This is a genomic window from bacterium, assembly GCA_035308905.1.
Lineage (GTDB): Bacteria > Sysuimicrobiota > Sysuimicrobiia > Sysuimicrobiales > Segetimicrobiaceae > DASSJF01.
This window is the reverse complement of sequence record DATGFS010000045.1, coordinates 1-47,826: the sequence shown is the minus strand read 5'-3', so window position 1 is coordinate 47,826 and position 47,826 is coordinate 1. Positions and strand designations below refer to the sequence as shown.

Annotated in this window: 45 protein-coding genes and 2 tRNA genes; 13 read left to right on the top strand and 34 right to left on the bottom strand. The window is 66.1% G+C overall.

Annotation, left to right across the window (positions count from 1 at the left end):
* Positions 1-588, top strand: a 588-nt coding sequence (locus tag VKT83_13935) for a S41 family peptidase (GenBank protein ID HLY23559.1), incomplete at its 5' end; no start/stop codon positions are given.
* Between the two features lie 138 nt (positions 589-726).
* On the opposite strand, the gene VKT83_13930 is transcribed toward VKT83_13935, so the two are convergent.
* On the bottom strand, positions 727-4,890 hold the full coding sequence (locus VKT83_13930; GenBank protein HLY23558.1) for a PAS domain S-box protein: 4,164 nt from the start codon (positions 4,888-4,890) through the stop codon (positions 727-729).
* 210 nt (positions 4,891-5,100) lie between these two features.
* Between VKT83_13930 and VKT83_13925 the strand changes: the two genes are divergently transcribed.
* A complete protein-coding gene (locus VKT83_13925; protein ID HLY23557.1) occupies positions 5,101-5,928 on the top strand; it encodes a hypothetical protein in 828 nt (275 codons plus the stop codon).
* A gap of 40 nt (positions 5,929-5,968) precedes the next feature.
* On the opposite strand, the gene VKT83_13920 is transcribed toward VKT83_13925, so the two are convergent.
* The 12 genes from VKT83_13920 to VKT83_13865 all read right to left on the bottom strand — a co-directional run bounded on the left by VKT83_13920 (position 5,969) and on the right by VKT83_13865 (position 19,500).
* The gene (locus VKT83_13920) at positions 5,969-6,973 is read right to left on the bottom strand and encodes a D-2-hydroxyacid dehydrogenase (GenBank protein HLY23556.1); all 1,005 of its coding nucleotides are present in this window, start codon (positions 6,971-6,973) and stop codon (positions 5,969-5,971) included.
* Between the two features lie 68 nt (positions 6,974-7,041).
* Positions 7,042-8,742: a peptide ABC transporter substrate-binding protein gene (locus VKT83_13915; GenBank protein ID HLY23555.1), complete on the bottom strand. Its 1,701-nt coding sequence runs from the start codon at positions 8,740-8,742 to the stop codon at positions 7,042-7,044.
* Between the two features lie 64 nt (positions 8,743-8,806).
* Positions 8,807-9,715: an ABC transporter permease gene (locus VKT83_13910; protein ID HLY23554.1), complete on the bottom strand. Its 909-nt coding sequence runs from the start codon at positions 9,713-9,715 to the stop codon at positions 8,807-8,809.
* On the bottom strand, positions 9,715-10,635 hold the full coding sequence (locus VKT83_13905) for an ABC transporter permease (protein HLY23553.1): 921 nt from the start codon (positions 10,633-10,635) through the stop codon (positions 9,715-9,717). The genes VKT83_13910 and VKT83_13905 overlap by 1 nt, the downstream gene beginning before the upstream one ends.
* Positions 10,636-10,638: 3 nt before the next feature.
* Positions 10,639-12,129, bottom strand: coding sequence for an amidohydrolase family protein (locus VKT83_13900; protein HLY23552.1), 1,491 nt, complete (start codon positions 12,127-12,129; stop codon positions 10,639-10,641).
* A 61-nt stretch (positions 12,130-12,190) separates the two neighbouring features.
* Positions 12,191-13,189 carry an LLM class flavin-dependent oxidoreductase gene (locus VKT83_13895; protein ID HLY23551.1) on the bottom strand — a complete coding sequence of 333 codons (999 nt, stop codon included), beginning with the start codon at positions 13,187-13,189 and terminating at the stop codon, positions 12,191-12,193.
* The gene (locus VKT83_13890; protein ID HLY23550.1) at positions 13,190-14,665 is read right to left on the bottom strand and encodes a chlorohydrolase family protein; all 1,476 of its coding nucleotides are present in this window, start codon (positions 14,663-14,665) and stop codon (positions 13,190-13,192) included. It lies immediately after the preceding gene.
* 4 nt (positions 14,666-14,669) lie between these two features.
* Positions 14,670-15,488 (bottom strand): ABC transporter permease, encoded by an 819-nt coding sequence (locus VKT83_13885; protein HLY23549.1) that lies wholly within the window; start codon positions 15,486-15,488, stop codon positions 14,670-14,672.
* On the bottom strand, positions 15,485-16,255 hold the full coding sequence (locus VKT83_13880) for an ABC transporter ATP-binding protein (GenBank protein ID HLY23548.1): 771 nt from the start codon (positions 16,253-16,255) through the stop codon (positions 15,485-15,487). The genes VKT83_13885 and VKT83_13880 overlap by 4 nt, the downstream gene beginning before the upstream one ends.
* Positions 16,256-16,261: 6 nt before the next feature.
* Entirely contained in the window at positions 16,262-17,305 is a 1,044-nt protein-coding gene (locus tag VKT83_13875; GenBank protein ID HLY23547.1) for an ABC transporter substrate-binding protein, read from the bottom strand.
* A 37-nt stretch (positions 17,306-17,342) separates the two neighbouring features.
* On the bottom strand, positions 17,343-18,536 hold the full coding sequence (locus tag VKT83_13870; GenBank protein ID HLY23546.1) for a M20/M25/M40 family metallo-hydrolase: 1,194 nt from the start codon (positions 18,534-18,536) through the stop codon (positions 17,343-17,345).
* Position 18,537: 1 nt separating this feature from the next.
* Positions 18,538-19,500, bottom strand: a complete 963-nt coding sequence (locus tag VKT83_13865) for an agmatinase (GenBank protein HLY23545.1) — start codon at positions 19,498-19,500, stop codon at positions 18,538-18,540.
* 459 nt (positions 19,501-19,959) lie between these two features.
* Here VKT83_13865 and paaI point away from each other — a divergent pair, with 459 nt between their 5' ends.
* Positions 19,960-20,469 (top strand): hydroxyphenylacetyl-CoA thioesterase PaaI, encoded by a 510-nt coding sequence (paaI, locus tag VKT83_13860; protein HLY23544.1) that lies wholly within the window; start codon positions 19,960-19,962, stop codon positions 20,467-20,469.
* Positions 20,470-20,476: 7 nt separating this feature from the next.
* Here paaI and VKT83_13855 read toward each other — a convergent pair whose 3' ends face one another.
* Positions 20,477-20,866, bottom strand: a complete 390-nt coding sequence (locus VKT83_13855; GenBank protein HLY23543.1) for a DUF2255 family protein — start codon at positions 20,864-20,866, stop codon at positions 20,477-20,479.
* Positions 20,866-24,021, bottom strand: a complete 3,156-nt coding sequence (locus VKT83_13850) for a glycosyl hydrolase (GenBank protein ID HLY23542.1) — start codon at positions 24,019-24,021, stop codon at positions 20,866-20,868. Before VKT83_13850 ends, VKT83_13855 begins: the two co-directional genes overlap by 1 nt.
* A gap of 262 nt (positions 24,022-24,283) precedes the next feature.
* On the opposite strand from VKT83_13850, the gene VKT83_13845 reads away from it, so the two are divergent.
* Together VKT83_13845 and VKT83_13840 are read left to right on the top strand one after the other, a co-directional pair.
* Complete coding sequence (locus VKT83_13845; GenBank protein HLY23541.1) at positions 24,284-24,682, top strand: DUF488 family protein; 399 nt, start codon at positions 24,284-24,286, stop codon at positions 24,680-24,682.
* On the top strand, positions 24,666-26,039 hold the full coding sequence (locus VKT83_13840; GenBank protein ID HLY23540.1) for a hypothetical protein: 1,374 nt from the start codon (positions 24,666-24,668) through the stop codon (positions 26,037-26,039). Before VKT83_13845 ends, VKT83_13840 begins: the two co-directional genes overlap by 17 nt.
* 191 nt (positions 26,040-26,230) lie before the next feature.
* On the opposite strand, the gene VKT83_13835 is transcribed toward VKT83_13840, so the two are convergent.
* Both VKT83_13835 and VKT83_13830 read right to left on the bottom strand, forming a co-directional pair.
* On the bottom strand, positions 26,231-27,193 hold the full coding sequence (locus tag VKT83_13835) for a multicopper oxidase domain-containing protein (protein ID HLY23539.1): 963 nt from the start codon (positions 27,191-27,193) through the stop codon (positions 26,231-26,233).
* Positions 27,075-27,671, bottom strand: coding sequence for an Rrf2 family transcriptional regulator (locus VKT83_13830; GenBank protein ID HLY23538.1), 597 nt, complete (start codon positions 27,669-27,671; stop codon positions 27,075-27,077). Before VKT83_13830 ends, VKT83_13835 begins: the two co-directional genes overlap by 119 nt.
* 206 nt (positions 27,672-27,877) lie before the next feature.
* Here VKT83_13830 and VKT83_13825 point away from each other — a divergent pair, with 206 nt between their 5' ends.
* From VKT83_13825 to VKT83_13815, 3 genes are read left to right on the top strand one after another with little or no spacing between them, the layout of a single operon-like run.
* A complete protein-coding gene (locus tag VKT83_13825; protein HLY23537.1) occupies positions 27,878-28,246 on the top strand; it encodes a cupin domain-containing protein in 369 nt (122 codons plus the stop codon).
* A gap of 8 nt (positions 28,247-28,254) precedes the next feature.
* Positions 28,255-29,325: a hypothetical protein gene (locus VKT83_13820; GenBank protein HLY23536.1), complete on the top strand. Its 1,071-nt coding sequence runs from the start codon at positions 28,255-28,257 to the stop codon at positions 29,323-29,325.
* Positions 29,325-29,828: a CopD family protein gene (locus VKT83_13815; protein HLY23535.1), complete on the top strand. Its 504-nt coding sequence runs from the start codon at positions 29,325-29,327 to the stop codon at positions 29,826-29,828. Before VKT83_13820 ends, VKT83_13815 begins: the two co-directional genes overlap by 1 nt.
* A gap of 18 nt (positions 29,829-29,846) precedes the next feature.
* Here VKT83_13815 and VKT83_13810 read toward each other — a convergent pair whose 3' ends face one another.
* The 6 genes from VKT83_13810 to VKT83_13785 form a co-directional block, all read right to left on the bottom strand.
* Entirely contained in the window at positions 29,847-30,143 is a 297-nt protein-coding gene (locus tag VKT83_13810; GenBank protein ID HLY23534.1) for a metal-sulfur cluster assembly factor, read from the bottom strand.
* A 49-nt stretch (positions 30,144-30,192) separates the two neighbouring features.
* The gene (locus tag VKT83_13805; GenBank protein ID HLY23533.1) at positions 30,193-30,915 is read right to left on the bottom strand and encodes a DUF2249 domain-containing protein; all 723 of its coding nucleotides are present in this window, start codon (positions 30,913-30,915) and stop codon (positions 30,193-30,195) included.
* Positions 30,916-31,026: 111 nt separating this feature from the next.
* Entirely contained in the window at positions 31,027-31,782 is a 756-nt protein-coding gene (locus tag VKT83_13800) for a Crp/Fnr family transcriptional regulator (GenBank protein HLY23532.1), read from the bottom strand.
* Between the two features lie 245 nt (positions 31,783-32,027).
* Positions 32,028-32,102, bottom strand: a tRNA-Val gene (locus VKT83_13795).
* Between the two features lie 59 nt (positions 32,103-32,161).
* Positions 32,162-32,578, bottom strand: coding sequence for a TIGR03618 family F420-dependent PPOX class oxidoreductase (locus VKT83_13790; GenBank protein ID HLY23531.1), 417 nt, complete (start codon positions 32,576-32,578; stop codon positions 32,162-32,164).
* 7 nt (positions 32,579-32,585) lie between these two features.
* Positions 32,586-33,230 (bottom strand): DUF4386 family protein, encoded by a 645-nt coding sequence (locus tag VKT83_13785; GenBank protein HLY23530.1) that lies wholly within the window; start codon positions 33,228-33,230, stop codon positions 32,586-32,588.
* A gap of 113 nt (positions 33,231-33,343) precedes the next feature.
* On the opposite strand from VKT83_13785, the gene VKT83_13780 reads away from it, so the two are divergent.
* Positions 33,344-33,628: a hypothetical protein gene (locus VKT83_13780; protein HLY23529.1), complete on the top strand. Its 285-nt coding sequence runs from the start codon at positions 33,344-33,346 to the stop codon at positions 33,626-33,628.
* An 87-nt stretch (positions 33,629-33,715) separates the two neighbouring features.
* A complete protein-coding gene (locus VKT83_13775) occupies positions 33,716-33,949 on the top strand; it encodes a hypothetical protein (protein HLY23528.1) in 234 nt (77 codons plus the stop codon).
* Between the two features lie 69 nt (positions 33,950-34,018).
* Here VKT83_13775 and VKT83_13770 read toward each other — a convergent pair whose 3' ends face one another.
* The 6 genes from VKT83_13770 to VKT83_13745 form a co-directional block, all read right to left on the bottom strand.
* The gene (locus tag VKT83_13770; protein ID HLY23527.1) at positions 34,019-34,372 is read right to left on the bottom strand and encodes a hypothetical protein; all 354 of its coding nucleotides are present in this window, start codon (positions 34,370-34,372) and stop codon (positions 34,019-34,021) included.
* 150 nt (positions 34,373-34,522) lie between these two features.
* On the bottom strand, positions 34,523-35,632 hold the full coding sequence (locus tag VKT83_13765; protein HLY23526.1) for a tetratricopeptide repeat protein: 1,110 nt from the start codon (positions 35,630-35,632) through the stop codon (positions 34,523-34,525).
* Positions 35,633-37,237: 1,605 nt separating this feature from the next.
* Positions 37,238-40,135, bottom strand: coding sequence for a hypothetical protein (locus VKT83_13760; protein HLY23525.1), 2,898 nt, complete (start codon positions 40,133-40,135; stop codon positions 37,238-37,240).
* A 110-nt stretch (positions 40,136-40,245) separates the two neighbouring features.
* The gene (locus tag VKT83_13755; GenBank protein HLY23524.1) at positions 40,246-40,683 is read right to left on the bottom strand and encodes a hypothetical protein; all 438 of its coding nucleotides are present in this window, start codon (positions 40,681-40,683) and stop codon (positions 40,246-40,248) included.
* A gap of 14 nt (positions 40,684-40,697) precedes the next feature.
* Positions 40,698-40,946 (bottom strand): hypothetical protein, encoded by a 249-nt coding sequence (locus VKT83_13750; protein HLY23523.1) that lies wholly within the window; start codon positions 40,944-40,946, stop codon positions 40,698-40,700.
* Between the two features lie 395 nt (positions 40,947-41,341).
* Positions 41,342-41,554, bottom strand: coding sequence for a helix-turn-helix domain-containing protein (locus VKT83_13745; protein HLY23522.1), 213 nt, complete (start codon positions 41,552-41,554; stop codon positions 41,342-41,344).
* A gap of 126 nt (positions 41,555-41,680) precedes the next feature.
* Between VKT83_13745 and VKT83_13740 the strand changes: the two genes are divergently transcribed.
* The 3 genes from VKT83_13740 (at position 41,681) to VKT83_13730 (ending at position 44,972) form a co-directional block, all read left to right on the top strand.
* Positions 41,681-42,394, top strand: a complete 714-nt coding sequence (locus VKT83_13740; protein ID HLY23521.1) for a hypothetical protein — start codon at positions 41,681-41,683, stop codon at positions 42,392-42,394.
* A gap of 79 nt (positions 42,395-42,473) precedes the next feature.
* Positions 42,474-43,865 (top strand): CRISPR-associated endonuclease Cas1, encoded by a 1,392-nt coding sequence (gene cas1 / locus VKT83_13735; GenBank protein HLY23520.1) that lies wholly within the window; start codon positions 42,474-42,476, stop codon positions 43,863-43,865.
* A gap of 66 nt (positions 43,866-43,931) precedes the next feature.
* Positions 43,932-44,972 (top strand): hypothetical protein, encoded by a 1,041-nt coding sequence (locus VKT83_13730; protein HLY23519.1) that lies wholly within the window; start codon positions 43,932-43,934, stop codon positions 44,970-44,972.
* On the opposite strand, the gene VKT83_13725 is transcribed toward VKT83_13730, so the two are convergent.
* From VKT83_13725 to VKT83_13705, 5 genes are all read right to left on the bottom strand, one after another.
* Positions 44,951-45,025, bottom strand: a tRNA-Thr gene (locus VKT83_13725). The genes VKT83_13730 and VKT83_13725 overlap by 22 nt on opposite strands.
* A complete protein-coding gene (gene vsr, locus VKT83_13720) occupies positions 45,005-45,475 on the bottom strand; it encodes a DNA mismatch endonuclease Vsr (GenBank protein ID HLY23518.1) in 471 nt (156 codons plus the stop codon). The genes VKT83_13725 and vsr overlap by 21 nt, the downstream gene beginning before the upstream one ends.
* Before the next feature lie 10 nt (positions 45,476-45,485).
* A complete protein-coding gene (locus tag VKT83_13715; protein HLY23517.1) occupies positions 45,486-46,322 on the bottom strand; it encodes a hypothetical protein in 837 nt (278 codons plus the stop codon).
* Between the two features lie 9 nt (positions 46,323-46,331).
* A complete protein-coding gene (gene dcm, locus VKT83_13710) occupies positions 46,332-47,303 on the bottom strand; it encodes a DNA (cytosine-5-)-methyltransferase (protein ID HLY23516.1) in 972 nt (323 codons plus the stop codon).
* Positions 47,304-47,722: 419 nt separating this feature from the next.
* Positions 47,723-47,826 (bottom strand): integrase core domain-containing protein (locus VKT83_13705; protein HLY23515.1); only part of this gene is annotated, 104 nt, incomplete at its 5' end.

The following is a 47,826-nucleotide window of genomic DNA, read 5'->3' as shown; positions in this document are numbered from 1 at the left end:
GAGCCGGGAGTCGTCTACGTGCGGCTGTTCGAGTTCAGCAAGGGCGCGGCGCGCGACATGCGGGCTCAGCTGCTCGGGCTCGCCGAGCAGGGCCAGATCCGTTCGGTCATCCTCGACCTGCGGGGCAACCCCGGCGGGCTGATCAGCGAGGCCGACGGCGTGGCGGGCCTCTTCCTCACGAACGGCTCCCCAATCGCCCGCGTGGTGGACCGGGAGTCGTCCAGCCTGCTGCGGACGATGGGCCCCTCACCGTTCGCCCAGGTGCCGCTGGTCGTACTGACGAACGCCGGCAGCGCGTCCGGATCGGAGATCGTGACCGGCGCCTTCAAGGACCTCCATCGGGCGCAGATCATCGGCGAGAAGACGGCCGGCGCCCTCGGCGGAGCAATCGACGTCGCCCTTCCGGAGGGCGGCATGTCCGTGACGGTGGAGCGCATCACGACTCCCGGCGGGCACGTCGTCGAAGCGGTGGGGATCTCGCCGGATGTCGCGGTACCGCTCGGCGAGGCGGACATGGAGCAAGGCGTCGACCCGCAGCTGCAGGCGGCGATCCGAGCGGCGGGAGCCGTCGGCTTCCAAACACCGTAACAGCCGCGGACCCGTATCGACGTAAAGCGCGGCTGGCGGGTTTCGCCGGCCGCGCTTCTATTTTTGGTGGTGCTCCCCGACCCGCGTGTCCCCGGGACGGACCCTACCCGGCGGCGAACGCCACGAGCGCGGCCGGCATCACCCTCGCTCCAGGGCGGCCCGCGCGGGCAGCCCGGCGATTTCGTCCGCGGCGGCTCCGTCCGCCCTGGTGGACTGATCGGGCCCAGGCGCCGTTGATTCCGGCGCCATAGACTCCGGCGCCGCCGGATCGAGGAGGGCGCCCCGGTCGAGCAGCTCGAGGAACTTGCGGACGACCGCGGGATCGAACTGCGTGCCGGCCTGGTCCCGGACGTACGCCCGGACCAGCTCGACGCTCCAGGCCGGCCGGTACGGCCGATCGGACCGCAAAGCGTCCCACACGTCCACGACCGCAAAGATCCTGGCGGCAAGGGGAATCTGGCTGCCGGACAGACCCTGCGGGTATCCGGTCCCGTCCCACCATTCGTGGTGGCAGTACGGGATGTCGAGCGCCCGGCGCAGGTAGGCGATGGGCTCGAGCAGCTGGCGCGCGTACGCGGGGTGGTGCCGCATCGTCTTCCACTCCGCCTCGGTGAGCGGGCCGGGCTTGAGTAAGATGGCGTCGGGGACGCCCATCTTCCCGATGTCGTGCAGGAGCGCGCCGCGGCGGATGTGGACCAGGTCCGCCTTCGGGACGTCCATCGCCCGCGCGAGCGTGATGGTCAACTGGGCCACGCGCCCGGAGTGTCCCTCCGTCTCCCGGTCCCGGAGGTCGAGCGCGCGCGACCATCCGGCGAGCGTGTCGTCGTAGGACATCCGGAGACTGGCGTTCGCCCTGTGCAGGTCGTCGAACAGCGACACGTTGTCGATGGCGATCGCCGCCTGCCCCGCCAGGGCCTCGAAGAACGCGTGCCACTCCTGCGTCGGCGCCATCGGCGACCGGCGGTAGACTTCCAACACTCCCTTGACAACGCCCTTGGCCACGAGGGGCACGGCGTAATAGGAGACGAAGCTTTCGCCCGTCACGTGGCGGCCGCAGACCGACTCCGCGGCGCCGTTCAAATTGCCGAGGCTGACGGGCCGGCCGCTCAACGCCACCTGACCGGCATATCCATCGCCGAGCCGCTGCCGGACGCGCCGCACGGCGTCGCCTCGGAATCCGCGGGAGGCGGGGCAGCTGAGCGTCTGCGTCTCCGGATCGAGCAGCAGGACGTCGACCGCGTCGACCTGGAGCTCGGCCGCGGCCTTGTCGAGCAGCACCTGAAGGATGACCCGCAGGTCGAGGCTGCTGCGCACCGCGCGGTCGATGTCATTGAGCGCCCCGAGCTCGCGCAGCCGCCGCTCGGCGTCGTCGAACAGGCGCGCGTTCTGGAGGGCCGCGGCGGCCTGATGCGCGTACGCGGTCAAGAACTCCACGCGCTCGGTGGTAAACGCCTCCACCTGATCGCTGTAGAGGACAAGGAATCCGAAGGGCTTCGCGCGGCTGATCAGCGGGACAAACGCCGCGCTGCGCATCCCCGCCACGAGGGCCGCGCTCTCCCACGCCGGGTGGTCCCGGTCCCCGGCGAGCTGACGAATGACCGGTGACTCCGCTTCGCGGAGGGCGCGGCATGTCTCGGGGTCGATCTGCCGGAAGTCGAGCACGCGGCCGTCCGCGGTCTGGACACCCTCCGAATCGGACGGGTAGTGCGCGGCCATGACCGGGGTATCCTCGTCCGTGAGATAGGCGAGCGATGCCATCCGGAGGCCGAACGACTCGACGCAGGTCCGGACCACGTCGACGGCCAGCCGGTCCGGGTCGAGGCTGCCGGCCAGCCGCTCGGCGCCGCCGTACAGCGCGGTCAGCGTCTCGACGCGGCGCGCCAGGCTCTCGGCCAGTTCCGCGCGCCGGATCGCGATTCCACTGATCTCCGCGATCCCCTGGAGCTGCTGCAGCTCCACCTCGGTGAAGGGCACCGCGCCCGACTCCCGCAGGCGGGCCGCCAATATCGTTCCGATCGTCGCGTCTTCCGTGCGGACCGGGACGACGGCAACCGCTCCGAACGCGCCCAGCGGGGATCGATTCCACCACGCCGGCACCGCCGCCGTCAGGAGATCGAGGACGCGGCTCCTGCCCGTCTCGATCACCGGCTCGGAGAGACTTCCGGCCAGGGGAAAGACCGGGTCTGTGCCTCCAAGGAGAGTGCCGGAGGAGTGTGCCCGCGTGAACTGCCGGCGTTCGGCGTCCAGCAGGTTGAGAGAGACGAATCCCGCGCCCACCACCGCTTTCACATGTTCGACGACGATCGTGTACATGTCGCGCGAGGTGCGGGCGCTTCGCAGACCGACGCTGAGCTCGTGGAAGGCCTCTCGCTCGGCCGCGCGCCGCGCCTGCTCCTCGGCGGCCTGCCGCTGCCGGGTGACGTCCTCCATAAAGCCTTCGAAGTAGAGCACGCCGCCGCGGCCGTCGCGCATCGCCCGCGCGCGGTCGCGCACCCAGATGACCGATCCGTCGGGACGGCGCAGCCGGTATTCAATGCTATCGACGACGTTGTCCCGCTCCATCGTCGACCGGAATCGGCGGCGATCCTCTGGGTCGGCGTAGAGGTCGCCGGCGCTCAGGCCGGCGGCAGTCTCCATATCCGGATAGCCCATGATCTCGAGCCCGGCCGGGTTGACCTGTAGGAAGCGACCGTCTGCCGTGGTACGGTACAGTCCGACGGGCACCCGGTCGACGAGGCTCCGGTAGCTTTCTTCGCTCGCGCGCAGCGCCGCCTCAGCCCGGAGCCTGGCGGAAATGTCGAGCACGGTGACGATCACCGCCGGCTGCCCTTGGTACGCGATCCTGCGGCCGAACACCTCCGCGTACACGATGGACCCATCCTTGCGAAGAAAGCGCAACGTGTAGTGGATAGGGTCGTGATCGTCCGCGAACCGCAGGCGCAGTCTTTCGGCCGCGAGCGCTCGGTCCTCAGGATGCACCAAGTCCCGGTGCGGACCCGGCCGGCCGACGAGTTCCTCGGGCGTGTACCCGAGGATCTTCGCTATGGCGTCGTTCGCGTAGAGGACCTTCTCCGCGTTCAAGACGGCGACGCCGGCGAGCGACTGCTCGACGAGGGCGCGATAGCGGGCCTGCGCGTCGTGAAGGGCGGTGGTGCGCCGCTCCAGCGCGGACGCCATCTCATCGAACGTGTCGAGCACCTGGCGCAGCTCGCCCGCCGGCGCGGCCGACCCGGCGCGGGCCCTGAGATCGCCCGCGGCGAGCCGCTTGGCCGCCCGGGTGAGCGCGTCGAGCGGCCGCTGCACCTGAAGCGCCGCGCCGCCGAGCGCCACCAGGGCGGTCAGGAGACCAAGCACGAGCACCAACGTCAAGTTCCTCAGAAACGCACGCTGAGCCGGCGCGACCACGGCCGACACGGGGATGCCCACGCTGAGATACGTGTCCTCATACTGCGGCTGAGCGGTCAGACGGACGATCCCGTAGACGCGCCAGACGCCGTCGAGGCCTATCCGCTGCGTCATCGCCAGACCGTCCTTGCCGACGGACGCGATGACGTCCGCGTAGGGCATGGTGCGCCCGATGAGGCCGGCGACATTCGGATAGCGGACCAGCGCTCGCCCGCGAGCGTCGGAGATGTTGATCGTCGAGCCGGCCGGCAGGTCCATCGTACCGGCCAATCGCCTGAGCCATCTCAGGTCGACGGCCGCGTAAATCACGTGGTGCACGGCACCCGTCGCATCAACCACGGGCAGGGCAAAGTTCTGGGTCGGCGTGCCGACGACGCGGCCGATCTGGTAGCCGCCGATCGAAAAGGCCTGTGTGGCAAGGGCCAACTGGAAGTACTCGCGGTCCGCGATATTCACGGGCCGTGAGAGCGGCCGCGCGCTGCACACGACCGTCCCGTCAGTGCCGGCGACACCGAAGTTGGCATAGACCGAATTCAGCCCCAACGCCTTTGACAGGAGCTGCCGGCAGGCGGGCCAATCCATGTGCTGAATTGCGGGCGCGACGGCGAGCGCGGCGAGAATCGAATCGGTCGCGTGGATCAGTTGTTGGTTGGCTGCCGATGCGAGGCGCGCGGTGCGCTGGGTGTCCTGCCCGATCTCCCCGATCGCCGCGCGGCGCGCCTCGAACGCGTCGTACATCGTCAGTCCGGAGGTCAGCGCGACCGAGCACACGATGATCAGCGCAAGACGGACGGAGACCCGGTGCCACAGGCGCGTTCGCGGAACCGCGCGCGGGCGCCGTTCGATGCGATTCGGGCCGCGAGTCTCCGCGGTAACAAGTGGAACCGTGCTCGACACCGACTTCCCCCCGGCCGGATCGAGAGCGACCGCTACCGTCAAGTCTTGAACTGGACCAATAAGGTCCAGTACATGCCACCTTGACATGTTCGTCGAACATTGTCGATACATGCTTGGTCTTACGTCGCCCGGATAGGCACCCGATCTCCCAGGAGCCGCACAGGCGTTCGAAGAAATCTGGGCAGAAATTTGACCCGAGGACGGAACGGAATGGCCGACGTTGAGAGGTTTACGGACGAAGACCTGCACTTTGTCGCCGAAACGGCGGGCGCCGCGGAGCCGGGACGATCATCCGATGCGCCGGCGCGTCTCCGGGAGCGGCGCGACCTCCTCGACGTGATGCTCGAGGACGATCGCCTGGTCAACCGCCTTCTCGGAGACGAGCAGGCGCTGCTGCGCGTGTCGCCGCGGCTGGTGTTCAGCGTCCTGCTCCGCCGGGTCGCGCGCGATCTTCATCAGAAGCCGTACACGCTCGAACGCCGCGCGGACGAGACGGTCGCGGTGTTCGACGCGACCCAGGTCCGCCGGTTCATCGCGGAGCCCGGGATCTGGGGATATCTCGTGTCGCTGCTGACGTCATTCGTCCGGAACGAGTCGGTCACGGTCCTCGTCCGGCGGCGCGACCACTACGTGCGACGGCGGTTCAACACGTCGAGCCTGGAGGACATGATCGCCCTCTCCGGGCTCGCCGGCGGCCACGCCGCCCCGGCGGATGACGCCGCACCCTGGATCTTCCGGCGCATCGGCGACATCGCCTTGTTCGAGAGCGGGATTTTCTCGCGGTCGCTCGGCCGGGCGGTGCGTGCCGGCCGCGAGCGCGCGGTGCCGCCGACGCTCGCCTCCTACGAAGCGCAGGGCCGCCGGTTCTACCGTCTCGCCGCCTCCCGTACCCGTGGACTGGCGGCGGACGGCGGGCAAAGCCGCGTGCTGGACGCGCTGGCCGAAGAGTTTCCCGCAGCGCGCAAATCGCTCGAGCTGCTCGCGGACCGCTATCTGCGCTGGAGCGCCGCGCACTGGTTTCCGGGCTTCGAAGGGTGAGACCCCGCGACCAGGACCCGCGCGGCCAGGGCCCGCGCGATCAGGACCCCGGAGGCTCAGCCGTTGGGACGTAGCCGCGCTCTTTGTCCACCACGTTAAGGAGCGGCTCTCCGGCGCGCCACCGCCGGAAGTTTTCCACGAACAGCCCGGAGACGGCCGCGGGCCAGCCCACAAAATCGCCCGACATGTGCGGCGAGACGATCACCCCCGGCAGGTCCCAGAAGGGATGATCGGCGGGAAGAGGTTCGTCGGCAAAGACGTCGAGCGCCGCGCCGGCGATCCGGCGCGACCGGAGCGCGTCTAGGAGCGCGGCCTCGTCCAGGACGGCGCCGCGTCCCACGTTGATCAGGCGCGCGGTGGGCTTCATGCGCGCGAGGGCGTCGGCACCGAAGAGGCCGCGGGTCTCCGGGGTCAGCGGCAAAGACAAGACGACATAATCGGCGTCGGGCAGCACCGCGTGAAGGCCGGCGATGCCCACGACGCGCTCGAAGGCGGCATCCGGTGGGGCGGCGCCGGGCCGGCCCGGCGATTGCGCTACGGCCAAGGCCGGGCGCGGCCGCCGCGCGACCCCGAGCACGCGCATGCCCGCGCCACGCAGGATCCGGCCGATCTCGCTTCCGATGCGCCCGGCTCCCACGACCAGCACCGTGCGGCCCTCCAGGCCTCCGGTTTCCCGGTGCCGCCACTCGCGGCGGCGCTGCAGCTCGAGCGTGCGGGGAAGGTCTTTCGCGAACGCCAGGATCAGCCCGAGCACGTACTCCGCCATGGCCCGGTCGAAAACGCCGCCCGAGTTGGTGAGGACGACGGAGCTGCGCACGAGTTCGGGAAAGAGGAGCGGATCGACGCCGGCGCCGCCGTGGTGGATCCAGCGGAGGTCGCGTGCGTGCGCCCACGCGTCCCGAAGCATCCCGGAACGGAAGTCGGCCACAAAGAGCGCCTGCGCGCCCTCAAGCGCTGAGCGGAATTCGTCCGGGGAGGCAGCGTACCGGATCTCCGCGGCCTCCGCCACCGGCTCGAGGCCGCCCGGACGATTCGTGCCGTACAGGACGACGACCGCGGGGAGGGCGCGTGGATCGGGGCCGGCAGCCCCGCTGCCGGCCCGCGGCTTACTCGTCAGGGCTTCTCGTTCCCGATGTAGATGTAGGGCGGCATATCGGCCTTCGACGGACGCGACCAGGACACGAAGCCGTACTTGTTGGTCTTGTTGATCAGCCCCTTCACCCACGGCTTCCACAACTGGGTGACGGTGGGATGCCACAGGAACACCGCGCCGGGATCCCGCACCAGGATGTCTTCGGCCCGCCGGTACATCGCGCAGCGCTGCGCGTCGCCCATCGTGGAGTTGGCGGCGACGACCGCCTTGTCGTAGTCGGCGTTCGACCACGGATGCCGGCCGCCGCTCTTGTAGATGTTCATGAAGTTGCTGGCGTCGGCGTAGTCGTACTCCCACGGGACCACCACGAGCGGGAGATCGTACTTGTTGAGCCGGTCCATGAAGAGCTTGCGCTCGAGATTCTGGACGCCGACGTCGACGCCGAGATTCTGCTTGAGCATCGCCTGGATTGCCTCGCCCGCGGCCTGGATCGTGGGGGACGCGGCGCGGAGGTCCAGATCGTACTTCGGGAAGCCGTGGCCGTCGGGGTAGCCGGCCTCCGCCAGCAGCTTCTTCGCCTCGGCCGGATTGTAGGGCTGCGCACCCTTGAGGCGCGCCGGCTGCGCGCAGTGGAAGCCCGGCGGCAGCATGCCGTACGCCGGCACCGCCATGCCGCGCAGGACCGACTTGATGATCGCGTCACGGTCGACGGCCATCGCAAACGCCTTCCGCACCCGGGGGTCCTTGAACGCGGTCTGGTCGCCGCCGAAGGCGATCCACCACGTCTGGAAGTACGGCCAGATGTGCGCCTCCCGCCGCAGGCGCGGGTCGCTTTGAATCCGCGCGAGATCGGACGGGCCGAGCGGCCCCTCGTAGATCCACGGGATCGCGTCGACTTCGTTCGACAGGTACGCGGGGAAGAACGACTGGTCTTGCCCGACCTTGTAGACGATCCGCTCGAGGTACGGCTTGCGGATGCCGGCGTACGCGGGATTCGCCACGAAGACGAGCTGCTTGTCGCGCTCCCACGAGGCCAGCTTGAACGGCCCGGACGAGACCGCCGTGTCGGCGGACTGCGACCACGGATCGCCGGTCTTGGCGACGACGTGCGCGGGCACGACGTAGAGATCGCTGAGCAGCATGAGGAGATACGGCGTCGGCTCGGCCGTGCTGATCGCGAGCGTGGTCGGATTGACGGCGACCGCGCCGATGTCCTCGAGCTTGGCCTTCCCTTCGTTGGCCTCCTTGAAATTCTTGATCGCCGAGAAGTACCAGGCGACGTCGAAGCCGGTCTCCGGGTTCGCCATGCGGCGGATCGTGTAGACGAAATCGGACGCCGAGAGCGGCGTGCCGTCCGACCAGCGCAGTCCCGGCCGCAGCGAGAACGTCCAGGTGCGGCCGTCCTGGGAGACGGCCCACCGGGCGGCGGCGAGCGGCTTGATGTCCGAGTTGTAGTCCTGCATCACCAGGGGATCGCTCATGAGGCCGGGCATCCACTGGCCCTTCTGCACGGTCTTGCTCCAGTCGAGGTACGTGCCCTCGCGGCCGATCAGCGTGAGCACCTGCTTGGACGGCGGGGCGGCGTCGGACGGCAGCGCCACGCCCACCGAGTTCACGGTGGCGGCGCCGACCGCCGGCCCGTACCCGGGGCCGAACACGACGAGGGCAACAAGGAGACCGGCGACCCACACCCGGCTCCGGGGCATACGCATGCGATGCATCACTGCTCGCCTCCCCCTCTGTGTCGTTCTGCCGGCGGGTGCACCGGCGGCGCATCCCGCGGTCCTAGTGCTTCAACGCGCGGGGGTCCAACACATCGCGGACACCGTCCCCCAGCAGGGTGAAGCCGGCCATCGTGACGGCGATCATGACCGACGGAAAGAGCGCGAGGTGCCAGTAATAGCGGATGTTGGTCACACCTTCGCCCACCATCTGCCCCCAGCTCGGCGTCGGCGCCCGCACGCCGAGCCCGAGGAAGCTGAGCGCGGCCTCGGTAAAAATCGCCTGCGGAATGCCGAGCGTGACCGCGACGACGATCGGCGCGAGGATGTTCGGCAGGACGTGGCGCGTGACGACCGACACCTCGCCGGCCCCCAGCGCCCGTGCCGCCTCCACGTACTCGCGCTCGCGCTCCCGAAGGCACTGCGCCCGCGTGAGCCGGCAGATCGGGATCCACGCATGGACACTGATCGCGAGCAGGATGTTGCCGAGGCCCGGACCGAGCACGACCATGATCAGGAGCGCAAACAGCAGCTGCGGAAACGCGGTCAGCGTGTCGACGGCCCGCATGATGAGAAAGTCCGTCCGGCCGCCGAGCACGCCGGCGGCGAGGCCGAGCGGCAGGCCGACCGCGAGCGCGATCGCCTGCGCCGTGAACCCCACGATCAACGACACGCGAGCGCCGTAGACGATCCGGGTGTAAAAGTCGCGGCCGATCGCATCCGTTCCGAGCCAGTGGGCCGCGGACGGGAACTGGTACGCCTCGCCGAAGCTGGCGCGATCGTAGGGCACCGGCGTGATCCAGGGCGCGGCGAGCGCGAGAAAGATCAGGAAGGCGACGACCGCCGCCCCGGCCACCGCCATCGGGTTGCGCCGCAGGCGGCGCATCCAGCCACGACGGCCCGCCCCCCGCGCGGGCGGGCGGCCGAGGTCCACCGGCAAGGGCCCGCCGACGCCGGGAACAGTGGCGCTCATCAAGTGTACCGGATCCGCGGATCGGCGAGGAGATAGAACAGGTCGCTGACTAGGTACATCACGCTGACCAGCAGCGCGGCGAGCAGCGCGAGTCCCATGATCATGGGATAGTCGCGGTCGTAAACGCTGGTGACGAAGTAGCGGCCGAGGCCCGGCACGCGGTAGATGCCCTCGACGAAGATCGAACCGGTCAGCAGGTCGGGAAAGAGCGGCCCGATGACGGTGAGCAGCGGCACCAGCGCGTTTCTGAGCACGTGCCGGAAGACGACGCGACGGGTGGCCAGGCCCTTCGCGCGGGCGGTGCGGACGTGGTCGGCTCCGAGCACTTCGAGGACGCTGACGCGGGTGTAGCGTGCGACGAGCCCGAGCGGGGCGAGGCAGTAGGTCAGGGTCGGGAGGATCCACTGGCGCGGGGCGTCCCATCCGCCGGCCGGCAGCCACCCCAGCATCGTGCTGAAGATCAGAATCAGCAGGCTGCCCAGCACGAAATGCGGGACGACGAGGCCGAAGACCGCGACACCGGTCGTCAGATAGTCGACCGGGGTGTTCTGCCGCAGGGCGGCCGTCACCCCGAGCGAGAGGCCGCCGGCGAGCGCGATGGCCAGGGCCATCCCGCCCAGGTGCATGGTCACCGGCCAGACCCGGCCCAGCAGATGGACGACGGACTCGCCGGGGCTCTGATACGAGACGCCAAAGTTGAGATGCGCGACGTTCCAGACGAAGCGCACGTACTGCTCCGAGAGCGGGCGGTCGAGGCCGTAGCTGCGAAGAATGTTGGCCTTGCTCGCCGGCGGGAGCGGCATCTTGTCCTCGTCGAACGGGCCGCCGGGAATCGCGTGCATCACGATAAACACGAACAGCGAAATGATGAGCAGCGTGCCGAGAATGGCCGCGGTGCGGGCGGCGAGGTACCGGCCCATGCCCTACTCGGCCCGGCGCGCCCGGCCGGCCGCCAGCTCGCTCAACACCGTGAGCGGGGGCCGCAGCGCCGCGGCCACGGCCTGGGCATCGCGGGTGGTGCGTTCGATGCGCTCGTACGCGGCCGCGGCTTCGCGCGCCAGCGCCGCCTCGTCGAGGTGCAGCGGCCGTCCGTTCCGGGCGAGGAGCCGCCCTCCGACGTAGACGCGCTCCAGTCCGCCGCCGAAGCCCGCGCCCGCGTAGGCCAGCTGATCGAGCCAGTCCGGTCCAGCGTAGCAGCCCGCGGCGGCCGGGTTGACGACGAGAAAGTCCGCGCCGAGCCGGGGCTCCAGACGCCCGGCGACGTCGCCGAAGCCGAGGGCCGAGGCGGCGCTCTCCACCGCGCTGCACCAGGCATCGGCGGGCCGCACCCAGCGCGCCGAAGGCTCCTCGGGCCGCCGCAGCGTCACCCCGACGCGCACCGCCGCGAGCCAGTCCTGCGATCCGCCGCAGTTGAACGCGTCCGTGCCGAAGGCCACCCGCACCGACGCGTCGAGCGCCGCCCGCAGGTCGAAGTACCCGGCGCCGGTCGCGAGGTTGCTCAGGGGATTGTGCACGACGGCCGCCCCCGACGCCGCGATGCGCGCGCGGTCGGCGGCGCCGAGATGAACGCAGTGCGCGAGCGTGGTGCGGGGGCCAAGGAGCCCGGCCGACTCGAGGACGGCGAGCGGATCTCCGCCGCGCCGCTGCACCCGCGACTCGAGCAGGTGGGTGTGGACGGCGAGCCCGTGCTCCCGGGCCAGCGCCGAGAGGCCGTTGAGGAGCTCGGGCGTGCAGCGCTCGGCGGTCGACGGCCCCGCCAGCGTCCGGACGGAGTTCCGGCCGGCGGTCCGGTGAACGAGCGACCGCATCATGCCGAGCAGGCCGGCGGCGGTGCGCGGCGCCCACCGGTCGGCCGCCGCGATGACCGCGTGCAGCGCCGGATCGAGCGCGGGCAGCGAGTCCGCGATCGTCCGGTCGCCGATCTGCGGCGCGAGGGCCACGCGCAGGCCGGACCGCTCGTAGGCGTCGACCGCGGCCTCGACGTGATCCGGGGCGAGCCGGGCGTGGTCGAGCAGCAGCGTGACGCCGTTTCTCAGTGCATCGGCGGCGTGCAGGCGGGCCGCGAGCGCGCTGTCGGCCGGGGTCATTCCGCCCGCGTACGCCATCGCCCGCGGCAGCCACGGCTCGAGCGTGTCGTCGTTGAGGCAGTGGCGGCAGACCTGGCCGTACGAGTGCGAGTGCGCGTTCACGAGGCCCGGCAGCACGAGACGGCCGGAGACGTCGAGCACTTCCCTCGCGGCGCCCGGCCTCCCGCCTCCAGACGCCGCGGTGCCGGCCGGGATGCGCCCGTGCGGCTCGAGGGCGATGATGCGCCCGCCGTCGACGAGCATATCCAGCGCCTTGAACGACGCACGCAGTTCGCCGGCTCCGCGCGCGAGCACGGAGCCGGCGGCGACGAGGAGGTCCGCGGTCACCGGGGCCGCGGTCGCCGGGGCCGCGGCCGGGGGGCTCCGCGACCCCGGGTGCGCGCCGGGGTCACGAGACGGCGACCGCGCCCTTGAGTTTGGGCATCACGTCGGCGACGCAGCGCTCGAGCTGTCCGCGCTGGTCCGGCGAGGTAAACCGCATCACCACGGTGTTGCAGCCGGCGTCGACGAACGCCATGACCTTGTCCACGACGGCCGCCGGAGAGCCGAAGGCCAGCCAGGAGTCGAGCTTCTCCGGGCTGATCCTGCCGGCGCCGTAGTAGTGATCGAGGAACTCGACCGCCTCCCGCTTCGCTTTCGCCACGTCGTCGTTGATGTTGACCATCAGGTGGAGGCTGTTGTGGGTCACCTCGTCCGCCCGGCCGTACTCGGCCGCGTACTCTTGCATCTGGCGCCAGCGCGCCCGGAATACCGCCGGCGGCGTGCCGTCGGTCTGCCATCCGTCCGCGAGGCGCGCGACGCGGCGCATCGCGCGCTCGGTCACAGCGGGATCGGGGCTGTTGGGGTTGACCGCGAGGACGATCGGGATCCGGCGCTCCGGCCGCGGGAGCAGATCGACGTGGTCGAAATGGTAGTACTTCCCGTGGTGCGTAACCGGGCCGGACCAAAACGCGCGCAGGAGCGCGATCCCCTCCTCGAGCCGGCCGATGCGCTCCTTGGAGGCGACGCCCATCGCGGCGAGCTCGGCCGCGAACTGCGGCCCCATCCTGTCGCTGCCGCCGGCGCAGACGGCCAGGATCGTGCGGCCGCCGGAGGCGAGGTCGAGGCTCGCCCACTGCAGTGCCAGCACCAGCGGATGGCGCAGCGGAAAGCTCGCAAGGCAGATCGTCCCGAGCTTGATCCGGGTCGTGCGCCCCGCGATCGCCGCGAGGGTGACGATCGACTCGAGGCGGGGCTTCGAGGTGAAGTTGTCGCCGACCCACACCGAGTCGAAGACGCCGGAGGCTTCGGCCTGATCGGCGGTCTCAAAGAGCACCCGCGGGTCGAGGCCGAAGAGCACGGCCCGGTTGGGGAGACTGAGTCCAAACTCAACGTGCTGTCGCGGCATTCATCGGCTCCCTGGTTCGACGTGATCGACTGGTTCGATTTGATCGAGAAGAGGAAACGCCGGCGGACACATCTGCTCCGCCGTCCGGCCGCTGCCCTCCCACTCCGGCACGTCCGCCCAGAGACGCTCGCCCATGCGCTGCACGTCCCCGGAAAGCCGCGCCTCGTCGACGCCGGCGACGGCGCCCGACTCCACGACGCGCCGGCCGTCCACCCAGACGTGTGCCGCGGGGCCGCCCGCGGCATAGTGGATGAGGCTGCGCACCGGATCGAGCACCGGCCCGACGCGCACCTGGTCCAGGCGGTAGGCCGCGATGTCGGCGCGCGCGCCCGGCGCAAGCCGCCCCAGGTCGTCACGCCCGAGGGCCGCGGCGGCGCCCAAGGTCGCGGCGTTGATCACGTCCGCAGGCTGCCCCGCCGTGAAGTCGCCCTCTACGAGCTTGCACACGTACGAGGCCCACCGCATCTCGTCGACGATGTCGCGCGGGCAGGTGTCGGTGCCGATCGCGACGTTGACGCCGGCGCGCCGGTAGCGGTCGAACGAGTGCAGCGCCCAGCCGCGCCGGGCCAGCGCGAGCGGGCAGTGCGCCACGTGCGCGCCGGATGCCGCGAGCAGATCCAGGTCGATCCGGCCGGGCGCCGGCGCCAGCGGGTGGTGGTCGAGGAAGATGGCGTGGCCGAGGATCGTCCGCGGCCCGAGCACCCCGCGGGCGTGGAGCCACCGGATCGGCGTGAGCTGCGTGCGCCGCACCATCTCGGTGAACTCGAACAGGCCCTGCGCGGCGTGGATCTGCACCCGGACGCCGAGGTCGTCGGCCGCGCGCATCGTCGCGGCGAGCAGCGCCTCGCCGCAGGTGTCGGCGGCGTGCGGGCAGAGCATCCCGGTGACGAGGCCGCCGCCGTCGCGTGCCGCCTCGGCGGCGAACTCGCAAGCCTCCCGCAGGCCGGCCTCGCCCCGCGCCTCGTCCCACCGGTACTCGATCCGGCCGGGTGTCTCTTCGACATAGACCGCCCCGGCGTAGCGCGGACCCGCGTACAGGCGCACGCCGATCTCGCGCGCGGCGGCGATCAACTCGCGTCCGCCCTGTCCGACGTTGACGACCGTGGTCGAGCCGTGCCGGACGCATTCGGCGAGGTACTGGCGGGCGCCGAGCGCCGGATCTTCGCGCTGCCCGATGTGGCGCCGTCCCGGCCGCGTCGTCTGCACGTTCATGTAGCCGGTGTTGAAGGCGTCCGCCCGCCCGCAGTCCAGGATCAGCCGACCGCCCGGCTCGGCCCCGCCGTGCGTGTGAATATTGACGAACCCCGGCAGGACGAGGCAGCGGCCCGTATCCACGACCGCGTCGAGCCGCCCGGGGTACCCGGCGCCGACGTACGTGATGGTGTTGCCCTCGAAGACGACGATGCCGTTCCGCAGCAGCCGGTGGCCCCGTCCGTCGAAGGCCAGGACGGCCTCGCCTTTGACCCCGGTCAGCATCGGCTCACAGGCCTCCGACGGGCCGGTCCGAGGCGCGCCACGAGAACACGCGCTCCAGCAGGACGACGGCCAGGTACAGCAGGACGCCCAACACCGAGATCAGGAACAGCGCGGAAAACAGGAAATCGGTCCGCAGGGTCTGCGTGGAGTACAGAATCACGTAGCCGAGCCCCGAGTTCGCGCCGACCCACTCGCCGATGATCGCGCCGATGACGGCGAGCGCGATCGAGATCTTGAGCCCGGCGAAGAAGTACGGCAGCGCGTTCGGAAACTGCAGCTTCGTGAACACCTGGACGCGGGACGCCGCCACCAACCGCAGCAGGTCGATCGCGTTCTCGTCCGTCGCCTTGAGGCCCTGGACCGTATTCACCACGGTCGGGAAGAAGCAGATCACCGCGGTGATGATCACCTTCGGCGCGATGCCGGACCCGAACCAGATGATGAACAGCGGCGCGATCGCGACTTTCGGAATGGTCTGCGAGGCGATCAGCAGCGGATAGAAGACCTTCTCGATGAGGCGCGAGTTCACAATGAGGAGCGCCATCACCACCGCGATCGCGTTGCCGATCACGAAGCCGAGGGCGATCTCGTAGGTCGTGGTCCACGTGTGCCGCATCATCAGCGGGAAATACCGCACCGTCGTCCGCAGAATGACGAGCGGACTCGGCAGGATGAAATCGCTGACGTGGCGCGCGTCGACGACGACCTGCCACGCGACCAGCAGCAGCAGGAAGAAGATCGCCGCGGGGACGTTGCCCGCGACCGCGGCCGCGCCCTCCCGCAGCGCGCTCCTCTCGCGAACCTCGCGCGCCGACGCCGTCATTCGCCTTCGAGCTCTTTCAGGAGGATCCGGGAGTAGTCGATGAAACCCGGCGACAGCCGCATCTCCTGAGTCCGGGGACGCGGCAGATCGATCGGATGCACGGCCCGGACCCGGCCCGGCCGCGGCGTGAAGGTGATCACGAGGTCGGAAAGCAGCACCGCTTCCGGAATGCTGTGCGTCACGAGGAGCACGGTCTTGCGCGTCCGCTCCCAGATGCGGAGCAGTTCGACACCCATCCGGTCGCGCGTGATCGCGTCGAGGGCCCCGAACGGCTCGTCCATCAGGAGGATGCGCGGCTCGAACGACAGCGCCCGCGCGATCGCGACTCGCTGCTGCATCCCTCCCGACAGTTCGTTCGGACGGTAGGCCTCGAAGCCGGCGAGCCCCACGAGCTCGAGAAACTGCCGGGCGCGCCCGCGGCGCTCCGCGCGGCCGAGGCCCTGAATTTCGAGCATCAACGCCACGTTGTCGAGCGACGTCCGCCACGGGAACAAGAGCGGCGTCTGAAACACGAAGCCGAAACTCTGCCGCTCCCGCGCCCGATGCGCGTCTTCCCCGAAGACCGACACGCGTCCGGTCGACGGCGGCAGCAGGTCGGCGACGATCTTGAGCAGCGTCGACTTGCCGCACCCGGAAGGGCCGATGATCGAGACGAACTGCCCTTCGCCGACCGTGAAGCCCACGTCGCGCAAGGCCTCGACGCGGCGCGCGCTGCCTTCCGAGCCGTAGGTCAGGCCGACACGCTCAACCTCGATCGCGCTCGCCATCACCCCTTACTTCTGGAGCGCGACGTCCGTGAACAGCGCCTTCGGGTCGAAGTCGTTCTGGATCATGCCGCCGGCCCGGAACGTGTTGTAGGTCTGCGCCCACCCCTCGAGCGACTGGTAGCCGAAGCCGTGCGCCCTCGCGTCGGCGCTCCAGACCAGCCTCTTGATGGCGGGCCACTTCGCTGTCTCGAGCTTCTTGTCGGTCTCGGGAATCGCCTCAGCCAGCGCGGCGACCGCCTCGTCGACGTGGTCGAGCGTGTAGGTCCACGACTTGAACGTCGCCAGCGCCATGCGCTTCGCCAGGTCGCGGTCGCGGTTCAGGAGCCCTTCGCTGGTGAAAATCGTCTGCCCGTAGCTCTTCACGTGATAGTCGGCGTAGTTGATGATGTTCATCGGGAGGCCGCGGCTCTCGATCACGACGACCTCGTTGGTCAGCAAGAGGCCGGCCGCGTCGATGCTGCCTGCGACCAGCGGCCCCACGGACGCGGTCACGTTGACGACGGTGATGCGGCCCGCGTCGAGGTTGTTGATCTTGAGGAACGCGTTCCAGAACGCGTGCACGGTGCTGGCCGGGTTGTCGCCCACTTTCTTGCCGTACAGGTCCGTGGGCTTCGTGATGTTCCTGCTCTTGAGCGAGGCGAGCACCGTCGGGCTGTTCTGCAGCAGCACGCCGAGCGAGACGACGGGGATCTTCTGCGCGCGCCCGACGGTGACGGCGTCGGCGACCGCGACGCCGAACATGCTGTCCCCCGCACCGACGAGCTGCACGGCGGCCGACGAGCCGGTGCCCGGCAGGATGGTGAGGTCGATGCCCTGCTGCGAGTAGAAGCCTTTCTTCTTGCCGAGGTAGTACGGCGCGTGCTCGGCGTTCGGGTTGAAATTCAAGCGCAGCGTCGCTTTCGTGAGGCCCGCCGCCCGCGCCTCGCGCGGGCCGCCGAGCCGCCGGACCCCGGCCGCGCCGGACGCAGCGGCAAACGCGCCGGCCCGGATCAGCGTCCGGCGGGTCAGACGTCGAGTCGGAGCTGTGGTGAGTGAAGACGTTTCGTCCATGCCTCTCCCCCTTTGAGGTCCTGCTCTGCGGTGCTGCTCAGCCCAGATGGGAACGGATCAAACCGGCCAGCACCTCGGCCTCGGCGACGGCCTGCGAAATCGGAACGAAGTCAGCGCCGGTCGGCCAGACCCCGCCGGTGGCGCCGTACATCACCGTGGGAACGCCCAGCCGGCACGGACCGCCCGCGTCGAAGGTGCCTTGTCCGTACACGGTCTCGGCGTCGGCGCCGGTCACGCTGCGATGCGCGGCGCCGAGCGCGGCCACCCAGTCGAGGTGCGGATCGACCAGCGCGGGCCACATCAGAACGCCGGTCTCGACGGCGACCTCGTACGGCGCCATGTCGCCGATGGCGCGGCGCACCTCGTCGGTCGCGATCTCCGGGTCGTCGCCCGGCAGCAGACGCCGGTCGACCGCGAGAAACGCCTCCGCCGGCAGCGTGTGCGGGGCGACCGGCTCGAAGCGCATCTTGTAGACGATCGCGTGCCGGCCGCCGAGGAGGGGGTGCCGGTCCGCCCACTTGAGCCGGCGGAGCCGGTTGATTACCTCGTTGGCGGCGTCGATCGCGCTGAGCCCCTCCGAGGGGGTGCTGGAGTGGGCGGCGCGCCCCTTCACATGCACGTTGACGTCCACGCGGCCGCGGTTCCCGAGCGAGATCTTGAGGCCGGTCCCGATCTGAATGATGCCGAACGACGGCGTGGGGTCGAGGGCCTTGATGATCGCGTCCGAACACTCGTGGCTGCTGCGGCCCTCGTTGTTGACCGCCCAGTACAAGGTGCCCTCGAGCCGCGCGCCGGATTCGACCAGCATCTTGAGGACGGCGAGCATGACGGCCTGGTGGGCCTTGTTCTGGCTGACGCCCTGCCCGAACACCGCGGGCTCGGGGCAGCCGTAGGCCGCGGCGTTCGCGACCTTGCCGGAAAACGGCTCGTCCATGAGGTTGTGGTGCTGCGCCGGCGTGTAGTTCTGGATCAGCAGCGCGCGGCCCGAGCGGCCGGCGCCGAGCCGCGCGACGAGATTGTTGCGCGGCACGTCGAGGAGATCGTAGACGCCGATCGCGACCAGCTCCGGCCGCACCACATCCTGCACGTAATGAACCAGCTTCGGATCGTCCGGCTCCATGAGCGTGTTGAAGCCGAGCAGGACGTCGGTCGGAACGCGCGCGAGGCGGGACAACGTGTCGACGAGGTAGCGCTCATCCACCGGGGCGGTGCGGGCGGGGCCGGCGTTCATTTCACAGCGGCCGGCCGCCGAGCCGGCCGGCATGCGCGAGGGCGCCGAGGAGATTCAACATGAGCCGGACGGCGACCCGGCACGTGAGGTCCCCGCCGTCGAGATCCGGCATGATCTCCACCACGTCGAAGCCCGCCACACGGCCGCGTCCCGCGACACCGCGGAGGATGCCGGTCGCCTCGTCGTAGGTGAGGCCGCCGAAGGCCGGGCTGGCGACCGCCGGCGCGACGGACGGATCGAGGCCGTCCACGTCGAACGTGATGAAGTATCGCTCGGCGTCCGGAATCCGGCCAAGCGCGGCCTCGACGCCGCCGCGGTGCACCTCGGACGCGCCGATCAGCACGGAGCCGTAGGCCCGCGCGTCGTCGAACTCTCCGCGTCGGGCGCTGCCGAACCCGCGAAGCCCGATCTGCGCCATGCCGCGGACCCAGGGCATCTCGGACGCCCGGCGCATCGGGCTGCTCAGTCCGTCGCGGATGCCCTCCCGCTCGTCGCGCCAGTCGATGTGCGCGTCGATCTGTACGATGCACATCGGCGCCTGCTCCGCGTAGGCCCGCAGCACCGGGATCGGGATCGAGTCGTCGCCCCCGAGAACGAACGGCACGGCGCCCCTGTCGAGGATCTCCTTGACCGCTTCCGTCGTCGCGCGCGATGTCTCGTCCCAGCGGCCGGGCACCATCGCCACGTCGCCGCAGTCGACGATCCGGACGGCCCGTCCGGCGAACAGCTCGCCGCTGAAGTCGAAGTCGTAGTTCGTCGCGTACCAGGGGACGTACCGCATGGACTGCTCGCGCAGCGCCGCCGGCGCGCGGCTCTGCGACGCCGCCGTCTGCAGGTCGTAGGGCGCGCCGAACGGCACGCCGATCACGGCGACGTCGGATGCGAGCGCGCGGAGATCCGTGCACCGTTCCACGTCGAGAAACGTCGGACGGCCGGCCGGAACCGGGGTGAGACGGACGGACACGCCTCCATTCTTCTCCCGCGGCGCGGCCGACCCCTGGACCTCTAAGACCCCTGGACCTCTAAAAGGAGGCGCGGCCGGCGCGGCCGGCGCCGGTCACCGACGGGCACGTCCGGCCGGTCTAATAGCTCGGGACTGACGGCCGAGCAATTGGAGAACGAATTACGGTCGGCAACTCGCCGCGGCGGTCGTACCATGCCGCAGGGCCCACGGCTGGCGAGTCTGCTGTCCCGTCTCCTGCCCGGCCGCCGGTCGTAGAGCCGGCAGTTCCGCGGGCGCTTGGACCGCGTCAACCGGCCGGCGTCATCGGACGCCCGGGGGTAAGGTATTCCCCTCGATCGTAACGGCGGCAGCACGGAATCGGTCCCCCGGTACCCTTCGACCAATCCTCCCAAGATAATGATCCCGGCGGCGAGAATGGTTTGAAATATGACGAGACTCTGCAGCATTGGAGAGTGAGCCATGACGCGCCGTCCAACCCCGCAGCGGATTGCCGAGGCCGCCCGCGATGCGATGTGGGCCCAGGATCAGGCAAGCCGGGCGCTCGGGATGCGGGTGCTCGCTGTCGGACCCGGCCGCGGCCGGGTGCGCATGTCCGTGCGGCCGGAGATGTGCAACGGACACCACATCTGCCACGGCGGCATGCTGTTCACACTCGCCGATTCCGCGTTCGCGTACGCCTGCAACTCGTACAATGCGGTCACGGTAGCCAATCACTGCGCGATCACGTTCGCCGCCAGCGCCCATGAGGGCGACGTGCTCGTGGCGGACGCGGTCGAGCGGCACCGCGGCGGCCGGACGGGAGTCTACGACGTCACGGTGACCACTCGGGCTGGGAAACTCATTGCCTTGTTCCGAGGCCACTCGACGCAACTATCCGGCGTGGTCGCACCCGGCCTGACGCCGGACGGCCCCGGGCTCCGTCGCGCCGCTCCTGCACCGCATCGCCGCGCGTCCGGGCGGCGCCGGTGACCCATCTTCAGGGGGATCTCGTTGCGCGCGGCATCAGTTTGATTGTCGCCTCTCGTGCCTGCGGGCTCACGATGTGGTTGACGATACTTGCGGCGTAACGCCGGTACTTGGTGCGATACGCGGCATCAAGCTGGTCGTCGATGTCGGAGCCGGCGTCCACGAAGGTGACGTCCTTATCGATACCGCCGGCCTCGATATGGCCTTCGCGGCGCGCTTGAGTGCCGCGGAACCAGGCGCCGGCTCGCCCCTTAACAGAGCGAACGTAGAGGTCGTCGCCGTGGCGAACAACCCAAATCGTCACCGGATTTCGCCGCGTGCCGTCGCGTCGGAGCGTCGCGATCTCCAGCTCCTCCGCCGTTCCGATCTTGTCGAGTTCGTCGTTCGTCCACGCCGCCATCAGCCGCCGCCCGACGTCTCGACCGCGCGCTCCATGGCCAAGCGATTGACCGCGGCGATCTCCGTCGCGATGAGCCGCTCGAGTTTGCCGATTTCGGCATCGACGCGCGCCATGAGCTCTTTCGAGACGGCCGCCGCCTGCTTCGTCGGCGCGGTATCGGCAACGGAGACAGTGTTGATCAGGTCCACGAGCGTATCGTTGAGGCCGGCGGGGTTGCGCAGCACGTCGCGATCCGACTCGCGATGGACGTCCACCAGTACGGCTTCGACGGCCGACAGTTGCCGGGCCACGGCCGCCGCCCGCTCGGCCAGCTCGCGCGTCTCGTTGCCTGCTCCCTCGGCCAGCACCCCGAGCCGGCGCTTCAGCCGGCGGATGCGGTTGACCGTGGCGTTGACCTTGCCGAGCGAGCCCGTCAATTCCCGCAACAGTTCGAACTGCGCGCGGTACGCCTCGGACGTCGTCGACAGGCGGGGATCCTTCACGACCGAGAACTCCGCGGCCGAGGTCTCCGCGCCAACCAGCAACTCCACCCGATAACGTCCCGGCACCACCGTGGGACCGGGCGTGGGCTCGGCCGGCTCCGCCAGCTGCTTGTTGCGGGGCGGCGCGAGACTCGCGTCGAGCCGCTCCGGTCCGGGATACTTGAGATCCCAGACGAACCGATTGAGCCCCGGACGAACCGGCGGCCGCTTCGCGGCGGCCAGCGCCGTATCGTCGCTGCGGAACGTGGCGATCGCGGCCCCCGAGGCGTCACGGACCGTGAGGGCCACCGGCCCGGACGCGCCGTCGTCGAGCCAGTAGTAGATGATCGCACCGTTCGGCGGGTTCTCGCCGACGTCGAGATGTTCGCGGCCCGTTGTCCCGTCCGGCCTGCGGAAGGTGCGGATCCCGCCGCCTAGGCCCATGGCTATCCCGAACGCGACGCCGCTCGGCCGAAGATTTCGGAGGGCCCCGAAGTGCAGCTTCGTGCGGACCGTCGGGCGCGGCTCGAACAACCGAGGTCCCTTGTTGCCCTCGGCGACGCTTCTGAGCGGCGTAATGTCGTCCAGGATCCAGAAGGACCGGCCGTGGGTGGCGGCCACGATATCCCCGTCCTTGATCTTGAGGTCGTAGACCGGGACGACCGGGAGGCCGCCGCCCATGCGGTTCCAGTTGCCCCCGTCGTTCACGGACACGTAGACGCCGGTCTCGGTGCCGGCGAACAGCAGGCCCTTGCGAACCGGATCGGCCCGCACAACGCGGGTGATCTCGCCCTCCGGAAAATCGCCGTTGATCGATTCGAAATGCCGCCCGCCGTCGGTGCTCCGGAACAGGTACGGCCGGTAGTCCGCGAGCTTGTAGCGCGTCGCCGCGAGGTAGATCGTGTCGGGGTCGTGCCGCGAGATCTCGACGCAGCCGACGTAGGCGAGCTCCGGCATGCCGGGCGGCGTGACGTTCTGCCAGGTCTTGCCGCCGTCGCGCGTCACGTGTACGAGCCCGTCGTCGGTCGAGGCCCAGATCTCCTCCCGCCGGTGCGGCGAGGGGGCGACCGACGCACAGGTCGCGTGCACCTCCGCGCCGGCGCTCTCGTGCGTGATGTCGCCGCCGGAGTGCCCCTGGCGGCTCTTGTCGTTGAGGCTCAGGTCGGGGGAAATTTCCTCCCAGCTCATGCCCTCGTCGCGGCTGCGGAACACGTGGCTGCCGCCGGCGTAGAGCGTGCCGCTGTCGTGCGGCGAGAAGACGATCGGGAACGTCCAGGCGAAACGGTAGCGCATGTCCTTGGGCGCGACGCCGGTCGACTCTTCGGGCCAGACGTTGACCAACTGAATCTGCCGGGTGCGGTGATCGTACCGCTGCAGCGCCCCGGCGCCGCCGACGCTGGAGCCGATCGCGCCGACGTAGACGATGTTGGGATCGTCCGGATGGACGGCGATGAAGCCGCTCTCGCCGGTGCCGGGATAGGAACAGTCACCGAGAGCGATCGCGCCCCAAGCGGTGGCGCTCGGCACCGAGATCGAGCTGTTGTCCTGCTGCGTGCCGTACACGCGATAGGGATACTGGTTGTCGATGTCGATGCGGTAGAACTGCGCCGTCAACTGATTGTAGATCGTCGACCACGTCTCGCCGCCGTTCGTACTCACGCAGGCGCCGCCGTCGTTGCCCTCGATCATCCGTTTCGGATCGGCAGGATCGATCCACAGATCGTGGTTGTCGCCGTGCGGCGTTTGGATCTCGGTAAAGTCTGTCCCGCCGTCCGTGGACTTCCAGAGCTGAAAATTGGCGACGTAGACCGTCTCGCCGTGGCCGGGGTCGGCGAAGACGTGCGTGTAGTACCAGGGCCGGTGCATGAGGTCGCGGTTGGACGAGACGAGCGTCCAAGTCTCGCCGTAATCGTCCGAGCGGTACAGTCCCGTCGTCTCGGGTTCGGTCTCCACCAGCGCCCAGACGCGGCCGGCGCGGGCGGGCGACACCGCGACGCCGATCTTGCCGAGGGGACCGGCCGGCAGCCCGGGATACCGCGAGATTTCTGTCCAGGTGTCGCCGCCGTCCGTCGAGCGGAACAGGCCGCTTCCCGGCCCGCCGCTCGACAGGTTCCAGAAGCTCCGGCGCGTCTGCCAGAATCCCGCAAAGAGGATGCGGGGATTGCGCGGGTCCATCGAGAGGTCGACGGCGCCCGAATTGGCGTCCCGATAGAGCACCTTGCTCCACGTCCTGCCGCCGTCCCGCGACCGGAACACGCCGCGTTCCTCGTTCGGGCCGAACACGTCGCCGAGCGCGGCGACGTAGACGAGATCGGGGTCTTGCGGATGGATGTGGATGCGCCCGATGAACCGGGTCTCGCGGAGGCCGAGGTGGCGCCAGGTGCGGCCGGCGTCGGTGGACTTGTACACACCATCGCCGTACGACACGTCGAGCCGGATCTCGGTTTCACCCGTGCCGGCGTAGAGAACGTTCGGGTCTGAGGGCGCGACGGCAAGCGCTCCGATCGCGGCCGAGCTGAGATAGCCGTCGCTGACGCAGCGCCAGTACATGCCGCCGTCGGTTGTCTTCCAGACGCCGCCGGCGCAGGCGCCGAAATAGAACACCTCGCGGTCCTCAGGGTCACCCGCGACGGCGACGACGCGGCCGCCGCGCGGCGGCCCGATGCAGCGCCATTTGAGGGCGTCGAGTTTCACGGCCGAACCCGAAAATTCTGCATGGAAGGTTCCTCCTGTCGCCTGCCGAGCTCGGAAACGATGTAGGGGGTCTGTGGCGACGGCCACCCAGGCGTGCGGCCCGTTTGACCTCGATGCAGGTTTCCCATTTTGCCCCCCGCATTCCTGTTGGACATTTGCCCGGGTAAAGTCGGCCATTTCGGGCCTCGTGACCCCCAGGAACGCAGGAATCGGATCGACCGATCCTAAGCGATTGTCGATAATCTGTACCGGGAGGTGGGCCATGAGGCTCACCGTTACGTTGAAGCGGGCCTACGATCCGCCCGGCCGCGGCGACGCCCCGCGGGTGCTGGTCGACCGCGTGTGGCCCCGCGGCGTTTCAAAGGAACGCCTGAAGGCTGTCGCCTGGCTCAAGGAGCTCGGGCCGAGCACCGGGCTGCGCAAGTGGTTCGGCCACGATCCCGTCCGGTGGCAAACATTCCGCGCACGGTACCGGCGAGAATTAGCCGCGAAAGGCGCGCTCCTCGAGGAACTCGCCGGATACGCCCGTCAAGGAAAGCTGACGCTCGTGTTCGGCGCGCGCGATCCGCTCCACAATCAGGCCGTGGTCATCAAGGAGATGCTCGAGAGGGAGCGCGGCCGCACCCGGCGTGCTCGACCCGTCCGTGGCAAAACGCGCTAACGGCACGTCCCGGCCGGCCCCCCACGGCCCGACCCCGCCCGCGGAGAGCGGGCCTGCCGGCGGACCGCTCGCCTTCACCTTCGGCACCTGGTTCACGTGGACGTCGGTCGGTATTGCCTTTCCTGCGCTTGGCCTGGCACTCGTAGCCACAGCCGGATCGCTCGCGCAGGGCGCCTACGAATCGCGTCCGGCCTTCGTCGCCACGCATCTCTCCACGCTCGCGTGGGGGACGATGACGATCCTGGGCGCCGCGGCGCAGATGGCGCCGGTTCTGCTCGGCGTGAGGATTCGCGGCGAGCGCACGATCCCGTGGCTGTTCCTGACGTTCGCCGCGAGCACGGTGACCGTTCTTGCCGGGTTCGCAGCCGGCCGCTATGGTCTCGCCGCCCTCGGAGGCGCCGGCGTCAACCTGGCGGCGTGGTGGTTCGTCGCGGTGCTGGGCGCGACGGTCGTCTCGGCGGGGCCGAAGCGCGCCGTGTTGAGTCCGCATATCCCCGCGGCATTAGGATGCTTCGTGCTGGTCGCGCTGTGGGGCACGCTGCTCTCGGCCAATCTCCGGTGGGTCTTCTGGCCCGGTATTCTCGTCGCCCATCGAGGGCTCGTCGTCCACCTCACCCTTGGGCTCGGCGGCTGGTTCGGCTTAATGGTGGTCGGGGTGTTCTACCGGCTGGTGCCGCTCGTCCACGGCGCGCGCGTCGCGAATACGCGACGGGGTGCCGCGATCCTGATGTTGGCGGTCGCCGCCATCGCCTCGGTAGTGGCCGGCGTCGCCGCTCCCGCAGCGTGGCTTCTGCGCGCTGCGGCGTTCATCGCCGCGGGCGCGCTCCTCCTCTTCGTCGCCGAGATCGTCCATGTGATTGCCCGCCGGCGCAGTCCGGCTCCGGATTTGAACGTCGCGCACTGGTACGCGGTCGCGGCCTACTCCATTGTGCTGGCCGCGATCGCCGCAGGGTGGGGCGCCGGGCTGCTCCAGACCGATCCGCCCGACCGGCTTGGCGAGGTTGCCGCGACGCTCTTCCTCTTGGGATGGGTGACTCAGGCGATTATCGGACAGCTCTACAAGATTACGCCGTTTCTCATGTGGTATTACCGCGCGACAATCCCCGACGTGCTCGCGATCCCGCGCCAGCCGGCGCCCTACAATCCCCGGCCGGGCCGCGTGGCGCTGTGGCTCAGCAACCTCGGGGTCGTGGGGCTGGCCTACGGCATATGGACCGACGCGCCCGGGGCCGCGCAGGGAGGCGCTGCGCTGTTTGCCGCCGGGGCGTTCATTCTCGCCTACATGCTGGCGTATCGGTGGGTGCCGCCGGCGCTCACCGGAGTGCTGACGCTCGAATGGCGGTGGCGCATTTCCTGATCAGAGCCGCACCCGTGAACTGCGTGTGCAGCACCTCGCCGGCGCGTGTGGTGGCCTGCGTCCGGCCTCCGGAGAGCGTCAGAGTGTACACCCGCACCGATTCCGGCGCTCCGAGTGCGGGCGCCGGAATCGGCGGGCGCGCAGCTGTCAGCCGCGGAAGCGATGGCTCACGGCGGCTTCCTTGTGTCTCCCTACTTGGCGGGCAGGACCTTGATGACGCCCACGGCGCCCTTGCTGGTGTACGCGAACGCGTGCGTGACGAACGGATAGAGTCCGGGCTGGTCGATCGTCAACTCGAACATCGCGCCGCCGCCCGGCGGGATGCCGTAGGTCTGCACGCCGCGCAACACGTTGGCCGGGTTGCCGTCGACGTAGACCTTGTCGAAGATCCAGCCGATCACGTGGAACGCCGAGAACAACGTTGGCCCCGCGTTCAGCACGTACAGGCGGATGCGCTCCCCGGCGCGTACGGTCAGCGGGTGCTCCTGGTACTGGTCGGCGATGCCGTTAAACACCACGTAGTCCGGTTTGACGTCGAGGACCTTCTGCGCATCCGGCTGGTAGGTGTTGTTCGCGCCCGCCCGGACGTAGAACTCGCTCTCGATCAGCCCGAACTCTTTGGCCGGCGGCAGCGGGGTCTTCGGGTCGACGATGACGGCGCCGTACATGCCGCTGCTGATGTGCATGAACGCCGGCGGCGTGCCGCAGTGGAACATGAACACGCCGGGGTCCTTGGCGATGAAGCTGAAGTTGAGCGTCTTGCCGGCGGCTACCGGCTGGTACCACACGTTCCAGGGCGTTGTCGCGGCGTGGAAGTCGACAGAGTGCGACATCGGCGTCTTGTTCACGAATGCCACCCGGACCTCGTCGCCCTGCCGCACGTGAATCAACGGCGCCGGGACCGAACCGTTGAAGGTCCAGAGCGGCACCTTGACGCCCGGGGCGATCGCCTGGACGGTGTCGCGGGCCACGATCGTGATCTGCTTGACGTGCTGGTTCCCGACGGCCGGAAGCGCGGCGTCGTAGAACCCATTCTCACCGTTCTGCGCCGAGGCCGTCGGCGCTCCCGGAGCGACGAGTAGCGCCGCGAGCGCGGCCAGGGCCGCCAGCGGTGCGCACCGGTGAACGAGACACTTCGCGATCGACATCAACATGAGTCTCCCTCCCCGTTTGAGCTTCGTTCGAAGGACGGCCGATCCGCCATCCTTGTGAGAGCGCGATGGGCGCCGTTCGGCCATCTGCGCAGTCGGCGAGCGTCAGTGCCGCCAGCGATTCGGCGATCCGCGGCCGGATCGCATTCCAGGACTCGTGCAACAGGCAGGGCCGCTGCTCCGAGCACCCCTCGCTCCAGAAGATGCAGCGCGCGAACAGATCCGGTCCCTCGATGTCCTCGAGGATCTCGCGGACGCTGATCTCCCGGGGATTTCTGGCGAGTTCGTAGCCCCGCCGCCGCCCGCGATGCGAGCGTAGGACCCCATGATGCGCCAGCCGGCTGAACGTCTTCGCGAGAAACGTTCCGGGCAGGGCCTGCGCGGCGGCCACCGTCTTCACGGCCAGCACGGTGCCGGGCCGCTGCCGGGCGAGGTAGATCAGGCCGGCCAGGCCGTACTTGCTCTCTCGACTGAGCTTCATTGCCCCTCCAAGACGGACTCAACGGACCTTTTTGATCTGATATTTGAATACCAGAGCGCGCTCGGCCGCGGCTTTGCGCTGGAACAAAGACGGCCGGCCCCGCTTCGCGATAGGCTTCACGGCGTACGACGTTGAGAGGCGGCGTAGCCGCCGACGGGGACACCGCGGGGGAACACGGCACGGCAGCGTGTAAGGGAGGAGCGTCGATGAGCGCCCTGATGAGCTCGTACCGGACGGCCGTGGCGTTCACGCCCGAGCGCTTCAATCCCGTCCCGATCGCTCAGAGCGACCGCGTCAAAGTGCTGCTGGTCTGCCTTGAACCCGGTCAGTTCATCCCCGTTCACCGGCCGGGGGTCGACCTCACGATCGCCGTGCTGGAAGGCGAAGGAACCCTGGCCCTCGGCGACCGCGAGGAAGCGATCGGGCCGGGAGCCGTCGCGTTTGCGCCGGCGGGAACGGCCCGAGGGCTCAGGGCCGCCACCCGGCTCGTTGTCCTCAACGTCGTCACTCCGCCGCCGACCGATGCGGACCACGCCGGGGTCGCCGCGGGGCTGCGGCGCGGACGCTGGCAATAAGTTCGCGGGTGATCGCCCGCCGGATCCGCCTGCCCCTCGCCGCGCTCGGGGTGCTGGCGCTGCTGGCCGGTCTGTGGGCGGGACTGATCCGAATCGGGTGGCCGCTGCCGCCGCTCGAGCCGGCCCTGCCCCTGGCTCATGGGCCGCTCATGGTGTCGGGTTTCCTCGGGACCCTCATCGGCCTCGAGCGGGCCGTAGCGCTCGGCCCTCCGGCCGCATACGCCGTGCCGCTGCTGAGTGGACTCGGCGGCCTCGTCCTGCTGCTCGGCGTTCCTGCGCCGGCGGCCCCGGTGCTCATGACTCTGGCGAGTGGAGGGCTGGTGGCGATCTTCGCGTCCGGCTTCGGCCGCCACCCGGCGTTCTTCACCGGCGTGATGGGAGTGGGAGCGCTCGCCTGGATGATCGGTAACGCCCGCTGGCTCGCGGGCGTGCCCGTCTACGGCGCGGTATTCTGGTTCGGTGGCTTCCTCGTGCTCACGATCGTGGGCGAACGCCTGGAGCTGAGCCGTCTCGGCCGGCCGGCACCGCTGAGCCGCGGCATTTTCCTGACTGTCGTCTCGGTCTATCTGGCCGGGCTCCTCTTGACGTTACGCGAGGCAGACGCCGGCGCGCGTCTCCAAGGACTGGGGATGCTCGGGCTCGCGCTATGGCTCCTGCGTTTCGACATCGCGCGATACACGGTCCGGCAGGCCGGACTCCCGCGGTTCATCGCGGTGAGCCTGCTCTCCGGCTATGTCTGGCTGGGGATCAGCGGGAGCCTATGGATCCTGTTCGGCGGATCAATCGCCGGTCCGCTCTACGACGCGACGCTGCACGCGCTTTTCCTCGGCTTCGTGTTCGCCATGATCTTCGCGCACGCACCGATCATCCTGCCGGCGGTGCTGGGCGGGACGGTCCCGTATCGGGCTGATTTCTACGCGCCCCTCGCGCTCCTCAACGTCTCGCTGATCGTGCGTTTGTGCGGCGATCTGAGCGGCCTCGGCGACATCCGGCGGTGGGGCGGGTTACTCGGCGTCCTCGCGGTGTTGGCCTTCGTGGCCAACACCCTGCGCACCGCGCTGGAAGCCCGGAGGCGATAATGGCGTGGTACGTGCTTGCCGTGTCGCTGCACATCCTCGCTGCGTGCATCTGGATCGGCGGCATGGTGTTCCTCGCGGCCGCCGTCCTGCCCGTCCTCCGCAGGCCCGCGTATCAGAGTGTGGCCGTGCCGCTGATCCACGCCGTCGCGCTTCAATTCCGGTGGATCGCCTGGACGACGCTGGGCCTGCTCGTTGCGACGGGGATCTGGACCCTCCACTTTCGTGGATACGGCTGGGCGGAGGTGCGGGACGGATCGCTGTGGCAGGGCGGATTCGGTCACATCCTCGGCATCAAGCTCGTGCTCGTGGCGCTGATCCTTGCGATCAGTGCCTGGCACGATCTCATCGTGGGCCCCCGGTTCACTCAGGCAGCGCTCGCGGATCCCGGCTCGCCGCGCACGCGGCGCCTGCGCCGCGCGGCCGCATGGGTCGGACGGCTGATGCTCATCCTTTCGGTCTCAGCCCTGGCGCTCGGCGTGATGCTGGTCCGCGGCGCACCATAGAGGGCGCGCCGGCGGGGGTCACCAGCCGAACCGCTCCTTGAGCTCGCGGGACATCATCTGAGGCTCCCAGGGAGGTGTCCACACCAGCTCGACATCGACGCCGCCGACGTCCGGGAGTGCGGCGGCGGCTTGGCGCACGGCCTCCGGGATCATCTCGTTCATCGGGCACAGCGGCGTCGTCAGTGTCATCGTGACAAACACCTTGGACCCGATCACCTGGACGTCGTAGACCAGGCCGAGATCGACGATGCTCGCTCCAAGCTCGGGATCGACGACCCCGCGGAGCGCGTCCCGCACCTGCTCGGCCGTCACCATCGAACCGCCACCTCAGCCCTCCCGGCGCTGCGCGGGCGCGCATGCGAGCTCATGACCGGCCGATGCGCACCCGCCAGACCTCCGGCCCCTGCTCGAGATACGTCCAGGTGAACTTCCCCGGCTGCTCCGCTTGGAACTGGTAGTAGAGCGGCTTGGGATCGTGATCGTTGACGAGGACGAACGCCTGCCCCGAACCGAGCGTCTCAAACGTCGCGAAGATGGCCGCGTGACGCCGGGCGGGCGCCAGCCTCCTGACGTCGAGGTCGGGCTGCGCGTCTGCGGCCGGCCGCTCCCCGGGCGCCTCGTGCATCTGCGCGATGATGCGCTGCTGTTCGGCCTCCGGCGCGTACTGCCCCAGGACCGGCATGTACACCTGCTCTTCCTTCTGCAAATGGACCTCGAACAGCGCTTGGAGCTGCCACGTCAAGCGCGTGAGATCCCGCACGGCCTCGATGCGCGCGGCGCCCTCGGCGTTCCGGAGACGTCCCGCCGTCTCCTCGATCGCCCCGACGTAGCGCTCGATCGCCCGGTGATCCATCCGCATCGTCGCGGTGGCCATGCCGTGCGCCTTGAGCAGCGGCTCGACCGCCGGATACAGGTACCGGTCCTCTCCGGCCGCGTGGGGAAGCAGCTCTTCGCGCAGGAACCGAACGAACGGTGCCGGATCGGCCGCGGACGCGCCGCCGGTCAGCGCGTCCGCGTATCCTGTCATTTTGCCGGCCAGCTCCTCGTGATGGTGCCGCAGTGCCTCACGTGCCGTTGCCGTAGTCATCGCCGTCCCTCCACGCCTCCGCGTCTTCGGCGGCGGCCATCCCCATTAAACCGCGGATCGGCGTTGGGGTCTTTGCGCTGGAACAAGGGGCCGCCGCACCGGCGGCGCGGCTCACTCGACCGTCTTCCCGGACTTCACCGGCGAGGCCTCCGCGATGGCGTCGAGCCGATCAGGACTCAGAATCAGCACGCGCTCCCGGCCGGCCTCGACGACGCCGAGCGCCTCCCAATGGCTGATGATGCGGCTGGCGGTGTAGAGGGTCGTTCCCGTCAGCTCCGCGATGTCTTGTCGGGACAGCGGCAGGTCGATGAGGATCCCCCGATCGACGCGGCGCCCCACGCGCGCCGCGAGCCGGCGGAACGCTCGTGCCAGGCGCTGCTCCACCCGCTCCATCGTCAGTTCCGTCACGCGATTCTGCAGCTCGTGGACGCGCGCGATCATGAGGTGCAGCGTGTTCAGCGCGACGGCCGGGTACCGCTCGAGCAGGCGCATCATCGTGGGACCTTCCCAGGCGAACGCTTCGCTCGCCTGGATCGCCTCGGCCGACACCGGGTACACGGTCTCGCCCCATGCCGCGATGCCGCCGAAGACCTCGCCCGGCCAGATCATGCGGTGGATCACCTCCTGGCCGTCGGGGTGGATGTGCGTCAGCTTCACTTCACCGGTCAGCAGCACATAGATGAACGTCGCGTGGTCACCCTGGCGGAAGAAGAGCCCGTGCGGCTTGACCGTGCGATGCTGGGCCGACGCGGCGACCTCGCGGAACTGGCCCGGGCTCAGGCCCTTGAGAAGCGGCGAGGACGCCAGCAGCGCGGTCAAGCGGTCGTGCTCCGCTCCCTTCGGTCCGGTGCGGCCGGCGCGTTGCATGTGCCCCCCTGTGTCGTGCATGGAGCTCCGCCACGTATGGTAGAGGGCATCGCCACCGCGATCAAGACCGCGGCATCCTCGAGCGCTTCCGTACTCTCAAATGGTCGGACCGTGGAATGGCTCGATGACCTTGTGTTTCCCGCAGGGCACAATCGACGGTCACGCGTTCCAATTGCCAGAATGGCTGAAAGCGAGCAGTGACGCGGCTTCGAGCAATCTCGTGCAGTCCGGTGCAGCAGGGTGCGTGGTGGGCGGTGCAGGTCTTGAACCTGCGGCCTCATCCGTGTGAAGGATGCGCTCTACCCCTGAGCTAACCGCCCGCCTGAAAGGTACCTTCCATATTATAGGCGAGGCATTCCGCTGTCAAAAGGCGTTCCGGTCACATCCCGTACGTCCGCACCCATGCCGGAATGATCCGGAACATTACACGATCCGCGGGCATCGCGTCGCCGCCCCACCGGCGTCCGAGATTGGGACTATACCTGTCGAGCAGCGCCCGCACGAGCTCGCGTCGTGCGGGCGACTCCGGAACGAACTCCGCACGCCCGCCGATCATCACCGCGCGCGCGTCCTGCCGCGACCCCGATTCGGCGACGACGCACACGCGAGGATCGCGGCGGAGGTTGCGGACCTTCTGCGTGTCGGCTTCGCTGATCATCGTCACGCCCTTGCGGTCGTGCACGAACCACACCGGCATCGCCAGCGGCGAGCCGTCCGGTTGAACAGTGGACAGCACGACGACTTCCCGCGTCGCCAGGAACTGCTGGATATCGTCGTCACTGAGCCGTCGTGCCATGTGACTCCTATGCGGGCGATCGCCGCAGCTGCACGCCGCCCCAGGCCAGCCAGATGATCACGAGCACGAACCCGAGACCCATCAGGGCCATCTGCGTGCTAAACACCTGAAGCATCGCGACGATCCCGGCGGCCAGCGCCACCCACCCGAGACTTTTCGGCATCACGCCGGTATCGACAATCGCCCACCCGGCGGCGAAGACCGCGGCGCCCGTGAACCCGTTCGCGGCCGCCATCAGGCTCTGGTTGACCGCGCCCAGCGCGATCCACGCGTGCCCGGCCGCCGTCTGATCCTTAGCCGAGAGCGCGACCAGCATCTGTCCCCCCTGCCAGAGCAGGGCCGCGCCGAACGCGTGGAGGGTGAGTCCCACGACGGCGAGACCCAGGTTGGCCGCGGCGCGCGTCGGGGATTTCTCCCGGAGACGGGAGAAAAGGCCGAAGGTGAAAATGATGCCGAACCCGGAGGCTAGGAGGCCGAGGAGGCCGATGCCCCCGAAGAGGCCGGCTTTCTGGCCCATGAGGGGAAGGGCCTTGGCGGGGTCCTGCGCCGTCTGCGGATCCAAACCACTGCCGATGAAGAGAATAAAGAGCAGAGCCAGACAGACCGCCGTGACGATGCCCGCCGTGCCACCGTTGCGTTGGAGCTGCTCCATCGCCCACCCCCGACAGGCTGTATGTACCGACCGTATGCCAACACAAACGTGTCGCGAAATTGTAACGTTAGAGCGTGACAGAGCCTAAACGGCGGGGAAGCATCGCCAGCGCCATGACGTGGATGTTTATCATCTCGCTGCTGCTATTCTGGCTGCCGGTTGCCGGTCCCCTCATCGCCGGCGTGGTCGGCGGGAAGAAGGCCGGAGACGTCGGCGCGGCCATCCTCGCGGTGTTCCTGCCGATGGTCGTCACCGGCGTCGCCCTGACGTTCCTAGGATCGGCGCTCACGGGCATCCCTCTATTAGGCGCCGTTATTGGACTTGGCGTATTCGCCGTCCTGCTGCTGCACGTCGGCCCGCTCCTCCTGGGAGCGATTATCGGGGGCCTCCTCGCGTAGAAGGCATCGCGCGTCCTTGCTAATGCGGACCGGGGGGCGTATAGTGTCAAGAACACGCAAGGCTGCGGCGGGAGAGGGAGGGCTTCGATGCCCCTGGACAACGACCGGAACCGCGTACTTGCCGCACTACGAGACGCGCCACAGGGCATCGACAGCGCGACGCTGGCGAAGACCCTTGGTTTGGAGAAGGACGTGGTGGATCGCCACCTGCTCTACTGCGCGGACTATGCGTTGGTGGCGTGGAACAAGCAGAACAATGGAGCCAAACGGGCAACGATCACCAGCCGCGGACTAGATTACCTGACCCGCCAGAGTCTGTAGCGGACGCCGGCTTTTCCCGGCCCGTCGACGGGCCTCGCGGATCGCAGCGCGATCCGCGAGGCCTTCGTCTTATTTCTTCGCCGACCAGATCCAAACGACTAGGATGATGTTGATGACGACCGGAATGCCGACGTTTCGGACCGTAAACATGCCACCGATCCAGCCCCACAGCAGGAACAGAATCTCGAGTACGAGCGCGATAACGACCGACGTGGCAAGACCGCCGTGCTTGCCGACGTCGCCGGCGATGGTCCAGAGGACCACACCGAACCCGAGGAACGTCCCCGCCAGGACGAGGAGTACGCCTGTATCCTTGACGTCGTAGCCGAAGACCGCGCGCACGATACCCGGCGTGAGCGAAGACAGCCCAACCAGCAGAATGTATATAGCCGTGATCTGCAATGGCGTCCGAAGCTTCTCCACGTACACACCCCCCTTTTATTGAGCGGAGAGCACGGCGACCGTATCGATCGGGCTGATTCGTCGGAGCGTCTTACCACGGCAGGACGAGCACGGCCCACGATTTACCCGGCGACGCCGACAACTCCTGTTCGCGCCTATCCGGCCGTCGTGCTACAGCGCCGCCGGCACCTGCGGGGATTCCGCCGTCGCGCGAAGGGCCGCGATGTACTCGCGGGCCGTCGCAAGATCGTCCGACTCTACGGCGAGCAGGGCGAGTTCGCGGCGGATCATTTTGAGCTCTTCGGCACGGCAAAGTACCTCAAAAAGCCGCAGGCTCTCACGAAGCGAGGCGCCGGCATCCTCGAGACGGCCGAGCAAGCGCTGGATCGTGCCGCGCAGCCACAGCGTCGCCGCGCGATCGTCGTCCGTAGACGCACAGCCGTCGTCGGGGAACAGAACGAGCGCCATCTCGCCGATCGCCCGCACGACGTCGGGTCGCAGCCGGGCGTGCACGGCGTCAACGAACGCGCCAAACGTCCGCGCCGCGCCACGGACCTGCCGGGCGGCGCCGTAGATCGCAATGCTCGCCGAGTAATGCCGCTGCGCCTCCGTCCACCGGTCCGCGCGGGCCTCAAGATCGCCCAACCGCCAGTGAATGTCCGCGAGCCGCCGCTTATGTTGCAGTGTGTCGTAAACCGCGATTGCTTCGCCTGCGTGCGCGATCGCGGCGTCGAACGATCCGTCCTCGACGGACGCTACGGCGTGACCGACGTGCCAGGCTCCCGCATGCCGCGAATCGGCGAACGACTCCGCGACCTCCAATGCCTTGCGGTAGGCGTCCGCGGCCTCGGTGGTTTGGCCCATACGTTCCCGCGCAATCCCGAGATAGTAGTGCAGGGATGTGGCCGGGGCCGGATCCGCATCCGGCGCGGGGAGGAGATGGAGCGCCGCCTCAAAGGTCCATGCGGCCGAGGGCAGGTCGCCGGCCGCAAGTTTACTCCGGCCGAGGCAGGCCTGCGCGCGCACCAGCGTCGGCCGATCTCCGCTGTGCGCGAGCACACGAAGGACGCGCTCGGCGCGCCGCCACGCGCGAAGGTTGTGGCCGTGGCCTTGATCGATGTAGGCGAGCGCGAGGTCGATGCGCGCCTCCAGCAGCTCGTCGCCGTCTGAGGCCGCTTCGTGGGCCCGGTTGAGCCACGCCGCGGCCTCAGTAAACGATTCCGCATGGAGATAGGCAAGGCCGACCATGAGGAGTGCTTCGGATTCCCGATCCTCGGTCACGCCGTGGGGTACTAGACAAGCCTCGGGAAATGAGCCCCCTGCCCGTTTTCTTAACGTCTGCCAGACCTGTCTGACTTAGCCGTTACATTGGACCGTGGTCCATGTCCCGGTACAATTGAAGCGAGATCTCGTTGTTACCGTACATAGGAGGGTTTCGTCGTGGGACGACCCTGCACCATTTGCACGCACGCGCAGCGCGAGGCCATAAATCAGGCTTTGCAAGAGGGCGATTCGTTCCGGGACATCGCGGCCGAATACGCAGTTTCGAAGACGGCGCTGCACCGGCATTGGCAGGTGCATGTCGCGCCGGAGCCGGCCAACGCACCCGCCGCGCCTGCGCGCGCAACCGGGACGCCGCGACCAGCGTTCGTAACGTGGGGGTTGTGGGCGGCGGGGATTATTGGCGCGTTGTGGCTAGTAGGACGCACCGCAGAATCACACGCAGACTGGTAAAAGGCCCGTTCGCAAACACATTTTATTTCTATTTAAATCTGGACAAACACGCCCAAATGGAGCCCCCCCGCATGTCGAACAAGTGGTCACATGACGAAGGAATCATCGCGTCGTCACCCGCCACACGATAAGACCAATCAAAAATGGGAGGATAAGGCTTCTCCGGAAAAATACAATCCTGTTGTAGCGGCTTCGTCCGTCCCCGATAAGAAAGACAGATCTGGGGAAGAGTGCATTTTGTACCCAAGTGACACCAAACGTGAGAAAGACAGTTGCGAGAATCACGCCACCGAGTCGTAACCCTTCAATTCTTTCGTTTGTCGCGTGATCGGGATGACCAAAGGCCCCTATCCCGATGAGACCGAGCAACAGTAGGCCAGTGGTCAGAAGCAAAAGCCAAGCCGTACTGTAGAAAGCCAAGACACCGTACCACTGCGTCAAAGAAGAGATCGAGTCATCAAGTCTGCTCGAGAGAATGAGTACCGTTTCATCATTTCCGCGAACTGTGCATTCTATCGGGTCGAGGGAAACGTCCTCACGGAATCTGACTTGAACATAGGTAGGTTGATCATAAGGGGTGTGCAAAATCAGCCCACGGATTCTTCGCCGTTTGGAATTCTGAAAACCGAGCACTTCGTCCAGGGATGAGCATGTGATTGTGGATCTGTCCGAGCATTCAAGTATGTATCCGATATCTTCCGAAACGCTAGACATGATGGTGAGGATTTGGCGAAGCGATTGTTCGCCGAGAACGAATGCTATTTTACGAGTCCATGACCTAGTTGTTTGCATCGGCATTGGCAATTGGCTTCAGGTTGCCCTCCGGCGCGTTGCCCAGTTCACATTGATCAAGTCAACCGTGGCAACTAACAAATTTCCGCACCACGAGCGGCTTAAACATCTGAACGGTCACTCTGGTTTCTTTCGAAGTTTACACCCTTCCTGTTTTTGGGTGAGTTTTATTGCCAGTTGGCCGACATATGGGTAGCCACTATTGGTGCCAACGCTCCGCAAACGCTTGCAAATAGGCCGTTTCCGCAGGGTCTCAATTCAGGTCTAAAGGCGGCTTGTATGCGGTTTCGCCACCTGTTTTCAGCCGTGTTTCTGTACCGAAAACAGCACCTTTAGAATCTGCTCTTGGCGCGGTCGGTGTCAGTGAGACGTGTCCTGCCAAGCCTTTGCAGCCTTCATGAGAATAAGACGGTTCTTTCGATGTGGCAACGTGTGACGATTCAGCGTTCTCTTCAACATGGCCCTGGATAAGCCGGCCTCTCTCTGAAGAAACCGCCTCGGAATTTGCTTGAGTTTCGACCGGAGGTTATTTGCTTCTTCGTCTCTATCGAGGTAGTAAACGTACGCGCTACGTGGAATCACTAGACCTGCTTGTACTTCGTCTAATTCATTTGACTCCTTCCCAATATGAACGACATCCGTGATGTGGACCCGAAGGCGTGACAACGCGCCCTTCGTGTGCGGAGCGCACGGCAGGCCATCCCGCCCCGCGGCTTTCGCCTCGGGGTGCGTCACGTATCGGTGCAGTACATCTCGATACGTCTGGACACGGACGAGCCCCATTGAAAACCCGGGCATTCTGCTTCCCCACGCGAGCGACACCGGGCGGCCGGTATGGAGATCTACCCACGGTAAGCTAGGCCACTTTCTTGGGTATCGTTCATACGGCGCGATAGGGCGGATTGGTTGATGCGAGGATTTTCCGTTTGCGGTCCGGCCGTTCGGCCGGTCGCTCCAATACGCCTCGCCTCCTGTCGTCACGTCGCCTGTAGCCGGATACGCCACGAGCATGAAGTTGAATGGTTTCACTTGCTGGGTGGAGGGCCGCCCAACGCGCTTCTTGGCCCTCGGATCATATTTCGTATTGATCCGGTCGAACCGTTCCCAAACATGCGCGTTGGAGATCGGAAGAACGCCCAGGGCTGGAAGATCGGCAAAGGACAAGCTTTGTCCCAGGTTGGCATCCTGACCCTGCTCCCAACGAAGCACCGCCGTCCAAAGCTGCTCCATCCACTTCTTCTCGTCGTTGGCGTACGGCGAAAGCAAGTGGCCGAGTCCGTGCTCGGAACTCTTGCGGAGCAGGATGCTTCCATCGTCTGCTATGTTGAATAGGACGTACCGCTTGGCTGAGATGGAATAGCAATAGAGCTGTTTATCCCTTGCAGCGCGTGGATCAGGAATGTTCTCGTCCTCAAGCTTGAGAAGGTCCCCGCCAAATGTGTAGGGAGTGAGCGCAGCAAATCGTTCCCGAACCACTTTCACAGTTTCAGACAACCCGACGATGGCCATAGAGTCCGTGTCGCAAAATGCATAGGTGGCTCCGTGCGCCGACAGTTCCACTTCGCACATCGCCAGAAGTAATCGGGCCCCTCCGGTGATAAACGCAGCGAGTGGAGCAAACGCGAACGGCCCGGGATGCTCTTCTTTCGAAATCGACGTTGAGAAATGCCGCAGGCCAAAGATTTCGGCGTCCTTGGCTCCCGTCAGCTTCTCGTCGATCTCTGCGAAGATCCCATAGCTCATCGCGTTGGCGAGGATCTTGAGGCCGTGCTGGAGACCATCGAAGTACCGGGCTTTGGCATCGTCACCCGCAAGCTCAGCCCGGCGTTTCGCCTGTTGAAAAGTATGCCGCTTCTCTATCAACACGCGGAAGAAATCGTCCGTCCGAGGGTCAACATGAACTTCTCCCAGTAACTTGACCGAACGGAGGCCTTCCTTGACGCCCACCGGACGAAGCCGAAGGGCCCGACGGATCACCAGGCTGCGGCCGCACAGCAGCTTCGACGCGACAGCATCGGCCAGCGTGTACCATAAATGCAGTCCGTGTTTCGCACCGCCGACCATATTGAGGCCAATCTGGTAATCACCGTCCTCGACGTATGGGGCCCGAACCGGCAAAATGGCGCCGCGAGGATCAACCTCGACGAGCACAGAGAAGCGGGCCCACGTGGCCGGCTTGAAGAAATCGGCGAGGGTCACGCCATCGAGAAAGCTGCGGATCTCGTCGGTGACGTCCTCCACTCGAATTTCGCGGGCGAAAATCAATTTCCACAGCCCTTGAAGGACGCAAACGGTTGGGTACATGGAGAGCACATCAACGTACGTGACCGGCACGATTCGCCGCCGGATATGGCACTCGCTCCGGCCCCCAAAGTACGACACCATCGCGTGTCCGAGCACGGCTTTGCGGAACTGCGGTTGGAAGTAGGGGAACGGGCGGATGCCCATCGCCCGCATGTAGGCCTTGCCAAGGCTGGCGGGGCTATACGCGTGCGTGATCAGAAACGCTTCCGGTTGCCGCCCGACCTCAAACGGCGTAGGGACGATGGCGAAGGGATGCCGGTTCCACTCCGCAACGAGAGCTTCGTAAAGCTCCCAGGTGGCAAGAACGTCCCGCGTACTATACCGTAGATAGGAAATACTCACTGCTCCGTGGCTTTCAGCATCGAACTTTTGATGTCGTGTTCCGAAGGAGCCACAGGCGCTAGCCAAACTGTGACCCGTCCCGGTGAGCGCAAACGCCAACGTCCGAAGGTCTAAGAAGCGGCCGGGGAAGATTCGGTGTCCCGTCGCCTCGTGCTTCTCCAAACCGCTATAGGCCACAAACTCGATGAAGGCTCGCTTGTTGTCGATGGACTTGACGTGGATGCCTGGAAACCATTTCGAATCCACGAGGTAGAGTGTGAAGCCTCCGCGCCACCGTTTCCGGCCCGGCACCGCCCGTACCGCGAGCCGCGAGAGATCGAACGGTAGATTGAATCCGACGCAGAGGGTCCCGGCTTCGTAGACTTCGGGAAAGAATACGTGTCGAACAAGTTCATACCGAGAGTAGATCTTGTAGTTATTATCGCGGGCGAAGGAACCGATAGCATCGGTTTGCAGCTGCGTGAGCACATCCCCAAGAATCAAACCCTTGTGGACAAGATGATAACGGCCGTTCTTATGCTCATAGATGTGGAATGCTCCGAATAGCAAGTTCTGATATTGGTCGGTCGTGGTTTCTGTATCGAGGACGAGGACCCGCCCGCCGAGGCGCAAGCTGCGCCACCCGTAAGGCCTCATTTTCCGGATGGCGCGGCGTGTCGCCCTTGGTAGCGCTAAGCACCGAACCGCTGCCGTAATTCGCTGGACATCCTGAACAGGAGCGGTCATGCTGGTGCCCCGCTTGGGCCAGGACCCTGCATCGCGTCGAGAATCCAACGAACCCACTCCTCTAAGTACCCAGCCAACCCCAGCAACCAGGTCCCCAGTACCTGGAACCAATCAGCAAGGCCTTGGAGCAGCGCGGCAAGGCGTTCTTGGCCGGTGCTCGGACAGCGCAGGCGCGCATCATGATCGTATTGGCGGTCTGACACGACTGCATGGCAGTTTCGGCACAGCACGACCGTCATGTTGGCCGCGACCCGGCCGGCGAGGTGATGCTTTTCGAGGAACCATCGCGGAAGTTCGCATGCCCGGACGGCGAACAGCATCTCGACCGCGATACAACCACAACTCAGACAGGTCGGCGCGGACGAGCCGAGGTGCTGCCGTTTCCGTTCATGTCTGGTTATCCGCTTGCGCGGCTGCGTGCAGTCCGCGTCCACGTATGAGACCTCCTTTAGTAGATAGACTCAAACTGGAAGACGTTGGCCCTGGTGAGCCGCCTGATAACCGTTGGGTCGGTCAGGAAGTACCGGCGTTTGCCTCGCGCGTCGAGCACCCACTTCCCCTTGAATGGCACCAGCTTCGAGATCTCGCCCGTCCTCGAATACTCGTCCATGGCATTGTGATAGTCGCCGATGCGGGACGCACTGGTAGAGGAAAGAACTTTGATGAACAAGCTCCCCGCGTCGTCGTAAAATCGCATGCGGCGCTCCAGCCGGTCTCTGGGTTTGGCTCTCCACTGTCCACGGACTCGCCTCAGCGCGGGGCGGACGAGCCGTACGACCGTGTCCGGACTAGTGCCCGCTTGCTCAGCCGCCCTGTTCAACGGCAACTTATCTCGACGCATGAGGCTTAAGGCGTGGAGGGAACGTTCGTAATTCTGGCGCTGGCGGGCGTTGAGCTTTCGCGCATCCGCCTTGCGCTTACGTTTGTGAGGCGATGACATAGCCTTCCGCGGACGCGCAGGGCGGCGTCGTTTCATTACAGCGCTCTGGCCATGTCATAGACGAACTGATGGCCATCTGTTATCATCGCCATGCAACCGCTCCCGATCTTGAGGTCCCGCGCCGCCGCCAGCAGCGCGGGCCTTCCTTTTTGTTAGGCCCGGCTTACCTCGCGTTTCTGCGGTCTTTCTTGCGCGAACGCGACGACGGCAGACCTGTCGATCAGCCGCACCCCTAGCGGGCCGCGCTTAGCTTTCAAACGGCCCGCATCGACGAGTGACCGCACGTAGCCGGGACTCACGCCGATGATCCGGGCGGCCTCCGAGGGCAAGATCCATCGTGATTGCGGTGCCAATGCCTTCGTCATCCATCACCTCCTGTTTGAGTGACTGTTACAGTGACAGGATATGTCGCGCGCCTGCCGAAATTTCTAAGTGATCCGAAAGCACCGTAGAGGGGGGCCAAACTCGTATCTGGGCCTTGGAAATCAGAGATGAGCGACGTCCGATGGCCTAGAGATCTCGGAGAGTTTTTGACCTTCCTTTACGCACCGCAGCGCTTGACGCGCAAATATGGCCTCATCTGGGGCGATGTGTCTGACATTCTGGAACGTACGCGTCGTTTTGCTTTGACATGGCTCTATCATCGGGCCCAGTTGCCGCTTGTGGGGCCGGATGGCGAGCGGATGACCGTCCCAGCGAAACCCATTCATTCGCCCAAGGCAGCGCGGACGCGGCATGAGCTGTTCGACGTGAAATATCCGCCGGAATGGACCGACACTGTGGAACGCATGGCGTATGAGGATACCCCTGAGATGGTGGAGACCGAACGTTTCTTAATCGAAGGGAACCCGCATCTAATTGAAGGTTGGCATCCTCTAGGCGTCAACACTGTTCTTCGGATCGTCGAGCGTCAAGCTAAAGTAGCGCTCCGCCGAAAATGGAAGGTATGTCCGCTTTGCGCGAGGGTATTCCCAGCCTACGGAAAGACGCGAGCCTGTCCGCCATGCAGAAGGCGCTGGACCCGACGGCAAGTCCAGCGACGGCTGAAGCGTGCTCCCAAGAATCCCATCGTCTTTCGCTACTTCAAGCCGTACGGCGAACCGCAACTCGTTTATCTGAAGATCACTGATGGGGTGAGAGCCCCGGGTACCTTGCATCGGCTCACACCCCACTCTGTGGGATGGATTGGGGTGCGAGCACTTTAATTGAAGACCCCCGCGACCGCTGCGAACGGCCCGGGGGCGTGGCACCGGCAGCACCAACCTTGGAGGGGAGGAACCGCCGATGCAGCGTCAGTATAGCACCGTCCGCAATCCCAAAGAGATTGTCACCGTCACCGGTCAGAACGTCCGTCTCCGCGTCCGGCGTCATCAACTTGAAATTACAGATGGATTTCCTTTGGAGGCCGCTCAGCAGACGCGCAGAATCACTCGCGCGACCGCGAGAGTAGACCGAGTGTTGCTCCTCGCGGGTTCCGGATGGGCCTCTCTTAACGCGCTGGATTGGACCGCCGGGAACGGCGCGGCCATTGTCGCCTGTGATCAGGGCGGCTCACTGCGGTGGGTTGTTCTCCCAGGATCGGGTGGCGTGGCCCGGGGCCCGCTGCGCCGATCCCAGGCTTTGGCGATCATGGAGCCCGCCGGTCTCAGCCTGGGCCGCTACCTACTGGGTGAAAAGATCCGCAGGCAGACAGCGCTTCTTCGTGAATACGCCGACCGCGTTGATGAGCATCAGGTCCATTTGGGCCTCTCTGAGACAAAGCTCCGCGATACAGCTGATGCTCTCGGAACGCACCTTCTGCGAAAGATTGAGACCGCTGACACCGTGGAGACCTTGCGACAGGTGGAAGCTGAAAGTGCGGGCACTTACTGGATGGCGTATGCGGGCTTGGGCGCCAAATTCTCCCCGCTCTCCTATGACCGGATTGTCGCGGATCACTGGCGCAAGTTTCCGGGCCGACATTCGGTCTTGTCTCGTGGCCGAAGCCCTCAGTTCGCGACAGACCCGATCAATGCATGCCTGAATTATGGCTACGCGCTGCTTGAAGCTGAAGTCCTCATCGCCACGCATAGCGTTGGACTCGATCCCACCCTGGGCATTCTGCATGTTGACGACGATGGCCGGATGAGCTTCATTTACGATCTCATGGAACCGCTACGCCCTGTTGCAGACCGACATGTTCTCGACTTGATCCTTGATCATCGCTTCCGCCCAGGCGAGCTTTGGCTCTTACGGGATGGACGGTGCCGGCTGGATCAAGAGTTCGCGGCGAAGCTGCGTGGATGGCTACCGATTTTTCGGCGCGCTGTTGAGCCTATCGTGGCACATGTGATCGCCGTGCTGAGGGGCACGTATCGCGATCACGCAAAGATTCACCCTGCCCGCAAGGTTCCGTCACGAAGGAGCGTTTCGAACTCTGTTTGCCGTGTCTGCGGAGCCGTCGTTCCATCCGGCAGGCCATTCTGCAACCGGACCTGCTATGCCGCGTGGTGGAAGGAGCACGTACAAAGGCGGCTCGCGCGCCAGGGAGCGGACGCGCGCGCTCAAATGCGCGCTGAGGGTTGCGATCCGGCCTGGACCCCCGAGGCGCGGGCGAAGCGCCGTCCGGGTATCGTACGTGCCAATCAGATTCGAGGCATGGTCATACCGAAGCGGCCTGCGGGCAGTCGGGGATGAGCATGGCGATGAAAACTACGTCGAGCCAAGCGCAGGAGTAACGTAATATATGAGGAGGGCCTACAATTGGGCCACCAATTCACCCGTCAACAGCTCTACGACATGGTGTGGACTGAACCCATGTCGCGGCTCGCCAAGAAACTCGGCATCTCCGATGTAGCCTTAGCGAAGGCGTGTCGCCGAGGTAAGGTGCCAACGCCGGGACTCGGCTACTGGGCAAAGCTACGATACGGCAAGGCCGTAGGGCGTCCGTCGCTGCCGGATTTGGAAGCCGGAACTCGCGACATCGTCCTCATTGAGCCGCCAGAGGCGTCGAAAGGCCCGCGCTTTGTGGAAATTGAGGCAAAGCTACGGGCAGAGCGGCAAGCAAACGCGACCATCGTTGTCACAAAGAGCCTCGCCAATGCGCATCCTATTGTCCGCAACTGGCTACAAAAGGCATCAGGCAGCTTATCGAGCGTCGAGCGCCGGCGACTGCGTATTCTGAACACCCTGCTGAAGGAACTCACGCAACGAGGATACGCAGTTTCGGTCGATCCCAACAGACAGCACTATCCTCGCGTCAAGATTGACGATGAGATTGTTGATTTTTGGCTTAAGGAGCGCCACAAGCAGTTGCGGATTCGAGTGGATCCGGAGAAACGGCGATATGCGTGGGAACCGGAATGGCGGACAGAATTCCAGCCGACCGGGCAACTCGTATTGACAATCGATTCATGGACAACCGGCATTCGTAAGCAATGGAGCGACGCGAAGACGCGACGTTTAGAGGATCAGCTTAACGATGTCATCGCAGGTCTGATCACGGCAGCCGCCGCTTTTCGCAGGCAGCGCTTGGAGCGGGAAGAACGTGAGCGCAAGTGGCGCGCCGAGGAAGAGAGACGTCGGCAACTCGAACAGGTCCGACGCGAGAAGCAGGAAGAGTTGCAGAGGTTACTGCAAGAAGTTGAAGCGTGGCAACGTGCAAATCTTATACGTAACTACGTACGAGCAAAGTTGTCTGCTATCCCTTCTGACCCAGAGCTTGATGATTGGGCAACGTGGGCGAGCGGACTTGCTGACGAAGTTGATCCGCTGAAAAGGCCTGGAGCCGGCGATCGGATTTGAACCGATGACCTGCTCATTACGAATGAGCTGCTCTACCGCTGAGCTACGCCGGCGCCGCGACCTATCTTACCATTTCGAGCCCGCCGTGTGCTGCTTTTTAGGAAGCGCTCGACACGATTCGCGAGCCCCTGATGCCGATTGATTTGACATTCCCAGACGATCAAGACCTCCCAGCCGTGCCGTCTTAGGACTGAGCAGGCTTTGTTGTCACGCAACCGGTTGCGTTCCAATTTGGGCAGCCAATAAGCGACGTTGGATTTCGGAATGCGCGCGATGCGGCATGTCGAAGCCTTATGCTTATGCCAGAAACAGCCATGAACAAAAATTATCTTGCGAAGCCTCGGAAACACGAGGTCAGGCTTTCCAGGCAACTCCTTTGCGTGAAGACGATAGCGGTAGCCCATTCGATGTACTAAGGAGCGCACTTCCATTTCCGGCACCATATTCTTGCTCTTGATCGCGCGCATGTTAGCACTACGGCGAGCTGGCGGAATCTTGTCCACAGCAGTCACCCTAGCGCCAATTACTCGTTTCTCCGATAAGCCATGCCAGACTTTGCAGCCCCTTGAGCCGGCCATTTTCGGCAAGGCTCTCGCTGTCAGTAATCATTTCAGGATGAAAATGTACAGTTCCCCATATGGCGGCGTTTGGAAATTGCTGCGAGTAGGTATTGAATAAGACCTTCTCTAGGCGGCTCGGAGAGCACTCGCCAAGAACCGCGTAGAACTTGCAATTCCGATTTTGACGGATAGCCGCCGGTACGTATGACTGAGCTTCGTCCACGACGTCAACGCGATCGTGGCGGAATCTCCAGCGCACCGAGAGGAGCGCAACAAGGAGACCACCGCGCTTGGCCACTATGTCAATCTTTGGCCGTTTGCTCCGCGTGTGTAATTGCGCTCCCGGAAATAATGCGCCAGCATCAACCTCCTCCTCATAACCAATGCCAGGATCACCGAAGCGTTGAAGGATGTGGACTGTCAGAGAACGGAACGCATGGCCGACGAGATTATGAGGCTGCAAGTCGCGAATCTGCGGCTGGCGCCAGTACGCTCCTACAAGTGAGCACAATTCAGCCGGAGAACCACCAAGTCTAGATGCTAGGTAGTTGGTAAGACGCTGAGAACGGGTCAGGACCTCATTGCTTCTGCCACTGCCCACGTCCGGAAAATCGTTTGCTTCGCGATATACGACCGTTCCGTGAAAGGGCTGCCAGGCGCTATTGCGCCAGATCTCACATGTCAGAAGAAGTACAGCGATTCCTTTCCAAGCATCCTGCGCGGTCCAATTCGACTGCTTAAGAAGCTTGTCGAATTCCTCGACCGCCAATTGGGCATTTGGCGACCGCATCTTCGGCGCTTACGAGACTGAGAAGCTAAAAACTCTAGCCCCCAGGGAGACGCACGTTCTTATGCTTTCGCCCACAGCGCGGGCGACCGGCGGTGGAAACGCATTCCCGACCTGCCTGTAAGCCTGCGTTTTCCGCCCAACAAACTGCCAGCTATCGGGAAACCCCTGTAGTCGCGCCACCATCGGAATAGTGAGCTTGGGCATTCCTACGAAATCACGCGCTGGCGGTTCATTAGCGATTCCGAGACCATCAACACCTAGTGCAGCCCAAGCACGACGAGCTCTCGTGGGGCCGAGATCTGGCCCTCCGTGCTTGTGTGATCCACCAACAATGGTTGGCGCGATCTTATCGGCGGTTTTCTGCCATGCCTTCGCACGCTTCCACCGGCGTGACGCCATCAGATCATAAAGCACTTCCCCAACTGGTGGCGGAGAATCAGCCAACGGTTTCGGCCAACTGAAGGTTTCCGCCATGCTCCGCTTTACAGCCACGAGGACCGCTCGTGGCCGCAGTTGGGACACGCCCCAATCAGATGCGTTGAGCAGTCTCCAATCACTCCAATAGCCCAACTTCTTGAGTTTGCCCATGATATAACTTCGATAGTCATCGAAGGAGGTTTCGAGGATGCCCCGCACGTTTTCGATCATTACGGCGGATGGCCTAATCTCATCGATCAGCCTCAATGCGACGGGGAATAGATTCCGTTCATCGCGGTGCCCAAGTTGCTTGCCTGCGACAGAAAAGGGCGGACATGGAAGGCCGGCCGCCAACAGCTCGATTCCGCGAAAGCTGCGGCCATCAAAGGACGCGACATCATCAGAAACCACGTTCCACGCAGGTCGGTTCGCGATGAGCGTCGCACACGATGGCTTATCGATCTCCACAAGGGCCACATGTTGGAGCCCAGCCGCTTCGAGTCCAAGTGCTTGGCCCCCGCCCCCAGCGCACAATTCGATCGAAAACGGACCGTGACCGCGCATCCTATCCCTCGCGGAAAACAGGTTAGACGAACATCTGTTTGGTTCTTTTTGCGGGACGCTAAATCCTTGTGACCAACTTGTGGAGCCAGAACTTATAGCGCTAAGCGGGGAAACTACCTTCGCGTCGAGAGACCTGACCACTCACTAACATCGTCCGGTTCGTCCTTGTCCATTCCGTAGAGAATACGGTTCTCGGCTTCAGGAGTGTCGTTAAGATTCACGAACATGCCACTTTCGAGCCGCTTCCACTTGGGCGGAACTAACACTACTTCAGACGGACGCTCTATGCGCCTGGCAGAGCGCGAGTGGAACCGACGAAATAGTCCAAATGAGAGCGTCATTTACAACTTATATACCATTACTAAGTCGCCGTGTAAAGTTTCTGTACTGGTCCAGTAGATCCGAAAGACTTTGCCTCCTCATGAGCGTGTGGCAGGCTGCGCCGCCTTCCAGCGGCGGATGTACTCGTTCGGAGTCAGGTAGCCGAGCGCCTGGTGCGGCCGGACGTTGTTATAGGTCTCCT

Coding starts and splice junctions, on each gene's coding strand:
- VKT83_13805 (HLY23533.1), bottom strand. CDS start 30,915: ATGACTACGGCAACGGCACGTGAGGCACTGCGGCACCATCACGAGGAG.
- VKT83_13740 (HLY23521.1), top strand. CDS start 41,681: ATGAGCGACGTCCGATGGCCTAGAGATCTCGGAGAGTTTTTGACCTTC.
- VKT83_13875 (HLY23547.1), bottom strand. CDS start 17,305: ATGGACGAAACGTCTTCACTCACCACAGCTCCGACTCGACGTCTGACC.
- VKT83_13825 (HLY23537.1), top strand. CDS start 27,878: ATGAGCGCCCTGATGAGCTCGTACCGGACGGCCGTGGCGTTCACGCCC.
- VKT83_13845 (HLY23541.1), top strand. CDS start 24,284: ATGAGGCTCACCGTTACGTTGAAGCGGGCCTACGATCCGCCCGGCCGC.
- VKT83_13780 (HLY23529.1), top strand. CDS start 33,344: ATGACGTGGATGTTTATCATCTCGCTGCTGCTATTCTGGCTGCCGGTT.
- VKT83_13815 (HLY23535.1), top strand. CDS start 29,325: ATGGCGTGGTACGTGCTTGCCGTGTCGCTGCACATCCTCGCTGCGTGC.
- VKT83_13715 (HLY23517.1), bottom strand. CDS start 46,322: ATGCGGTCGCCAAATGCCCAATTGGCGGTCGAGGAATTCGACAAGCTT.
- VKT83_13915 (HLY23555.1), bottom strand. CDS start 8,742: ATGCATCGCATGCGTATGCCCCGGAGCCGGGTGTGGGTCGCCGGTCTC.
- VKT83_13790 (HLY23531.1), bottom strand. CDS start 32,578: ATGGCACGACGGCTCAGTGACGACGATATCCAGCAGTTCCTGGCGACG.
- VKT83_13895 (HLY23551.1), bottom strand. CDS start 13,189: ATGCCGCGACAGCACGTTGAGTTTGGACTCAGTCTCCCCAACCGGGCC.
- VKT83_13745 (HLY23522.1), bottom strand. CDS start 41,554: ATGACGAAGGCATTGGCACCGCAATCACGATGGATCTTGCCCTCGGAG.
- VKT83_13800 (HLY23532.1), bottom strand. CDS start 31,782: ATGCAACGCGCCGGCCGCACCGGACCGAAGGGAGCGGAGCACGACCGC.
- VKT83_13885 (HLY23549.1), bottom strand. CDS start 15,488: ATGACGGCGTCGGCGCGCGAGGTTCGCGAGAGGAGCGCGCTGCGGGAG.
- VKT83_13880 (HLY23548.1), bottom strand. CDS start 16,255: ATGGCGAGCGCGATCGAGGTTGAGCGTGTCGGCCTGACCTACGGCTCG.
- VKT83_13890 (HLY23550.1), bottom strand. CDS start 14,665: ATGCTGACCGGGGTCAAAGGCGAGGCCGTCCTGGCCTTCGACGGACGG.
- VKT83_13775 (HLY23528.1), top strand. CDS start 33,716: ATGCCCCTGGACAACGACCGGAACCGCGTACTTGCCGCACTACGAGAC.
- VKT83_13905 (HLY23553.1), bottom strand. CDS start 10,635: ATGGGCCGGTACCTCGCCGCCCGCACCGCGGCCATTCTCGGCACGCTG.
- VKT83_13855 (HLY23543.1), bottom strand. CDS start 20,866: ATGGCGGCGTGGACGAACGACGAACTCGACAAGATCGGAACGGCGGAG.
- cas1 (HLY23520.1), top strand. CDS start 42,474: ATGCAGCGTCAGTATAGCACCGTCCGCAATCCCAAAGAGATTGTCACC.
- VKT83_13870 (HLY23546.1), bottom strand. CDS start 18,536: ATGAACGCCGGCCCCGCCCGCACCGCCCCGGTGGATGAGCGCTACCTC.
- VKT83_13810 (HLY23534.1), bottom strand. CDS start 30,143: ATGGTGACGGCCGAGCAGGTGCGGGACGCGCTCCGCGGGGTCGTCGAT.
- VKT83_13750 (HLY23523.1), bottom strand. CDS start 40,946: ATGCGATTTTACGACGACGCGGGGAGCTTGTTCATCAAAGTTCTTTCC.
- VKT83_13910 (HLY23554.1), bottom strand. CDS start 9,715: ATGAGCGCCACTGTTCCCGGCGTCGGCGGGCCCTTGCCGGTGGACCTC.
- VKT83_13925 (HLY23557.1), top strand. CDS start 5,101: ATGGCCGACGTTGAGAGGTTTACGGACGAAGACCTGCACTTTGTCGCC.
- VKT83_13830 (HLY23538.1), bottom strand. CDS start 27,671: ATGAAGCTCAGTCGAGAGAGCAAGTACGGCCTGGCCGGCCTGATCTAC.
- dcm (HLY23516.1), bottom strand. CDS start 47,303: ATGCGCGGTCACGGTCCGTTTTCGATCGAATTGTGCGCTGGGGGCGGG.
- paaI (HLY23544.1), top strand. CDS start 19,960: ATGACGCGCCGTCCAACCCCGCAGCGGATTGCCGAGGCCGCCCGCGAT.
- VKT83_13835 (HLY23539.1), bottom strand. CDS start 27,193: ATGTTGATGTCGATCGCGAAGTGTCTCGTTCACCGGTGCGCACCGCTG.
- VKT83_13785 (HLY23530.1), bottom strand. CDS start 33,230: ATGGAGCAGCTCCAACGCAACGGTGGCACGGCGGGCATCGTCACGGCG.